This window comes from uncultured Chloroflexus sp., assembly GCF_938091255.1.
Classification (GTDB): Bacteria; Chloroflexota; Chloroflexia; order Chloroflexales; family Chloroflexaceae; genus Chloroflexus.
The window spans coordinates 57,672-115,342 of record NZ_CALLJH010000021.1 but is presented as its reverse complement, the minus strand read 5'-3'; the positions used below and the strand labels follow the sequence as shown (position 1 = coordinate 115,342).

Genomic DNA, 57,671 nt, shown 5'->3' with positions numbered 1-57,671 from the left:
TTATTATACTACAATTGCGACTAGCCGGTCGCCTGTTGAGTTGTACTAGCAGGGGAGCGTTGTTCGGCAATCGAAGCAATAGCAATCCCGCCGAGCAAGAGGACAATTCCGCCAAATTGCAATGGGGCTAGCGTTTCGCCGAAGAGGATGAAGGCAAGTAGGGTTGAACCGATCGGTTCACCTAGAATTGCTACGGCAACATACGTGGCTGATAAGCTGCTGAGCGCGTAGTTAAAGGCGGTATGACCGAGCAGTTGCGGGCCGATGGCCAAGCCGAGGATTAAGAGGTAGACATACGGCGGGAAGCCGAAGAATTGCTGGCCAGTGACGATGGCCCAGATGACCAACACCACCGCCGCGCTAGTGTAAACCAGCCAGATGTACGCCAGTACCGACAGCCGTCGGCGCAGATCGCGCCCGATCAGCAAGTAGGCGCTGGCTGTAGCTGCGCCAGTCAACGCTAGCGTATTGCCGAGCAGCGGGTTGCTCTGGGTCGGGTTGGCGCTGTCGCTCACGCTGATCGCAATCGTTCCGATCAGAGTCAGGGCAATGCCGAGCAGCGTTGTCCAATGCAACCGTTCACGGAAGAGGAACAGTGAAGCAATCCCCACCCAGAGCGGATTGGTTGACACCAGCGCGGCGCTGCTCGCTACCGAGGTGTATTCGAGCGAGCTAATCCAACTGGCAAAGTGAACTGCCAAAAACACGCCCGCTCCCATGCCGAACAGCACATCGCGCTGGCGCAGACGGCGAATCTCGCCGCTGGCCCGGCTGAGGGCCAGCGGGGTTACGATCAGCGCCGCCAGTCCTAGCCGTCCGGCGGCAATGCTAAGCGAGGGCATGCCAGCGCCCTGCGCGTAGCGGATCATAATTGACGCTGTGGAAGCGATCAAGACACCGGCGAAGAGTACGGTGTACAGCCACAAACGATTCTGGTTCATGCAGTTACTTTCGTCCAGCGTACCAGCGGCGCGGCCACCCACGTAGGCGGGGGCGTCTGGTACAGTTGGGTGGCATCGCTGGCCACCAGATCGAGTATCTCTCCGTGGAGGGGGCCGCGTAAAAAGCGGAAGACCTGCCCAGCGTCGCGGGCATCGCTCTTGGCACTCACGCAGTGTTGGTTGTAACCCCAGTAGTCACCGGCGGCAAGCAAGCGGATGCCCTCCTCGATCGTGCGGCGGGCTAATGCCAACCCGCCGGTCTCTGGGGCCAGTGCTTGTTCGGGTGGATCACCATAGCCGATGCCGTGGTGGAAGGGATCGGCGGTCGAGACGATCACTGCATCGCGGGCCAGTTCGACTAGCTCGTCAATGCCGGGCAGCAGCTCGGGGTGACCGCCGGCCAAATACGGATACCGCTCGATGACCTGTGGCCCGCGAATCCCGCGCCGGCGGGTTTCTAGCTCCCAGAAGAAGCGGAAGCTGTAGAGGGCGTGGTCAAGCTGCCATTCGGTGCCGCGGTCGAGACCCGGCCCCTGAATGCCCCAATACCGTTCGGCGGCAGGCGATCCGCCGGCGGCAACCCGTTGGCGGGCCTGCTCCATCTCGTCGTTCCAAGCATGCAAGACGCTGATCACCAGCACCCGATTGGCCCCGCTATCGAGGCAGGCATGCACTGCGGCGGCGATCTGGTGGCCGCAATCAGCTACCCCAGCGTGCGGAAAGACAATCACGCCGCCAGCAGCCAAGGTGGGCGCGAGATCCCACTGACGGGCCCGATCGAGCAACTCGTAGCCGCCTCGCTCGCCGAGCGCCTCGTGTTCAGCGCGGTAGAGATCGTGAATGGCTTTGTTAAGTTCGTCGCGGCGCATCGCTCACCCAAACTGCTCAACGAAGCGTTGGTCGCCGCTATAGAACCAGCGAATATCATCAATGCCGTACTTGAGCATCGCTACCCGTTCAGGGCCGAAGCCGCCGGCAAAGCCGCTGAATTTCGCCGGATCGTAACCACCGTTGCGCAGTACATTCGGATGCACCATCCCGCAACCGCCGATCTCAAGCCAACCGGCGTACTTGCAAATCCGGCAGCCCTTGCCGCCGCACAAGAAGCAGGTTACATCCATCTCGGCGCTCGGTTCGGTAAAGGGAAAGAAGCTGGGGCGCAGCCGCACTTGCGTGCCCGGCCCGAACATCCGCTCGGCAAAGAAGCTCAGCGTGCCTTTGAGATCGGCCATCGTCACGTTGCGCCCGACGGCCAAAAACTCAAACTGGTGGAACATCATCTCGCTACGCACCGTCACCTGCTCGTTGCGGTAGACTTTGCCCGGAATCAGCACCCGCAGCGGATTGGGCGCATTGCGCCGCATGGCGTGGATTTGGCCGGGCGAGGTGTGGGTGCGCAAGAGCACCGATGGCGCGCCTGCCGGCATTTCGACATAAAACGTGTCTTGCATGTCGCGGGCCGGATGGTCATCGGGGAAGTTGAGCAGGCTGAAGTTGAACGCATCGTATTCAACTTCAGGACTTTCCCAAACCTGAAAACCCATCTCGGCGAAGATCTGCTGCACCTGCCGCAAGATCTGGTTGGTGAGATGGATATAACCGACCGCAGGCTGGCGTCCGGGCATAGTGACATCGATCCGGTCAGCGGTCAGCTCGGCGGCGATTGCCTGCGCTTCGAGCCGTTCTTTCGCGGTAGCGAACGCGGTTTCAAGCTGTTCGCGCAACGCATTCACCCGCTGGCCAGCCAATGGCCGTTCTTCGACAGGCAACGCGCCGAGGCCGCGGCTGAGGCGCGAGAGGCGGCCTTGTTTGCCGATAAAGCGGCTCTTCCATTCGGCGAGGGCAGCTAAGTCGGTGACTGACTCGAGGGCGCTGAGGGCTTCTTGTTCGAGCGCAGCCAATTCATCGAGCAGTGTAGTCATGCGGCACCATCTTGTTCCAGAGACGCGATCATTGTTGCTATTATACATTGTTGCGCGCCGAGGAAAGGCAGGCATTGGCGTTGCGTTGGCGCAAGGCTTCAAACAGGATAATACTGCCAGCGACGCCGGCATTGAGCGATTCGATCGGGCCGGCCATGGGAATGGTGATGGTCTGGCGGGCGAGTGCGCGGGCAGCGGCGCTGAGGCCGCGCGCTTCGTTGCCAATGATCAGTGCCGCCGGTTGGCGCCAATCAACCGCATAGTACGGTTGGCTGCCGGCGCTATCGGCGGCGTACACTGGATCATTGCCAAGTTCCGCTGCAATCTCTTCCCATCCCGACAGGCGGAGCGGTACGATAAAATGCGCTCCCATAGCGGCACGGGCTACCTTAGGGCTAAACGGATCAGCGGTGCCGGGAGCGCAGATGACAAGGCCCGCGCCGGCTGCCGCTGCCGATCGCAGCAAGGTGCCGACGTTGCCGGGGTCTTGGATCTCGTCGAGCACGAGCCGGATACCGGGACGGGGCGGCAATTCTGGCCATGCGACGGCGGCAATCACGCCTTGCGGGTGTTCGGTATCGGCGGCGGCAGCCACAACGGCGGGAGTGGCAGGGAAACAACGAGGCATTGTTTGCAGGCGGGCGAGTAACGCTGCGCCAGCGGCAGTGGCTGCCAGTTGCTCAGGCGCATAGAGGGCAAGGCGCAGTTCGGCTCCGGCGGCGAAAGCGTCTGCCACAAGTCGCACACCTTCGATGACGAAACTGCGCTCGCGCCGCCGATCGCGGGCCGAGGCGGCTAGTGCGCGCAGCCATTTGACGTGTTGGTTAGCGGTGCTGGTAATTACCATGGGTTAGCACATAAATGCGAACATACCAAAAGGCTATAGTTTATTATACGCTGAAGCGGATAGTGAACGAGAAGGCGCGAAGCAAGCTAAGGCGCAAAGGAGGCAAACGCCAAGGTACGAATCACGCGAAGCACGCAAAGGATGTAAGTGTAAAGGCGCCGAGCCCGCGAAGAGGCGCAGGGGATGGGAGGATCCTTTGTGTTCTCAGCACCCTCTACGGTAAAAAATATACCCCCGCTCCCCCTGACGGCGGGAGCGGGGGCGGCGGGGCGAGGGGCATCAGCCTGCGTAGAGGGCTTCGTAGCCGTAGCCTGACCCTTCAGGGCCGGGTTCCCTGCGCAGCGGTAAGCGGTTATTCTCGATTAGATTAGATGTTCTGCTTATCCCTAGAGCCTGTTATGCACTTCGGAGATAAACGTGGGATGCGTTCAGCCTGACACACCAAGCCTATCCACGCGATGTGAGCCTTCATCGCTCTCTACCTGACCTTCATGACTGAAGACGCCCCGCAGCGCGACCACTCGCTACGTGAGGTTGTGAATGGATGGCGTTGGAGCGTCCACACGGGCGTAGCGACGTTGCATTGCAACGTCGCTCCAACGCGCATGCTGCCCACCGATCTGCCGCCGTGGCTCACCGTCTCCCAGTAGAGACGGTGCATTGCACCGTCTCTACTCAGCGTACCGCACTCGTCCATGAATGGCGCGCGTTCGCCGGAGTGCATGTGCTGGCCAGTGCGATCCTCATACGGAAGCGGTTTATTCCCGTTACGGTCGAACGTACATAACAGGCTCTAAAAAGGAAGCGGCAAGAGGGGCGTCATCTCCCAAGGTGGCACGCACTAACGGGTAGGGAATGGGGAGAATGGCCCCTGCCTCAGCCCTCCTCCGAAGGGGGAGGGAGAAACTCCGCCTCTGGCGAGGGAAGGTTGAGAGGGGCTAAAGGGGTATTGACCGATGAGCGAAACGACAGACAAGCAGGTAGCAAGCATAGAGCCTACTACCTGCCAAATTATCAAACCCTAAGCGCCTTGGCGCAATTACGCCGTTGCAGCCGCCTGCGCCTGCGCCACAATGCGGGCAAAGGCCTGCGGATCGCGGACAGCCAGATCAGCCAGCATCTTGCGGTCAATCACAATATTCGCCTGCTTGAGGCCATTGATAAGGCGGCTGTATGTCGTGCCGTTGAGGCGAGCAGCCGCGTTAATACGCATAATCCACAGCCGGCGGAAATCACGCTTGCGACGGCGGCGATCACGGTACGCATCGGCGAGCGCATGCATCACCGCTTCATGAGCAACCTTATAGTGGCGGCTACGCGCGCCGCGATAGCCCTTCGCCTGCTTTAACAGCTTCTTGTGGCGCTTGCGCACCATTGTGCCACGCTTAACACGAGCCATAGTTATTCTCCTTTTGGCGGATCGGTCAGGGGGTGGCAAACCGAACCCTGAACTTCATCCGCACTATACCTTAAATTACCGGTAACGTCACAGGCCAGCAAAAGCCCTGCGTGCAGCGCAGGGCCACCGTTCGCGACAGGTATGAGTGACCCGCCGCTTGCTTGCTTACTCTAGACCGTAAGGCAGCGCGACTTGCAACAGGCGGCGATTAGCCGGCGAGGTAGGCTGATCTTTGCCCCACGCGCGCTGTGATCGACTCGGACGGTTGCGCTTGTTGCCGCGAATCCCTCTCTGCTGCAAAAACTTGCCAGACGCAGTCACCTTAAAGCGCTTTTTCGCGCCCTTATGCGTCTTCATTTTTATCTTTGGCATTGAACTACTCCTTGTGCCCGATCGAGTCGGCAAACACCGACTAGTTCCGTATCACTTAGCGCCGTCGCCGGCGTTCCTGCTCGTCATCGTAATCTTCGTCTTCGTCGTCATCGTAGTCTTCGTCCTCGTCGATGAGATCATCGTCTTCGTCAATCTCATCCTCATCGACGAGGTCTTCTTCTTCGTTCGCCGGCGTAGCCACAGGAGCGGCCGGCGCTTGGGCTGACTGGTCGTTCGCAGCAGCTTGGCGCTGAGCGGCAGCCTTTTGCGCCTGCTGGGCCGCTTTCAGCACCTTCGCTGTTGGCGCCAACAACATCGAAAGGACGCGCCCTTCCATCAGCGGCTTTTGCTCAATGACGGCAATATCGCTCAGTTGCTCAGCAATCTCATCGAGCATCTTGCGCCCGATTTCCGGGTGGGCCATTTCGCGACCGCGGAAGCGCAAGTTAAACTTCACCTTATCGCCAGCCAGCAAAAAGCGCCTTGCCTGATTCGCCTTGACGGCGACATCGTGATCGTCGGTTTTCGGCATCAGCCGGATCTGCTTCAATTCTGACTGCTTCTGATTGCGGCGTGCTTCCCGCTCTTTCTTGCTCTGCTCGTAGCGGAATTTGCCATAATCGAGCAGGCGGCATACCGGCGGAACCGCATTGGGCGCGACTTCGACTAGATCGTACCCCCGCTCTTCGGCCATAGCTAGCGCCTCGCGTAAGGGGACGATGCCGACTTGGGTGCCGTTTTCATCGATCAGGCGCACTTCACGGGCGCGAATGCGATTATTGATGCGAAACCGGTCTCTGATAGCGCAACTCCTTCGTCTTTCGAGCGGTGACGACTGCCTGCCGGAAGCGGGTTGCTGGGATGAGCGTCACCGTTAAGGCGAACCTTTTTATGCAGACGACAATAAGATATCGACGTGAACCTCTGCTCACATCAAGCCTGCATTATACCAGTCTGTGTAGGGATCGTCAAACGAATAGCCCCTTAAAAGCGTCTTTCTTTCATTTCCATAATAGCAAATGAGCTGGCCTGATTGCGCCGCCTTCCGTTCTATGCTATCATGGATCTAACAATTTGCATGCCGGGGGAGCTTGGGAGAACCGAGCTGAGAGGGCACCTTTGGCTATTGCCACCGGTGCCGACCCTCTGAACCTGATCTGGGTTATGCCAGCGGAGGGAAGGGCAGTGCGCAGTCCGACGCACGGTCTGCGTATATTGTAAACTCACCGTCCTGCCGCGGCAGGGCGGTTTTTTTGTCCCTGCGCGACGCTCATCCGTTTGCTGGCGCAAGGAGGCAACGATGACTTTGAACGAACAGATCGCAGAGTTGCGGGAACGGGTGCGCCAGCAGCGCCCCCTGATTCACCACATCACCAATTTCGTAGTGATGAACGACACGGCTAATGTGACACTCCATATCGGCGGGTTGCCGGTGATGGCGCACGACCGTGAAGAGGTGGCCGAGATGGTGGCAATGGCCGGTGCGTTGGTGCTAAATGTGGGGACGTTGTCGCCTGATTGGATCGAAGCCATGCTGATCGCCGGCAAGCGGGCGAACGAGCTGGGTATCCCGATCGTGCTCGATCCGGTTGGCGCCGGGGCAACCTCGCTGCGCACGGCGAGCAATCGCCGCTTGCTTGAGGAATTGCGGGTCGCGGTGGTGCGCGGCAATTCAGGTGAAATCGGCGCGCTGGCCGGCATGGGTGGCGTGGTGAAAGGGGTTGAGGCGGTAGTTGAGGCCGATGATCCGGTGGCGGCGGCGCAGGCGCTGGCGCAACAGTATCAGACGGTGGTAGCGGTCACTGGGAAGCGCGATATTGTTACCGATGGCAGCCGGGTGTTGGCGATCGATAACGGTCACGAGTGGCTGAAGACGCTGACCGGCACTGGTTGTTCAGCGACGACCGTAATCGCGGCCTTTACGGCGGTCGAACGCGATTATGTGCTGGCTGCCGCAGCTGGCTTGGCCTGTTTTGGGCTGGCGGCTGAGCTGGCCGCCCCGCAAGCGCATGGCCCAGCCAGTTTCAAGGTGGCCTTCTACGATGCGATATACCACCTGTCGGCAGAACAGATTCGCGCTGGTGTGCGAGTGACCAGCTTGAGCGATGACCAGAGCATCGCAGTGGCGCGGTAGGGGGTGGCTGGGCGCATCGCACGATGGCGCATGCGGCAGGTTGATTGCCGCCTGTCATCCGGTGTGTTATGGAGTGCGGCAGGGTGACTGCCGTACTCCAAACAGCTCGCACTCATTGCATGATGGTGTGCGGCAGGTTGATTGCCGCCTGTTATACCGAATGTCTCATCTATGCAAACAAAAACTCACATTGACTGGAGCCTCTACGTCGTCACCGATGCTGGCTTGTCGCGGGGCCGGTCGCATCTGGCGGTGATCGAAGCGGCCATTGCTGGCGGTGCGACGGTGGTGCAGTATCGCGAAAAGGCGGCTGCTACCCGCCAGATGATTGCCGAAGCGCAGGCCTTGCGCGAACTGACCCGACGCGCCGGCGTGCCGTTGATCGTCAATGACCGGCTCGATGTGGCTTTGGCGATTGATGCCGATGGTGTGCATGTCGGCCAAAACGATATGCCGGCGGCGTTGGCCCGCCGCTTGATCGGCCCAGACAAGATCTTGGGAGTCTCGACAGCTAATCTGGCCGAAGCAATGCAGGCAGTGCAAGACGGCGCTGATTATCTGGGGGTGGGGCCGGTGTTGGCCACCCCAACCAAACCCGACGCTGCACCGCCGATCGGGATGGATGGCCTACGTGAGATTTGTCGGCACGTGCCGATACCGGTCGTCGCGATTGGCGGGATCAATGCGACGAATGCTGCCGATGCTATCGCCGCCGGCGCGCAAGGCATCGCCGTCGTGTCGGCGGTGGTCGCTGCCGAGGATGTAGCTACGGCGGCGCGACAGTTGCGCGCGCTTGTCGCTGCCGCTCGCGCCAATGCGCATAGAAAGGAGTAACTATGGCGCTGCCACGCTGTTTGACGATTGCCGGCTCTGATTCGGGTGGCGGAGCTGGTATTCAGGCCGATCTCAAGACCTTTGCTGCGCTAGGGGTGTATGGCATGAGTGCCCTCACCGCAGTGACGGCGCAGAATACGATCGGTGTGCAAGGTGTGATTGAATTGCCGGCAGCGTTTGTTGGCCAGCAGATCGATTCGGTGGTCAGCGATATTGGCGTAGATGCGGTTAAGACCGGGATGCTGGCTAATGCCGAAATCATCGCCGTGGTTGCTGAGAAAGCGCGCGCCTATCGGTGGCCCGCGCTGGTTATCGATCCGGTGATGGTCGCTAAGAGCGGCGATCCGCTTCTGCACCCAGAGGCACAGACGGCCTTGATCGAGCTGCTCTTGCCGCTGGCGACGATTGTCACTCCCAACTTGCCTGAAGCGCGTGCCTTGACCGGCATGGCGATCGAGGCAGTTGCTGAGATGGAGCAGGCGGCGCAAGTGATCTATCGTATGGGGCCGCGCTGGGTGTTGGTCAAGGGTGGCCATTTACAAGGCGATAGCATTGATGTGCTCTATGATGGGGTGCAGTACCGCTATTTCACCTCACCCCGGATCGAAACCCGCCACACGCATGGCACTGGTTGTACGTTTGCATCGGCAATTGCGGCTGGCTTGGCGAAAGGGCTTGCCGTACCCGATGCCGTTCAAGCGGCTAAGGAATATATTACCTTGGCCTTGCGCCATGCGCCGGGTTTGGGCCATGGTCACGGGCCGGTGCATCATTTTGCTGCGTGGTATGAGCAAACGTCGTTATAGCTGGTGATAAGGGTAATTCTGCCGAGGCGGCCACACTGGCTGTCTCGGCTCTTTTAGTTGACCAGTATGGTACCCTTACCACGGATGAAAGCCAACAAGTATTTGAAGAGTAAGAACAATACCTATGCGTGTGTAGAATAAAGTCATGGTCGTGAGCGGCGGCGGTAGCGGGATTGGGCGAGCTTTGATGTTGCATTTACTGGCGAAAGGGGTGCGTTTAGCGGCAGTTGATCTGAATCCGGCGTCGTTGCGCGCGACGATGCAATTGGTGCGCAGGCCAGCCGGCTTTCAACCCACGAGCTGAACCTTACCGATCGCGCCGCCATATCTGCTTTGCCGGCGCAAGTCGTGGCTGCCCACGGCGCAGTCGATGGTCTGATCAACAACGCCGGCATCGTTCAGCCATTTGTGCGCGTGCCTGATCTTGATGAGGCGACGATTGAACGGATCATGAATGTCAATTTCTACGGCACCGTATGGATGACTAAAGCCTTTTTGCTCCACCTGCTAGCCCGGCCCGCAGCGCATATTGTGCATGTTTCGAGTATGGGCGTCTTTTGCCGGTGAGGGGACAAACCATCTACGGCGCAGCCAAAGCAGCGGTGAAGCTCTTTACTGAAGGACTGTATTCTGAACTACTGGCAACCAAAGTGCGGGTGACCGTCGTCTTTCCCGGCGCCGTCAGTACCAACATTACGGCGAATTCAGGCGTGAGCAGTTTGCCGCGCACCGATAAACAACCCGCCATCACGCCATTGCCTGTCGAGCGGGCAGCGCAGATCATCGTCGAGGGTATGGAGCGCAATCGGTTTCGAGGGCTGGTCGGCAATGATGCGACAATGATGGATCGACTCGACCGGCTCAATCCGCAGTTTGCTGGGCGCCTGCTCTTTCGCCAAATGAAGAGCTTGCTGGCGCAATAGCAGTGGTGCTAACGACGCCGCTGCTCACACCTCGCTGTCAACCGGATGCTCAGTTTGCTTGTTAAGCAGTGGGTGCCCCATCACAAACAGTCGCCGCAATGTGCGGCCTGCTGTCGGTGAATGCTGCTCGAACTGGTGGAGGAGTTGGTAGATCGTTTCACAAAGGTGGTGAAATTCTTCATCGGTAGCCCAAAAGGTATGATCACGCGCCGCAATGGATTCGAGATTGGGTTGGCCGTATTCGATCAGATAGCGGGCGAGATCTTGCGCAACAATTGCGCCATAGATGCTGATATGATCGGCTAGTTTCTGAATGCCTTCTGGCTGTTTGACAATGTCTGGATCAATGCGTCCATCAATGGCAGCGAAGAAACGCTCTTCAATCCCGTTGACATGCCGGGTGGCGGCAACTTTGATAACTCCGGCGTCGAGCATCTTGTGAATGTGGCGGTAGAGCGATGGGCGTGGCACATCGGGCAGTAAACGGCTCAGTTGGTTAATCGAATAGGGGCCACTGTACAAGGTTTGGAAGATGCGCATCCGTACTGGATGGTTAATAACATCGAATTTGTGCAGAATCATCGTCGACTCCTAACGCCATCAAATCTGAGATCGTTTGTTGATTATACCACTTCTTTCGGCGCAGGTAGCAATCGGTGATGACGAGGGTTGTTCTAGACGAGGCGAGCATCGTCTCGACCGCGTGGATCAATTACTTGCTCACCCAAGCGCTATCTTTTCGTGTGTTATCAACATGACATGCGGAAATCATTTACCAGAAAGAATACGACCCTTCCCGGCTATACCTTCGCATAGCCGGGAGGCAATAGTGAGATTGTTGCGGAACCGTGGAGGCGCCGGTGGCAAGCGTGTCTAACTGCGGATAATCATCGGCAGAAATGCTCGTGGGGTGAGCGGCGCGCTGCTACTAGCGAAGGGGGTGTCGGTCGACCAATGTTGCGCCGCGCCGCCGGTGCGCGGTTGCAATACGCCGGGACTTTGGTTGCCCGGCGTGCTATCGCCGATTGCTGTGCCGCTGCCTTCATCAAAGCGGTAAAGGGCCACCGTGTTAGCGTCGACGGGGTGCGGTGCCGTGGGTCGGGCAAAATCGCCAGTATAACGCACGATATTCGATATCCGCACGTCATCGAGCAGGCCGTTGTAATAGCGACTGCCCGGATAGTCATGCTTTTCGGCGCCAAATACGAGGTAGGGGTCACTGTTGGGGTACGAGGTTGGGCGATTGAGCCGATAATCAATCCGTCCGCTCGGCCCGTTTATCTGTGCGTCGAGCTGGCCGTCGACAAACAGCCGCACCTGCCCGCTATTGGCCCGGGTGACGGCAATGTGATGCCATACACCGTCGGTGACAGTGCGATTGCCCTTCAGTAATCGATCGTCGTTGCCGACACTAAAACCAACAACTAATTTACCGTCGCAAATGGCAATGCCATAATCACCGTAATCACCGTTGCCAAAGATGTCGCGGTCGATAATGATATTGCCGTAATACCATCCCTCGCAAGCCGGTGCCATATTATCGGCGGCATTGGCTTTCATCCAAAACTCTAGCGTCAGATCGCGGTCAACATTCACCGGGCGCGAACTGATACCGCTGCTGTTGATCGTTACGAGCGGGATCTTGATCCGGTCGAGATCATTGGTGCTGCTGCCGAAAAACCGAATGGAGGAGCCGCCGGCTGTGCTTGGCGTTGCGGTGGCGGACGTTGTGGCGAGAGAGCTAGGTACGGTTTGCACAAGGCTGCTAGTGGTAGTTAGGTCTGGGGTGATCGTGTCTGCCGGCCCTTGGGCAAGCGTAGGTGATGGGATCGCGTTGCTTGCACTACAACCAATGAGGACGCCAATCAGAATTACGATGCCTATTAGCCGATACGAGTGCATGTTCCCCCCTTAATGGTATGGTGTGGAATGGTCTGGACAAGGCAGTGCCGAGCCTAGCCTCCCCGCAGCATCTCCGCTCAGCGCGAATGAGGTTGGGCAAAGCAGTATCGCGCTGGATAGAGATAGCGTTGCGTTCATCGGGTGGTATAGAAGTGACATACCACATCGCGAGTGCATGATCAATAGCCGGAAGGTACCGGTTGCGCTGTTGCGTGCGGGTGGGCGAGCATGATCTGTGCTGCGCGCCGGCCCAATTCGACGGCGTAGTTGGTGCCGCGATCCCACGGGTAGACTTGGCTCATGCTGGCCCAGTAAAGGCCGGGCAGGGGGGTGGCAATTGGCGGGATGTTGCGACTGTGATTGACCGGCACAATCGGTTGGGCGTAGGTTTCACGGTGCAGCCAGTAAGCACGCACCCATTCGCGGCGGAAGGCGGGGTTGATCTGGCATAGCGCCGGCAAGAAGCGTTCGAGCAACGCTGCTGGCGTAAGCTGGAAATACTCGTGGTCAGGATCGAGATAGTCACCGCAGTAGATCAGGCGGTCGCCGCCGTAATATTCCGGTTCAATGAAGTTGGTGTGCTCAACCAGCGCCAAAAACGGGAATTCGTCTTTAGGCAGGTTGAGCCAATAGATGCCGTTGGTGAGCGGTTGGCGTAGAGCGATGGTCATTACCACTGCCCCCATCGAGCGCAACTGGCGCAGCTGGCCGAGGTAGCTGGCCGGCAGATGGGGCGCCAGTCGCGCCAGCAACCCCGGCGCGCCGGTAACGAGCAGCGCATCGTAATCGGTGGGAGGGTGATCGCCGGCAATCACTTGCCAACCCTTGTCAGTCTGTGTCACAGCCCTCACCGGCGTTTGCAGCCATACGCGCACTCCGCGCTGCGTGCAGGCAGCGCACAACCCATTCGCGAATGCCTGAAAGCCGCCTTGGAAATATCCCAGCTTGAAGCTGCGCGCGCGCAGCCGTGCCCACAGCCACGCCATATTGACCTCATCGGCGTGGGGGCCGAATTTGCCTTCGAGCAGTGGGTGCCAAATCACCCGCGCCACATTGTGCCCCGAATAGCGCTCAGTCCATGCGGTGGCCGTCACCTGTTCGAGCCGTTGCCAATTGCTGGTGATGAACTTGAGGTAGAAAGCGCTCATACCAAAGCGTAACCGGTCGAGGAAGGGCAAGCCGGGGAAGCGCAACACGGGCAGCACGCCATCGAGCGCATACCCGCGCCCGCGCCACCACTGCGCTGTCACCGGCGCGCGGAAAAAGAGCCGGTCACGCATTCCAATCTGGTTGGCTAGGTCGATAATCGCGTGATCGGTGGTGAAGATGTGATGGTAAAACCGTTCGAGCGGCCATTGCCACGCCGGATCGCGAAACCCGCTGGCCAAGCCGCCTACCTGCTCACCGGCTTCATAGACTGTCACCGTATGGCTGTGCCCGGCGAGGTCATACGCGGCGCTCAGACCGGCAATGCCGGCGCCAACGATCGCAATCTTCATGGCAACACCTTCTGGGGGACGGAAGCATCTTCGGTGGTGAGCGTCGTAGCCTGTTCGCGCAAAGCCGCCGCCCGATCCATATCGCGCCACGTGAGGCTTTGGCGCAGCATATACCACGCGCCGAGCAACGTCACCGGCAACCACAGCGCCACGTGCAGCACTAGCGTATAGCCAGCGGCCAGTGCATGGGCCACGCCAAACTGGGTCAAGATCGCGATGCCGGGTGCGTCGAAGGTGCCAATATACCCCGGTGTGGAAGGGATCGTTGTGAACAGATTCACTACTGCCGTCATCAGCATCAAGACCAGAAACGACACTTCAAACGGAAAAGCATGCATCACGAACCAATATTTGAGCGTTTCACCGAGCCAGATCAAGGTTGAGGTCAGCAGAATAACCAGCATTTCGCGCGGGCTGCGCAGCGATTGCAACCCCATAATAAACCGGTCAAAGAGACCGTGGATGCGCGAGCGGAGGAATGGCGGCGCAAACCGGTCAACGGCGAGGGTATACAGTTGGCTCATGCGTTGCGGTCGGGCAGCTAAAGCGACAAATGCGACCAGCGCCACAATGAATAAGGCGCTGAACCCTATCACGAGGGTGCGAAAGGCAGTGGGCAGCGGCGCAAAGGGCAGCGTGATCGCCACAAAGAGCAGCATCACCAAACCGTCAAACAACCGCTCAAGCACCACTGTCGCCAACGAGGCGCTCATCGCGATGCCGCAGTTGTGGCGTAGCACGTAGCTGCGCAATACTTCACCGGCCCGCGCCGGATAAACATTGTTACCCATGTAGCCAATCACGACAATAGGGAAGAGCGTGCGCAACGGTACCGGCGTGATATGGTTGAGCATCGACTGCCAGCGCCACGCGCGCACCCAGACGGTAGCAAAATAGACGGCGACTCCCGGAAGCAGCCACCAATAATTCGCCTCGCGCAGCGCCTCCCAGAAATGGGCTAGATCGAGGCCATAGAGGGCAATCCCAAGGAAGATCGCACTAATAATCAGCCCAAGCCATAATTTCCAATACCGCACAAAGATACCCTTATCAATATCAATGCTGTACGGGTATAGCGCTGCTGTGCCCTCAGGCTAAGCACAGCACCGCGCTGCCCTTCTCTGCATCTTACCCTTGCACTCTCAGCCTGTCAAAGCGGGAGCACGAGCAAGGCAAAAGGAAGGGGAACAAACGAGTCAACCCGCACGCCGCCGTCATCACTCTGTGCAATCAGGCCGGTAGAAGAGCCGCCGTCAAGGTTAACGGCAATCTCGATGTCAAGGTCAGCTCCGGCTAGAAAGTGCGACCATTCAGCGAGGCTAAACGTTGCGCCGGGGGCGACGATCAAGAGCACATTCCCGACCCGATCGAGGGCAATCGCACTGCGACGGGCGCGTTGGCCGTTATCGTGAGTATAAGCGGCTTTGTTGCCCGGACGCACCAGCAGTGGCCAACCCTGAATGGCCTGCGCAAAAGACGTGCCGTCGTAGGGTTGGTCAGCAAGAGACCAGAGATGGGGTACGCCGGCGTCATCAATCGCAAACATGCCGCCCTGATCGATGTAACTCTGACCAATGGCCCGTTGATCGCTGATCAACAGCGCCACCGGTTCGCCGTTCGCATCAAAAAAGCCGCCATTAATTGCGGCGATAGCGCCGTATTGCGCTGCCCAAGCGCTGAGTGTACGCGGCGCCGCAGGATCATAGCCCACCACGAAGCGCACCTTAGCCGGATCGACGCGAATTACTTGCACCGGCACGCCGGGTGTGTCTAAGCGACGCAATTCGATTCCGGCGGCCAGCGGGCGCCAGTCACCGGCAGACGCCGAGGGTGTTGCTGGCCGGGTTGGCATTAGGGTTGGCACGCCAGCCGGCACATTGTTGGGCAAGGAAGCGCCGGCGCAGGCGGTGAAGGCAAAGAGACCGGCGAATAACGCGCACAATAACCGTAGCATTACGCTCTTCCATAACGCGCCACGCCAAGCAATCGTGGCCGTGATCGCTCACCCCAACTGGTGATAGCCCGACCGGTAATACAACAGGGGTCGGCCTCCGAAGACACGCGCATCAACCACCTCACCTACGAAGATGGTGTGGTCGCCGCCGGGCAGGGCGCTGTGCAACCGGCACTCGATTTGGGCCAGCACGCCGTGCAAGAGTGGCAACCCGCGCGGCGAGAGGGTGTAGCTGTGCGGGGCAAATTTCTCGCTGTCGTGCATCGCAAAGCGGCGCGAGAGGTATTCTTGATCTTCGGCCAATATGTTCACCGCGAATTGGCCGGCAGCCGCGATCACATCGTGGCTGGTCGCCGCATGATCGACACAGATCAATACCAGTGGCGGGCGCAGCGATAACGAGGCGAATGAACTCACGGTCAAGCCGGCCAAGCGGCCTTCGTGGGCGGTTGTTACAACGGTCACCCCCGAAGCGAAATGACTCAGGGTTTGGCGAAAGAGTGATTCGTCGATCATGGTCGTCCTGCATTGCGGCGGGCCGCGATCGCGGCGTGAATCTCGGCGCCAACGGCATGTTCGGCGCGGGCTTCATCGTCGAGCAAGAGCAGTTGCGGTACCGTCGGCGATGGCCCGCCTTCACGGTTAATCGCAACCATACTGAAATAGCCGGTTGTGCAGAGGCGGCGATCGCCAATCAGGGGATGCTCAGCAAAGAGATGCACTCGCACAACCATCGAGCTGCGCCCGACATAGATCACCCGCGAAAAGGCTTCAACAATCTCGCCTTGCCCGATCGGGGTACGAAAATCGATCCGCTCGGTTGAGGCAGTAACAACCGGCAATCGGCAGAAACGTAAGGCAGCGATGGCAGCGGCTTTATCCATTAACGCCATGACATCGCCGCCGAACATAGTACCGTAACCGTTAGTTTGGTGTGGCAGGATGATTTCGGCCATTCGTTCTTCGGCAGCCGGTTTGGCCGGACGGTTTTGAATCATGATGTCGTCCATAGTCACCTGAACAGTAGGCAGATAACGGCGCTCATCTGAGCGCCGTCGTTGGCGATAGAAGCAACGCGAAACTGGTGTGATGATGCAAATCCGTTAGCCCGATATGCTTATGCGTCTTGGCGTTACTGTACTGCTATCCGCCCCACCCCTTCGAGAGCTGAGTCTCTTCGCCGGGTTTGCGTTTGGGCAGGCGATAAATGAAGCGGACAATCTGGTCGGCGGCGACGAACATAATGATCAGGGCTTGGACAATCTTGATCACATCGATCGACAGGCTAGCCCGCACCTGCATCAAGCGCGCGCCGGTGAGTAAGCCGCCCCACAGCAATCCCGAAAAGATGATCCCGACCGGATTCGCGCGGGCAAGCAGGGCGACGGCAATCGCGTCGAAGCCAAGACCGGAAAAGAAATCGGCGCTGAGCGAGCCACGCACTCCGCTCACTTCAATCGCACCGGCCACTCCAGCCAACCCGCCGGCAAACGCCATTGCCAGCACGATCGTGCGCGGCACGCTGATCCCGGCGTAGCGAGCGGCGTTGGGGTTGGTGCCGGCAGTGCGCATCTCGAAGCCGAGGGTCGTGCGGTAGAGCAGCCATGCGATCACGAAGACCAGCACGATTGCCAGTGGAATGCCGAGGTGCAGGATGGTTGAGCTACCCACCTGAAAGCCGGGCAAGCGGGCTGTTTCGGCGATCAGCCGCGATCGGGCGCCGGTCGTATCGGCAGGATCGCCGAGGATGTACGGCGTCTTACTGCGGATTAGCCAGTCGGTCATGCGCAATGCGATATAGTTGAGCATGATCGTATTAATCACCTCGTGGGCGCCGGTGCGTGCCTTGAGAAAGCCGGCAATCGCTGCCCATGCCGCGCCTCCGAGCGCGCCGGCGATTAGCGTAGCCGGGATGTGAAAGATAGCGGGCATTTGTAACGTAGTGCCAATCACGACCGCTGCGACAGCACCGGCGTACAGTTGCCCTTCCGCGCCGATGTTGAACAACCCGGCCTTAAAGGCGAGCGCTACCGCTAAGCCGCAGATGATAAACGGCGTTGAGCGCACCACAGTGTCGGCGATCGCACGTGGCGAACCAAAAGCGCCTTCCCATAAGCCGATATACGCTGCTTGCCAATCGGCGCCGGTAATGCCAATGATGAATGCGCCAACGACCAGTGCGCTAAAAACGGCTAGTATTGGCACGAGGATGCCCGACCAGCGTTCCCATACTTGGCGGAGCGCCGAGGGGTGAACCCCCGCTTCAGTGGCTGCTTGCGCCATGCTCTTCTCCCTTATCGCTTGAATGTGATCGATATCTGATATATTAAATAGGCTATGAGTAGATCCCCTCTTTTGCCAAAGGTATCTTTAGTTTTTCTGATAGAACTTCCTGCGTTTATCAAGACTATGTTCAGCGCATCGCTCCCGCCCTTGCAGGGGATGGCGTCGTCTCGCTGCACTCGCCTCGCAATGACATAGAACAGGGGTGTGCTTTGATGCCAGTATGTCATTGCGAGGGCGCGGAGCACCCGCAGTAATCTCCTACTCTAGCGGAAGCCGAGCCGCTCAAGGCATCGCTCGCGCCCTTGCAGGGGATGGCGTCGTCTCGCTGCGCTCGGTTCGCGATGACAGGACGGGGAGCAGGGTATTCAGCTATCTTCTGCGCAAATGTAGGCTGTACCCTCCTGTGCTTACCCCTCGATGCGGCTCGCCAGCGCATGCATTAAGCTTCCACCGGCACTGCGCGATCGATCTTCGCGCCGGCCATCAAGAGACCCAACTCTTCCCGCGAGAGTTCGCCGTTCTTGACCGTGGCCACAATCTGGCCGTGGTACATGACAGCAATCCGGTCAGCGAGCGATAAAATTTCATCAAGCTCGGCTGAGACCAGCAACACGGCCACACCCTCGTCACGCTTTTTCACAATCTGGTTGTGAATGAACTCGATCGAACCGACATCGATGCCACGGGTTGGTTGCGAGGCAATCAATAGTTTGAGCGGGCGGGTAAATTCGCGGGCGACGATCAGCTTCTGTTGGTTACCGCCGCTCAGCGAACTGGCCGGCACGTGAATGCTCGGCGTGCGCACATCAAACTCGGTCACCAAGCGGGTGCAATGCTCGTTGATCGCCTGCTCGTCGCGCACGATCCCGCGGGCGAACGGCGGCAAGTAGTACAATTCCAGCACCGAATTATCGGTGAGCGGATACGATGTCACCAACCCGTCACGCTGGCGGTCTTCGGGAATGTGGGCCACCCCTAATTCGCTAATCTGGCGCGGGGTCGCATTGCTGACATCAACGCCGGCGATCCGCACTATGCCGGCCTCGCTAGGGCGCAGGCCGGTCAGCGCCGCAACCAGCTCGGTCTGGCCGTTACCTTGCACACCGGCGATGCCGAGAATCTCGCCGGCGCGCACCTCAAGATCAACGCCTTTGACGGCCAGCAGCCGGCGATCGTCACGCACTTGCAAGCCCCGCACTTCAAGCACCGGTGCGCCGGGGCGGGCCGGTTGCTTCTCAACTTTCAAAATAACCTCGCGCCCGACCATCATTGCTGCTAGACTGGCTTCAGTTGCCTGATCGGGTGTTGTTTCACCCACCACCTTGCCGCTCCGCAGCACAATGATCCGGTCGGCTACCTCTAAGACTTCGCGCAGCTTATGGGTAATAAAGATGATCGAGGTGCCTTGCATGGTCAGCGTGCGCATCACCCGCACCAGATCGTCAGCCTCTTGCGGGGTCAGCACTGCGGTCGGCTCATCGAGGATCAGAATATCGGCGTTGCGGTAGAGGGCCTTGATAATTTCAACCCGCTGCTGCGCGCCGACGTCAAGATCGGCCACGAGCGCGTTGGGGTCAACCGGCAGGCCGTACTGCTCGGAAATGGCGCGGATGCGTTCGGCAGCCTGTTTGCGGTTGAGGAAGGGGCCGTTGGTCACTTCGTTACCGAGAATGATATTCTCGGTCACGGTCATCACCGGCACGAGCTGGAAATGCTGGTGAACCATGCCGATGCCGCGCGCAATCGACTCGTGCGGATTGCTGATGCGAATGGGTTCGCCCTTGACGAAGATCTCACCTTCGTCTTGATGATACAACCCGTAAAGGATATTCATCAGGGTGGATTTGCCAGCACCGTTCTCGCCGAGCAGCGCCAACACTTCACCCTTATGCAGTTTCAGCGATACATTGTCATTAGCGACAACACCGGGAAAGCGTTTAGTGATACCGCGGGCTTCCAGCACAACCGGGCGGTCTGAGCCATTCTGCGTCACAGGCAACCTCATTGGATACGTATTGCGCAAAATAGACGGGCATTGCAATCGACTGGCGCTGCCGGAGATATAAGGTATTGTAGCATATTCTGACCGTTTCGCCGGCAACTGCCTATACTCCCAGCTCGGTGCGCAACTGGTGCAGGGATGATTCGATAGTGGCGCGCAAGGCTGCTCGTTCGGCAGGCGGCAAGAAGGTCGCTTGGGCAGCGGTGCGGGTGATGGCGCAGAAATCGGTAGCGGTAAACCCAAGGTGATGCGCGGTGCGGCGAAACTCCTCGGTGATAGTGGTCTCGAAGAAGGTGGGGTCATCGGAATTGATCGTCACCGGCACACCGGCATCGTAGAGTTGGCGCAGGGGGTGGTCTGGCCATGCGGCGATGGCTTTGGTGCGAATATTGCTGCTCGGGCAGATATCGAGCACAATCCCGCGCATAGCGAGAGCGGCCAACAGTGCCGGATCATCAATGCTGCGAATCCCGTGACCGATCCGGCTCACTTCCAACACATCAATCGCGCCCCAGACGCTGGCTGGGCCGACCACCTCGCCGGCGTGAGCCATCACACCAAGACCGGCGGCACGGGCAGCGGCGAATAGTTCAATAAACTCTTCGGGGGGGTGGCCAATCTCGTTACCGCCGATCGACCAGCCAACCACACCAAGCGAACGGCAGGCGATAGCGGTTTCGAGGATGGGCCATGCAGCAGCGGCGCCGTATTGGCGACCATAATCGAGCACAAGCCCCACTCGTGGCCCGCCATGCTGGGCAGCGCGAGCAAAGCCGGCGGCAGCTCCGGCCAGCGCCTCGTGCAAATCAACCCCGCGCCGCACGTGCTGCATCGGCGAAAGCATGACTTCGGCGTAGACAACGTGCTGTGCCGCCAGCTCCATCCCCAGCTCGAACGCGAGCAGCTCAAAATCCTCGCCATGCACGATAGTCGCAGCCAGCGCCATAAATGTGCCCAAAAAAGCGTGAAAATCATCGTAATGAAAGAGGGCGGCCAATTCTTGCTCAGTGCGCACGGGCAGCGGAATACCGTTGCGTTGGCTCAGTTCTAGAAACGTGCGTGGCGCGACCGCACCTTCGAGGTGCAGGTGCAGCTCGATTTTAGGCATACGTTCGATAAAATCCGCGAGCGTCGGCGTGAGCATTGCCTTTCTCCCGCTCGTAGGAACGATGTTGAGTCGTATTGTAGCGGATGTTGCAGGGAATGGGTGCGAGGATACGAGGTCGCTGCGGGTCTCGCGACCACGTTAGCGTGCAGGTGGGGGTGAATCGCGGTGGGATGAACTGGCGACCTGTGTATCCTGCTCTTATATGCCTCTGCGCACCCCACGCCACAGCGAGGGTGCGTAGAGGATTTGGAGCAAACCTTCAGTCGGATAACGCGGGCCGTATCCTCAATTCGTGATCCCGCTGGCGCGCAGCCGCTCGGCGTTGTCGTAGACGATCAGCGCCTCGATGATCTTGTCGAGTTCGCCGTTCAGCACCGCTGGTAGATTCGAGAAGTTTTGGCCGATACGGTGATCGGTAATCCGATCTTGAGGGAAGTTGTAGGTGCGGATCTTTTCGGCCCGTTCGCCGCTGCCGACCTGCGCAAGGCGCGAGGCGCCGATCTCGCGCTGCCGTTTCTCTTGTTCGCGGGCATAGAGGCGCGCGCGCAACACAGTCATCGCCCGTTCGCGGTTTTGGATCTGCGAGCGACCGTCTTGGCAGGTGACGATAATCTCTTCGGGGGTGCCAGACTTGTACACAATACGCACCGCCGAGTCGGTAGTATTGACGCCTTGCCCGCCATGGCCGGCACTGCGGAAGACATCGATGCGCAGGTCTTCCGGCTTGATCTCGATCTCGGCCTCTTCGACTTCGGGCAGCACAGCCACCGTTGCGGTCGAGGTATGAATCCGGCCACGGGCTTCGGTGGCGGGCACGCGCTGCACCCGATGGACGCCGCCCTCGTATTTTAATTTGCTGTACGCGCCTTCGCCGTGGATTTGGAAAATCACTTCCTTGATGCCGCCGATGCCGTTTTCGGTCAGGCTGTCAACTTCCACTTTCCAGCCCTTCGACTCGGCAAAGCGGGTGTACATGCGGAAGAGATCGGCGGCAAAGAGCGCCGCTTCATCACCGCCTTCGCCCTGCCGGATCTCCATAATCACATCTTTCGAGTCGTTGGGATCGCGCGGCAGCAGCAATAGCTTGAGTTGCTCTTCGAGTTCGGCCCGCCGTTTGCGCTGCGTCTCAAGTTCTTCTTGGGCCAACGCGCGCAATTCGGGATCGCTCTCGTCTAGCATTGCCTCGGCTTCATCAATCGCGCGTACCGTCGCCTGATATTCCCGGTACGCAGCGACCACATCTTCCAATTCGCGCTGTTCGCGGGCATACTGCTGCAAGAGCGTGACGTTGGTCGCCACCTCAGGCTGGGCCATCAATTCGGTGAGTTCATCGTAGCGCGCGGCGACGGCAGCCAGTTTATCGAACATAAGACATTATTCCATCTGGATGATATATGTAGTTGCTGATCCGGTGTGCGGTGGCACAATTAGCCCTCGCCACGAATCAGAGTAATCGTTGTTGCTGCGAACGATGGCGGGCTAGCGCACTGTGCTGTGCGCCACCATCTTACCCAAATGCCCTTTCCACAAAGATAGTCGATGGCACAATGCGCAATAGCACATCGCGCATCGTGCCATCAGATATGTTCATTCTACAGGCCAAGCGAAGCAGCTTTGGCTAGCTTCTTGCGGCGGTTGCGCTCGGCGCGGCGGCGCTTCTCTTTGCGCTGCTCGCTCTTCGAGACGAAGTGCATCTTCTCGCGATAGGTCTTGGTGATCCGCTCGGCGACGACACCTTTATTGAAGCGGCGAATCAGTTGCTCAACGGTTTCGCCTTCACGACGTTCAACTCGCATAGCGCTGCTGGATCAGCGGCACGGCAACCGGTATCCGGCATAGAACCGTGGTTTGGCGGGGGGCGACGCCCGGCTCTACGGTCGTATCCGCGATCCTCCCTCATCACCTCCTTCGCAACAGATTTGGTGCGCCCCTGAGCAGCGGCAATGCCGTGATTCCTACACCGAAACAATAGTATACCGGATGGCCGGCGAATACGCAAACACTGAGGATGGCGAGGATGCTCCCACATCTTGGTAAGGTGGTTCCGGTGAGGGGCAGGAAACGCAGAGGTTGGGAACATGGCGTCTTTCTGCGTTCCGCTGCATCGTGACGGCTTCATCTAACCGGATACGATCTCCATTCTATCCCCGGCGGCGCATGATAGCGCCGCCATACGCCGGTAGGATCACGTTTCCGGCGATAGTATCGGCAGTTTGTGTCGCCAATGCGACTTCCCAGTGGCCAGCCGGTAAGGGGATCGCGCCGGCTTGCGGCGCGTTGTTGAGCGCAACCAGCCACGTTACGTCGTTGGCGGTACATGTATAGGCTACCTGACGGTTCTGGTCATCGATGTGGGTAAAGACGCGCTCGCCACGCCAGATAGCGGTCGTTGCTCGTCGCAGTGCGCCCAATTGACGGTAAAACTGCAACAGGTCGCGATCCTGATCGGCTCCCCATAGCATCGGCAAGCGTGACTCTTCGGGATGGCCGCTGCCGTCGGCATGGCGCACGTCGAGTCGTTGGCTCAGCCCAACTTCGGTGCCGTAATAGAGCACCGGCGGGTGCGGCAGCGTGTATTGGCAGAGGGCAGCCAGCCGCAACCGGCGGGTATCGCCGCGCGCGACCCATAAAAAACGATTCATATCGTGATTATCGAGGAAGCTGGGCAACACAAAACCGGGCGGAAAGTAGGAAAGGTGCCGGTTGAGAAAGATGGCGAACGTACTGGCGCTAATCTCATCAAAGGCGAAAAAGCGCCGGATGGCTTGCAAGAGCAGAAAGTCGAGACAACCGTCGAGCCGGCCAACATACGACCGCAATACCTCGGCAGTGTCAACCGCTTCGCCCAACAGCACGCAGTCGGTTTTGATGGCTCGCATCGCTGCGCGAAAGGCTGTCCAGAAATCGTGGGAAGGGCCGATCGTGTAGTCGAGCCGGTAGCCGTCAACCCCCTGTGCGAGCCAGTAGCGCGCTGCGTCGATCATAAATTGGCGTGCCGGCGGATAATCAAGGTCAAGCTGCGGGAGTTCGGCGACGCCAAAGAATGAAATATACTGGTCTGGATACCGCGTAAAGATGAACCAATCCCGTTCCGGGCCGGTTGGATCGGTAATGGCGCGCTTGAAGATCGGGTGCTGGCTTGAGAAGTGATTAGCGGTGTAGTCAAAGATGACTCGCATCCCGCGTTCGTGGGCGGCGGCGATCAGGGTCTGCACATCGGCCAATGTCCCCAGTCGCGGTTCGACGCTGTAGTAATCGGTGGCATTGTACCCGTGGTGCGACGGCGAGGGGAAGAGCGGCGAGAGCCAAATGGCGGTCGTGCCTAAGCTAGCAATGTAATCAAGATTAGCGGTAACGCCGGCCAGTGTACCGCCGTAGATGCCCATCGGCGTAGGCGGATTGGCAAATTGGCGATTGGGGCCGGGATGGAACCGGTCAATAAAGACGTGATAGATGACGGCTTCATCAAGCCATGCCGGGGCGCCTTCATCGCCAACTCGGTAGGCGCAGGTGCGCGGGCGACGGAGGAAGGTCAAATTGAATTCGGCTCCCATTTCACGCAGGTAATGATCGCCGGGGCCGGGATGACCGAGCACACTGCCATCGCCTTCGGTCGCACCGATCACTTCGCTGTACCAGAGCGATCCCTCGCCTTTGCTCAGCCAAGCCTCGATCCGGTAGCGTACAACGGTGCCGGACGGGTGGGGTGGCAGATCGATTGCCCACTCTTCCATATAGCCCCACAGCAGTGTATCCCAGTGGCTGGCGAGGCGATGCCCATGCACCACGGTGCTCCCCGGCGCGGCTTGGCCGCGGCAGCCGGCTGGTTCGCTACCATCGGTCGTATAGTAGACGCTGACCCGATCGGCGGTGATTAACGGGCCGAGGGTGACGAAGAGCCGCACCGGTTCACCGGCTCGCGGCGCTGCCGGTTCCATACGGTAGCGGTGGGAAATACCGGCCATCTCGGCCCGCACATATCCTAGCCGCCGGCTATCGGTGGCCATCGTGCCAAAAATGAAGTCGGCAGAGACGTGAATCTGTTCCACGGTGAACGATCCTTTGGGGATTACAATGGTGGTTGGAGCCGCACGGCTGTGCGGCTCGACAATACAATTATCCCTTGACCCCGCCCAGTGTCAGGCCGCCGATAATATATCGCTGTAACAATAGGTAAACGATCGCTACCGGCAACGACAACAAAATCGAAAAGGCGGCGAACCGCGACCAAGGGATCTGCCCGGCGTACTGGCCGGTCATATTGTAGAGCGACATCGCCAGCGTAAAATCTTTGGGATCGGTCAGGAACTGCCACGATAAGAAGAACTCAGTCCAGCCGCCGGTAAAGCCAAGAAATCCGGTGACGGCCAGCGCCGGCGTTGCCAGCGGCAACACGATCTGGAAGAAGACCTGATTCGGCGAGGCGCCATCAATAATCGCCGCCTCTTCCAGCTCTTTGGGAATCGTATCGAGGTAGCCCTTCAGGTTCCAGATCGCAAACGGCAGCGCCCCCGACACCATTGCAATCCCGACGCCAAGCAGCGAATTGCGCAACACAAAGATCTCGCTGCGGGCCGGGGCGAGGCCGCCGTAGATCAAACCTAGACTAATGACCAATCCCACTGCGCCGAAGAAATAGTTGCCCGGCCCAGCCGAGCCAAGCCGGATCGCCGGCACCACTGCGAACAGCGTGAGACCAAGCAGCATCAGGCCAGCGAGAATGAGCACAATACTCATAATCGCACTACTGATCCGAATGCTGTTGAGCAACGCAAAGAGCGGCGCAATCGTCGCCACGCTCGGCAAGACGGTGATTGCCAATACTGCAATCATCATAAACTGCCGGCCGGGGAACTTGAAGCGCGAAAAGGCATACGCCGCGCTGACGCCGATGAGAAGGGCAAAGGCCGATACCCCGCCGGCGAGGCGCAGGCTATTAAACGCCAGCTCGGCGAACGTCACCGGATTAGCGGTCGGGCGGTCAAGCACTTGCAAATAAGCTTGTAGCGACGCGCCGGGTGGAATCAGGTTCAGCTCGGTTGGGCGCGAAATATTGCGCGGATCGAGCGACATGCTCACAATCCAAAGCACCGGAAAGAGCACGGTTGCAGCGATAAACAGGCAAATCGCTTGCAGCACCAATTGCTGCCACCACTTTAAGCGGCGGCCGGCGGCGGTGCTGCCTGAACGGCGCTGAGTAGTCACACTAGACATCGTAGCTCTCCGTGGCGCGCGAAATCTTGTTGGTAATTAAGAAAATCGGGATCAGCACCAGCGCAATAATGACCGAAAATGCGGCGGCAACGCCATAGAGCTGGTTGACATTGATCAACTTAAATGCCTGCGTCACCATAATCTCGGTGCGTCCCAGCGGCCCACCGCCACTCATAAAATAGATCACGTGGAAGAGATTGAAGGTGGTGACAATGCCAACCATTGCCGCCGGCACCATCGCCGGGCGCAGCAGCGGTAGCGTAATCCGCCAGAACTGTTGCATGCTGGTCGCGCCATCAATGCTGGCCGCCTCGTACATCTCTTTCGGAATCGATTGCAGCGCGCCGGTGGCGACGATGGTCATAAACGGCCAACCCAGCCAGATATTGGCAATCAGCATCGCATAATAGCTGAGCGGCAGGCCAATGCCGGGAATGGGGTCTTGGATCTGGTTGAACCAACGAATCTGTACCGGATCGAGGCCAAAAGGCGTAATGAAGAGATTGATCAATTGATTGATCGAACCGTACTGATCATCAAACATATTACGCCAGACTGTGGCGACCACGATATTCGGCAATACCATCGGTAAAATATAAATTGCCCGATAGATTTTGCGCCCCCACAGCCCTTCCACGTTTAGCAAGACAGCAATAATAATGCCCAGCGCGACGTGAAACCCGACATTCGAGAAGGTCCACCACAAATTGAAGGCGAGCAAGCGCCAAAAATCAAAGTTACCGCCAAGGCGGGCAACAAATTGCGGGTTATTGGTGATAATATCAAGATAGTTCTTAAAACCGACAAACTGAGCTGGCCGGTAATTGGGCGGGGTGGTGCCGCCGGGGCCGAACGGGTTCAGCGTTTGCTTCCCCTCTTCCTTAATCACTCCATAATCGGTGAAAGACATCCAAACTTGGAAAGCCAGCGGGTAAAAGGTGACGACCATCATAATCACCAGTGCTGGCAGCAGATAGATGATCGGGGTGCGCAATTGTTTCCACCCCTCACGCAGAGCTGAACGTGGCGCTCGCGTCGTTGGTGAGGCCAGCTCTGGATTTGTGGTTGCCATACGGCTTCCTCCCCTGCGGTTGGAATGTGCAGATGTTGCGTATGATAACACTGCCAGACCCTCCCCTTGAGGGTCTGGCAGGCGCTTGCGCGACTTACTTGCCGTTGGCGGTATTCATCAATGCGCAGGCTTCGGTGATAGCAGCCTTGGGATCAGCGCCACCGTCGAGCACTTTGGTCATTGCGTCGCCGAACGGGCCCCAGTAGTTGTCGAGTTCGGGGATCTGTGGCCGCGGTACGCCGGTGGCCGACGCCTGCGCGAAGGCCTGCACCAGCGGATCGCTGATCTGCACCTTGGTGCTCACCGGCACGTGGCCGGCTTCATCGACGTAGACCTTCATCGATTCGGGGCTGGTCAGGAACATTGCCAACGCAACCGCACCTGCTACATTCTGGCTGTTGATGCTGACATAGAAGCCATCGACGCCGGTAAGCGGGCCGGCCGGCTTGGCGGCTCCCGGCATCGGAGCCACGCCGAGGTTGTCACCCAGCACGGCGCGGTAGTCACCCAGCACCCACGGGCCGTTGATAATCATGTCGGCCTTGCCGTCCTTGAACAGCGAGTCAGCTTGGCCGCCGTCGGTCGAGAAGGTGACAGTCGGTACTTCCTTCAGCGCCTTGAGGTAAGCGAACCACTCAGGGCCGCCAGCCTGATCGGCGATGCACTTGCCGTTGCTATCCATCAACTGGCCGCCAAACGCCTGCAACCAGCCAAAATTGTGGTAGGCATTCTGGTTGAGCACCAGCGTTTTGCCCTCCTTGACCAGCGCCAGCAGCTCGTCGGTGGTCGCCGGCGGGGTGGTGATCTTGCTCTTATTGTAGTAGAGCGCTACTGCCTTAAACGACTCAGGGATGCCGTACAGCTTACCGTTGAGTGACATCCCGGCGACGCCGGTCGGGGTGATATCGGTCAACATGCTCTGATATTCACTCAGATCGGCTAGCACCCCGGCCCGGATCTGGCTGCCAAGGCTGTCATTCGGCGCAATGAACATATCGGGGCCGCCGCCCGATGAGACCTCGTTGTTGAACTTATTGAAAATCTGATCAAACGGGATCTGGAGCACGTTAATTGTGGCCTGCGGGTAAGCGGCGCGGGCGCGATCAATCAACATGTTGATCGCCTTCTCTTCGGCGCTGCCGGTACCGTAGGCATGCCAGAGCGTGACGGTGCCGGTAACGGCCATACCGCCGGCGGCAGGTTGGGCGGGAGCAGTCGTGGCTTGAGCGGGAGCAGTCGTGGGTTGGGTGGCGGGAGCGGGTTGGCCGCAAGCGGCGAGGAGGGTGGCGAACAGGGCCAGCAATGCGAACAGTGCAAACGACAGGCGCTTCACACGTTTCTCCTTTGGCGGGGGCAGCAATGCCCGATAATCGGCAACTATACCATAACAACAATGATTATGATGGGTACCAATCAATCGCTATCGCTCGATATTGCACCTCCTTCTCTCCCGTGTTGCACGATGGTTAATTCGCGCCGGAGCTTGAGCAGCAAGCGGGTGAGCAACTCGCGCTCAGGTCCATCAAGCACAGCCCACCGTCGCACGAGCGATTCGCTATGCGCAGCGCGCACCTTGGCTAAGTGGGCTCGGCCATGCGCCGTTAGCCCGATCCGTTGCACGCGCCGATCACTCGGATCAGCGATGCGCTCGACTAAACCAAGAGAGCTGAGGCGGTCAATCAGACGGGTTGTGCTGCTTTTGTCAATCAACAAATGGACGCTCAGATCTGACAGCCGCACGCCATGGTGTTCAGCTAGCAGCAGCAGCGCCGCATACTGGGTAGGGTTGAGCTGGAATTGGCGCAGCACACGGCGGTCGCCATCATCCAGCAAGACGTAAACTTCTTGGATCATACGGTGCTGCTCGGTGCCGGATGGCGTCATAGACTTTCGGATAACTTCGTTGTCAACAAAATAGTTGTATAAACAATTATTGTAGGTGGGATTATAGCAGATGCGACAAGTATTTGTCAAGAGGGGTCGTGTGCGACGTTGATCTCAAGAACAATGTATAATACGGTCAACTTCGGTGATAACGATTTGTGATGTATTAGTATGGTAACCATCACCGTTCGCGATGTGGTGCGACTAGCGTTGCCGGAGGGCACTGCGGTCGTTGCCGGCGCTACCGGCTTGGGGCGTCAGGTCAGTTGGATTGCCACCCTCCGCGCTACGTTGCCGGCCTTTGCCGAACTTCGCGGTGGTGAACTCGCCTTGCTATCGGTTGAAGCGGCGCGTGCGCTCGATTCGCGGTTAACGTTAGCGGTGTTGGTGCGCCGCTTAGCACAGGCGCCGGTGCCAATTGCCGGCGTCGTTGCGCTGGGCGTGATCACACCCGAAGATCAGCAAGCGGCGGAAGAGGCCCGGCTGCCGTTGCTGCATCTGCCCGAGGGGGTCGATCTGCGTGAGGTCGAGCGTGAGATCACCCGCCTGATTACCGATTACGAAGCGCAGTTCGAGCGGCGGGCTGCCCAGCTCTACGATTTGCTTACCCAGCGTTCATTACAAGGTGGCGGGATTGGCGGCTTGCTCGATATTCTGCACGAGCGCACCGGTCAGAGTGTGGCATGTTATGCGCCGAATGGCGTGATCCGGGCACAACGCGGGCGCGGGCAGGCGCGACTGGCTTTGCAGGCGCTGCGTCCCTCTGGTCGTGGCGAAATGAATTTGCTCAACCAGCAAATCTGGGTCGAGCCGATTGGCAATAGTAGCGCACCAACCGGCTATGTCGCAATTGCCGGGGCGACGCTTGATCCGTGGGATCGCACGGCAGTGCAGCGTGGCGCGCTGGCATTAGCGCTCGAATTGGCCAAAGAACAAGCGGTGCAGGCTGCCGAAGAGCGGTTGCGCGGCGATTTTATTGCCAGTATTCTGGCTGGGCCGCCTGCCGATGTAGCCGCCGCGATCCAGCGTGGTCAAGAGTTGGGCTATACCCTTACGGCGCCTCATACGGCAGTGCTGGTGCATATTGATGATGCCAGCGCCGCGACGTTAGGCCGGGCCGCGGCCAATATTCAGAATGAGCTGAAACGGCTGAATATCAATGCACCTATCTCGCGGCGCGAGAGCAATGTGCTCTGCATGGTGCCCTCGCCGACGGTCAGCCGGGCGCGTGAGGTGGCCGAGCAGTTGCGCGAACGTTTGTTGTTCGATCATCCGAATGTGGTGCTTGCCATTGGCTCGCCGGCAGCGCATCTTTCTGAGTGGCGGCGCACCCTCGAAGAGGCTGAACAGGCGTTGAGCCTTGGCCGCCAGATTTTTGGTAACGATCGCGTGCTCGCGTTCGGCGATCTGGGTGTCTACCGTTTGCTCATTCGCTTACGTGAGACGCCGGAGCTGTGGTCGTTCTACCGCGAGACGCTTGCTAGCCTCGCTGAGTATGATAAGCGCCAGCACGCCGATCTGATTAAGACGCTTGAAGCCTATTTTAACAACCTCGGTAATCTGCGCGCTACTTCCGAGGCGTTGCACGTTCACCGCAATACGTTGCTCTACCGTATCGAGCGGATTAAGGAGATTAGCGGGATGGATCTCGATAACGCCGAGGAGCATTTTGCGCTCTGGTTGGCCGTGCGCGCACACCGGATTCTCTCGACCTTGGAAGAGGGGTGAGCAAGCGGGCGAAGGGGTTTGCGAGTTGATCGTGAGCAATGTCAGTAAGCGCACACTGTACCTATTCCCCACTCCCTACTTTCACGGTGTGCGATCACGTCCTAGGATGACCACGATCTCTGCCTCGCTATACACTCCCGCCGGTTGGCCAACGACCATCTCAGCGCCCAGCAGTTGGGCGAGCCGGCGGGCAGTAAAGGGGGCGTTACCGGCTTGATACACCACCGTGCGCGGATAGTCTCCCGGTGGCGCGTCGGCAGGGGCGAGGACCGTAAAGCCGTTGGCGCTCAGTTCTTCGCTGGTGCGGCGCGCTAGCCCTGCAACACTCGCCCCATTGAGCACCTGCACCCGCGCTCGTTCGCTCGCCTCTCCCGGCGGCGTCAGCCAGCGATTGACTAGCGCCGCCACGTTGTCGGCATCCCAGATCAGGTTGGTGCCGTTTTCACGCACAGCTACAGTGCCCGGCTCGATCCGGTAGCGGCCGATCAGCGCCGGGTCGAGGTTGGCGGCCAAGCGTCCCATTGCCAGTAAGGTGTCGAAGTTGGCCAGTGGCAGGGTGGTTAGAACTGCTGGCGTATCGCCGGTTTGGGTAACGGCATCGAGGATACGCGGCAGTAAGAGCATCCGCTCAAACCAGTTACGCTGCCGAATTTCACTAACAATCGCTTGCACGATTTGCTGTTGCCGTTCAGTGCGACCAAAATCGCTGTCAGCGTGGCGTGTGCGGGCGTAGATCAAGGCGCGCGCGCCATCCATCCGTTGCGGGCCGGCTTCAAAGACGACTTGCATGACGCCGTAGTCAGGGGTGGGGTAGGCCTCGTCGACGATCCGGCGCGGCACCTCGATCGTAATCCCGCCAAGGGCATCGATTAATGCAGCAAAGCCGTCAAAATCGATCTGCACGACGTAATCGACCCGCATGCTACGTTGCTCAAAGTTGAGAAACTGGCTGACCGTGTCGGCGGCGAACGCCATCCCGCCCTGTTCCGCGCTTACGCCATCGCCGTAGAGTTCGGTTGCGTGATAATAGCCGTAAGCGTAGGCGGCGTTGATCTTGCTGGGGCCACGGTTAGGCAGATCAACTTGTGTATCGCGCGGGATCGAAAGCAGGTTGGCCCAGCCTCCTATGCCATCGAGCCTCACGAGTATTAATGTGTCGCTGCGTATCCCCTCTTCGGGACGATCACGCCGGATGTCAACCCCAACAACCAAAATATTTGCGCCAAGCAATGGTGACGTAATGGCTGGCCCGCGTGGGTCGGCAACCACGATCCGTTGTGCCAGCCGGTGGATCTGCCAGTAGCCAAACCCGAGCGCCAGTGCAACGATTGCCAACATTCCTAGCGCGATCCAACCAAGTGACCATCGCCGCTTGGGTGTGACACGGCGCGGTGAGGTGCTTGGCGGTGGCAGCAAGCCTTGGCGAGAGTGTTTGTGCTCTATCCGGTGCATCACCAGCGTCGCGTCAGGGTAAGGCGAGCGGCTAGCCGGCGGGCGAGGCGGTTGGTTGGGTTGGTTATTCGACATAAGTAAACTCCGCAATAGATGGGTTATGGGATCGCCGCGACGTTGCTGGGCTAAACGACTCGGATCTTGGTATCCGCGAGCGCTCTAACTCTGCGTAATGTTCATCATCATACCGTATTGCTCCTGTGCTGTCATCAGACCGGAGTATAATGCTTAGGCAAGGATTATCAATTGCACTCGCAATAGTTAGCTTAAGGAGCGAATGATGGAAGTAGGACTGGTCGGTTTGGGCCGGATGGGCGCGAATATGGCGATTCGTTTGCGCCGCGGCGGCCACCGGGTGATTGTCTATAACCGCACTGTTGCCAAAGCGCGTGAATTGGCGGCTGAGCATGATCTGATCGCTGCGGAAGAGTTGGCCGATCTGGTGGCGATGCTTACCCCGCCGCGCGTCGTTTGGTTGATGTTGCCGGCTGGCGCTGCCACCGACGAGCATCTGGCCGCGCTGACACCACTGCTTGCGTCGGGTGACATTGTGATCGATGGTGCCAACAATAATTATAAGGCGAGCATTGCCCACGCCGAGCAATTGGCGGCGCATGGGTTGCGGTTTCTCGATATTGGCGTCAGCGGCGGGATTTGGGGCTTACAGGTCGGCTACTGCATGATGGTCGGCGGCGACGAAGAGACGTTCCGCTACGTTGAACCGCTCTTGCAGACGCTGGCCCCGCCGGATGGCTATCTGCTCTGCGGGCCGCATGGGGCCGGTCATTTCGTCAAAATGATTCACAACGGCATCGAGTATGGCATGATGCAGGCCTATGCCGAAGGCTTTGAGATTTTGCGCCAGTCGCGCTACGATTTTGATCTGGCCAAGATTAGCCATCTCTGGAATCAGGGCAGTGTCGTGCGCTCGTGGTTGTTGGAATTGGCTGAGCGCGCGTTCAGTGATGATGCCAATCTGAGTAGCATCCGCGGTTATGTCGAAGATAGTGGTGAAGGACGGTGGACGGTGCAAGAGAGCATTGATCTCGCTGTGCCGGCGCCGATCATTACGCTCTCGTTGCAGATGCGCTTCCGCTCGCGCCAAGAAGACAGCTTTAGCGCCAAGGTGCTGGCCGCGCTGCGCCAACAGTTCGGCGGTCACGCGGTTAAGAAGGCGGAGTAAAGCCATATATATTGCAGAGGTCGCGGTAGACGCGGCGGGAAAGACAAGAGGATGGTGTTCGGCGCTGGGAGGTTGCCCTCCAGTAGTTCATCAAACATCTCTCGCCCTCTGCGATCTCTGAGGTCAAACATCAAGCACGGAGCGAGCACATGGCGACGCCTGTTTTGGATAATCCGCTGCGGGCCGGGTTGCGCATTGGCCGCACGCCCGAACCTTGCACGATGGTCATTTTCGGCGCCAGCGGCGATTTGACCAGCCGCAAATTGGTGCCGGCACTCTACAATCTGGCCCGCGAGCGCCGCTTGCCCGGCGGTTTTTCAGTCGTCGGTTTCGCCCGCCGCGATTGGAGCGACGATTATTTTCGCGATCTGCTGCGCGAGGCGGTCAATGCTAATTCGCGTTCAGGGCCGGTTGATCCCGAATTATGGGCTAGCTTCGCCCAAGGGATTCAATACCATCGCGGCAGCTTTGACGACGCTGATGCCTACACCAGTTTGGCTGCGCGACTGGCGGTGATTGACGCTGAACGCGGCACGTCTGGCAATCGCGTCTTCTATCTAGCGACGCCGCCCAAAGCCTATCCCACGATTGTTGCCCAGCTTGGCGCCCACGGCCTAGCTCACTCGAACGGATGGACGCGCATTATCATCGAGAAGCCGTTTGGTCATGATCTCGCTAGCGCGCAGGCCCTTAACACCGAGGTGTTGTCGGTCTTTCGCGAAGATCAAGTCTACCGCATCGATCACTATCTCGGTAAAGAGACGGTGCAGAATATTTTGATCTTTCGCTTCGCTAACGGCATCTTCGAGCCGATTTGGAACCGGAGCCACATCGATCACGTGCAGATTACCGTTGCCGAAACCATCGGGGTTGAGGATCGCGGAGGGTATTACGATACCTCCGGCGCGCTGCGCGACATGATCCAAAACCACTTGATGCAGTTGCTGTGTCTGGTAGCGATGGAACCGCCGTCGCTCTACGACGCCGATGCGGTGCGTGATGAGAAGGTCAAGGTGTTGCGCGCGGTGCGCCCGTTGTCGGTCAACGATACGGTGCGCGGCCAGTACGGGCCGGGCAGTGCCAATGGCTTGCCGGTGCGCGGCTACCGCGAAGAGAAGGGAGTATCGCCCACTTCGCAAACCGAGACCTACGTGGCGTTGAAGCTGTTTATTGACAATTGGCGCTGGGCCGGAGTGCCATTCTACCTACGCAGCGGCAAACGGTTACCGCGGCGGGTGAGCGAGATTGCAATTCAGTTCAAGGCGGCGCCGACGATGATCTTTGCCGATACGCCGCTCAACGACCTCGATCCGAACGTCTTGGCGATCAAGATCCAGCCTGATGAAGGGATTTCACTCAAATTCAGCTCGAAAACTCCCGGCCAGTCCCAGATCCGTCCAGTGACGATGGATTTTCGCTACGGCGCATCGTTTGGCGTCACTTCACCAGAAGCCTACGAGCGGCTGTTGCTCGATTGTATGCTGGGCGATGGTACCCTCTTTACCCGCCGTGACGAAGTTGAAACTAGTTGGGCGCTATTGACGCCGGTCTTGCAGGCTTGGGCTAAAGGCCCGCCGCAGCCGTTCCCCAATTATGAAGCCGGCAGTTGGGGGCCGGCGGCAGCCGATGAATATATCGCCCGCGATGGCCGGTCGTGGCGGCGACTATAAGACGGAGATGGTATGAGCGAAGGGGCAATCGATATCAATGCGATCGAGCGCGAATTGCGCCAGATGTGGCAAGAGCAAGCGACGCATCCTGACGCTGGCGGGCAAGCGGTGATTCGGGCGTTGACGCTCAATCTGATTGTGCGCGCGCCTGATGATGATTGGGCCGAACAAGCCTTAGCGGTGGCGCCGGCACTCACTGCGCAACATCCCAACCGTACCGTGATTGTGATTGACCGGCCCGGCCCGGCGACCGAGTTGCAAGCAAACGCACAGGCGCTTTGCACGCTGACTAATGCTGGCCGCACGCAGGTCTGTGGTGAGCAAGTGACAATTAGTGCCCGCGGCGCGCCCGCTGGACAACTGGCCAGCCTCGTGTTGCCGCTGCTGGTGCCCGATTTGCCTGTGGTACTGTGGGCGCCCGGCCCGCAGCCCTTCGCCCAGCCGTTGGTACAACGGCTCTACCGGCTCTGCGACCGGCTCATCGTCGATTCGACCACCTTTGCCGATCCGTTGCGAGAATTGGCCGAGTTGGCCGCTTTTGAACAGACAGCCAACGGAGCGCCGGCGGTGAGTGATTTGGGGTGGACACGCCTGACTCCGTGGCGTGAATTGACGGCCCAATTCTTTGATACTCGCCCCTTTTTGCCGCACTTGCACCGGATCGACGAGATCATAATCGAATACGCCGCCGGCAACCGTCCGAATCCGGTGGCAGCGCTGCTCTTTGTCGGCTGGTTGGCTAGTTGTTTGAAATGGACGCCGTTGGAAGATGCGGTGGGGATTGAGGGCGAAACCATCCAAATCTACCTGCGACGACCAGCGGTGGGCGTGGGGCCGACGGCTATCCGGCTGGTGAGCGTGGCAATTCGGCCCGTCGATCTCGCCGGCGTTGAGGGGCTGGCCCGGTTGGTACTGCGGGCGGTGGATAATCAGCAGGCGGAGTTTGTTGTGAAATTGACGAGTGATGCCGGGCATGCTTGCACGCGAGCCACCATCGCTGGCGCGCATCCGATCGAGCGCACGGCAACGATTGATCGGCCAGCGCTGGCCGACCTGCTCAGCAGCGAACTACGACTGCTCAGCCGCGACCGCACCTTTGCCGCAGCGCTGCATGTGGCTGGAGGGCTGGCGCGACGTTTGGTGTTGCCATAGCGGGAGATCCGCTATAATGCTTCACCAACCGTATGGATCAGACAAGGATCGCGCTGATGTTTCCGTTTCAAGAACTCTTCCTTAGCCCGCTCGGTGTTGGCATCATTATCTTGATGTTGTTGATTGAATGGCAGGCGATGGTGCAGATCAAATGGCAACCGCTCTTTCGCGCTTTGGGTGATGTGGTGGTTGCCAGTATTGTGTCATCAGTGGTGATTGTGCTGCTGGGCCAATTGCTGTTGGCGTTAGAAAACCCATTGTTTGTGATTGTCGGGGCATTTGTAGTGGCGGTGCTGGTGGAGGGTTTCGTGTTGATGCTGATCCGCAAACGCAAGGCTGCCCCTAGTTATATGGCGGCGCTGATTGCGAATGTGGTGTCGTTTATCTTTTTGTTGATCTTTTATTTGTCGTTTTTGGCGATGTAGCGGGGCGGCAAGGCCCTGCGGTGATCGGGCAGGGCCTTGTTCTCTTGTCATTGCGACAGTGCGGCAGCGCCCGAAGCAATCTCTCGCTTGGACGGGAAGAGTGACTGAGTGCATCTCTCCCGGGGGTGGCCAAGATTGCTTCGCCGTGCGGGGAATGTGCGGTATTGCCCCGCTGCGGCTCGCAATGACAAGCGGGGAGTGGTGATGCCCCCATTTTAGCCTTCCCCCTGCGGGGAAAGGGAGTTGGACATTCCCCTTCTCTCGTGGGGTTACAGGGTTGACAGCGCATTTGGTTCAGCTTCGGCCCGGCCCTGAAGGGCCGGACTATGTTGACAAAGCCTGCTGCGCAGGCTACTGGCCCTCACCCCCCCGGCCCCCTCTTCCACCTGACGGCGGGAGAGGGGGAGCCGCCTTGGTTGCGAGAGAGGCATCGTCGAGCGGAAAACAGAAACGCCCCTCTCCCGTGTTGCGGGAGAGGGGCTGGGGATCGGTTGTAAGCGTGATCTTACCGCTTCTTCCCCCGCGGTACCGCTTGGGGACTGCGCCCGCGTTGTGTGGCGGGGCCGTTTGGCGGCAGCTTGCCGCTATCAATTACCGCCTTAATCTTGGCCGCCTCTTCGGCGATAGCTGGGTTAGCCGGACGCACTGGCTTAGCTGGCGCAGGTGGTGTCACTGGCGTTGCATTTCCCAGATTGGCCAGCTCGTGCTCGCGACCCAAGTGGCAATGCTTGAACTTCTTGCCACTACCGCACGGGCAGGGATCGTTGCGCCCGATCTGCGGCGTTGAACGGCGTTGGGGTTTGTGTGACTGCTCGACTTCGCTGCTGCCGCCAGCGACCTGCGCCGTTGCCAAGCGGCGGGCCTGCTCTTCAGCGATCTGGCGCAGATAGGCTTCGTATTGGAACGACGCCGGGATGACGTTGTAAACAATGTCGCGGGCGATGTTCTCTTTTAGTTCGTCGAACATGCGGAACGACTCGCGCTTAAATTCGACCAAGGGGTCTTTCTGCGCGTAGGCCTGCAAGAGAATATTCTGCCGCAACTCGTCCATCGCGGTCAGATAATCGACCCACTGGCGGTCAATTGCACCTAACATCACCCGCCGTTCGACTGTGCGCATCACTTCCGGGGTAATTGCCTTCTCACGCTCGGCATAAGTCGTCTCAAGATGGTCGAGCAGGAATTGCTCAATCTGCTCTTTCTTCTGCCCCTTTAGCGTCTCGGCGGTGACGGTTGGCGGCAGGGTCGGGTTGATCCGGCGATACGCGCGCAGTACTTCAGTCAACTCAAGTTCATCGGGTTCATCGCTCAGATGATCGTCGATCTGGCGCTGGATCTCTTCGGCCATCAGATCGAGCACCCGCTCGCGCATATCGGCTTCGTCGAGGATGGCCTTGCGGTCAGCGTAGATAATCTGGCGCTGCTTGTTCATCACGTCGTCAAACTCGACGGTGTGCTTACGGGCATCGAAGTTGTAGCCCTCGACGCGAGTCTGCGCGCCTTCGATCGTGCGATCGAGCAAGCCGGCTTGCAGTGGCACATCTGAACCGACATAGCGCTCCATCAATCCTCTGATGCGATCCACAGGCCCAAACCGGCGCAGTAATTCATCTTCGAGCGAGAGGAAGAAGCGGGATGAGCCGGGATCGCCTTGGCGACCGGCGCGCCCGCGCAACTGATTATCGATCCGGCGCGCTTCGTGCCGCTCGGTGCCGATCACGTGTAGACCGCCGAGCTTGCGCACCTCCTCACCTTCGGCCTCGGTCAACGCCTTGGCCTTCTCCCACGCTGCTCGCTTCTGTTCAGGAGTGGCCGTTTCAAGCGTTAATCCCTCTTTGCGCAAAAACTCTTCGACTAAACCATCAGGATTCCCACCGAGCAGAATGTCGGTACCGCGACCAGCCATATTGGTGGCGACTGTCACTGCTCCCTTGCGCCCGGCCTGCGCTACAATTGCCGCCTCACGTTCGTGGTGTTTGGCGTTGAGCACATTGTGCGGGATGCCGGCCTGCTTGAGCATGGCGCTGATCCGCTCGGAGGTTTCGACCGACGTGGTACCGATCAGCACTGGTCGGCCAATCTCGTGCATTTCTTGCACTTCGCGCAGCACAGCGTTGAATTTCGCCTCTTCGGTGGCGTATATCTGGTCGGGCAGATCCTCGCGGATCATCGGTTTGTGCGTCGGAATGACCACCACATCGAGATTGTAAATCTTGGCAAACTCTTCCCGCTCGGTATAGGCCGTACCGGTCATCCCGGCCAGCTTCTTATACATGCGGAAGTAGTTTTGGAAGGTGATGGTAGCCAGCGTCACGTTCTCGTTCTTGATCGCCACCCCTTCCTTCGCCTCGATCGCCTGATGCAGGCCATCGCTCCAGCGCCGGCCCGGCATTGCGCGCCCGGTGAATTCATCGATAATCACCACTTCACCGTTTGGGGTCACCATATAATCACGGTCGCGCTGATAGATGAATTGCGCTTTGAGTGCATTCTCAACGTAGTGAGTCTTTTCATAATGTTCAGGATCGAACAGACTCTCACCGGCAGGGATGCGCAGCAAACGTTCGAGCTTCTCAATACCCTTTTCGCTCAAGTAGATGCTCTTGGTGCGCTCATCGACAAAAAAGTCGCCGTCCGGTTCTAGCCCTTCCTCTTTCACCTGCTTGGCCGTCACCGTCGAGCGGCGCAACTGGCGCACGAGTTGGGCCATCTGGCGGTAGAGATCCGACGATTTCTGCGCCGGGCCAGAGATGATCAACGGCGTGCGCGCTTCGTCGATCAAGATGTTGTCAACCTCGTCAATGATGGCGTAGTGTAGCTCGCGCTGCACAAGCTGCGACTTCTCATACGCCATGTTGTCGCGCAGATAGTCGAAGCCGAACTCGTTGTTGGTGCCGTAGGTGATGTCGGCCAAATAGGCTTCGCGACGGGTGCATGGTCGCCAATGGACAAGCCGCTGATCTTCGGGGTTGGCGTTCGGATCGATATAATCGGGATCGTACAACGCGCTCTGTTCGTGGGCGATAAAGCCGACCGAGAGACCGAGGAAGTGGTAAATCGGCCCCATCCAGCCTGCGCCGACCTTGGCCAGATAGTCGTTAACCGTCACCAGATGCGCGCCTTTGCCTTCGAGCGCGTTGAGGTAGAGCGGCAAAGTAGCCACCAACGTCTTACCTTCGCCGGTTTTCATCTCGGCGATCTTGCCTTGGTGCAGCACAATACCGCCGATCAACTGCACATCATAGTGGCGCAGCCCGATCGTGCGTGACGCTGCTTCGCGCACAGTAGCAAACGCTTCGGGCAAAATATCATCAAGCGTCTCGCCATCGGCGAGACGCTGGCGGAATTCATCAGTCTTCGCACGCAGCTCGGCGTCGCTCAACTTGGCGAATTCGGGGCCAAGTTGGTTAATCTCTTCCACTATTGGCTGCAGCCGGCGTATCTCTTTCTCGTTGCTGTCACCCAGCAACCGCCGGAGAAAATTCAACATATCAACTCCTTCATCATCCTGCCGGAATGCGGACGCTTTGCGCTCAGCAGGGGACAAAATGGATTGTACGGACGACGCACTGCGTCGCCCCACTTCTCCAACTCATTATATCATTGCCGCCTCTTGCGGTGATGAGTTTGAGAGGGGTAGAGGGTATGCGTACACTAAGTAACGCACCTTGTTGCTCCACTCCTTCTATTCATTTCATTATATCATTGCTACCCATCTCGGCGATGACCTGCTCAAATACTGCGACCACCCGTGGATCGAAGTGGCTCCCAGCCTGTTCACGGATGTACGCTAGCGCCCGTTCACGCGACCACGCAGTCCGGTAGGGCCGGTCGCTGGTCAGAGCGTCATAGACATCGGCTACCGCGAAGATACGCGCAGCAAGTGGAATCTCCTCACCGCGCAGACCGCGCGGGTAACCGGTGCCGTCCCATTTTTCGTGGTGGCACCACGGAATATCAAGCGCAGGCGTGAGAAAGGCAATCGGACGTAAGAGTTCAACGGCGAGGGTGGGATGGGTGCGCATAATTGCCCACTCTTCATCGTTGAGTGGGCCGGGCTTGAGCAAGATCGCGTCGGGAATGCCCATCTTGCCGATGTCGTGTAACAGCGCGCCGCGGCGCACGTGCAGCAGCTCTTCCTCGCTGAAGCCCATGCGCGCAGCAATCCGCACCGTCAATTCGGTCACGCGGCGCGAATGACCTTCCGTCTCGCGGTCACGCAGATCGAGAGCGTGTGACCAGCCTTCAATCGTGGCATCGTAGGCTGCGCGCAGTTCGGTATTCGCCGCACGTAACTGATCGAACAGATCGGTGCGGTGCAGAGCATTAGCAGCTAATTCAGCAATGTCATTCAACAAATCGAGTTCGGCTTCACTCAACGGGGCGGCCCGCTTGAGCACCAATATGCCAACCAAGCGGTTTGCGGCCTGCAGTGGTACTCCGATGACCGTCTGTTCGGTTTCGTGAAGCAACCGCGTGACGTTGAGCGGCCCGTTGACGTTTCTGAACTGAGCAGCCAGCATTGCCAGAACGTCCGGCTGTTGTGCGAGTATCGCCAAACTGCTCAGCGCAAGATCAACGTGTAACCGCTCGCCATCTGGCCGTAACAGCGCGATGCTTTCGGCTTGAAACACTTCGCACACTTGCCCAAGTAAAATCGGCGTCAATTCGGCCCAAGATTGCGCCCGGCGTAGGGCTGTCCCAATTGCCGCTAAAGTAGTGCGGCGCTGTTCGCGGGCTACTTGTTCGGAAATATCTTGCTTGATCGCGATAAAGTGGCTGATCACGCCGTCCTCATTCGCCACCGGCGTAATCGTCATCTCTTCGTGGTAGAGGCTGCCGTCTTTACGACGATTCATGAGACGGCCATGCCATGGCTTCCCCGCCAAAATCTGATCCCAGAGCGCCGCGTAAAAAGCCTGATCTTGCTTCCCTGAGCGCAAAAGGCGGGTTGACTGACCGATGGCTTCGGCTGCTTCATAGCCGGTAAGTGTGGTGAAGGCCGGATTGACCCATTCGATAATCCCGTTGCGGTCAGCGATCATAATCGCGTTGGCGGCGTCGTTAAGGGCTTGAGCTTGCAGCCGGAGGCGCTCGTTTTGTTGGTGGAGTTGGGCGCGGTAGTGGGCGTTTTCCAACACAACTGGCAATTGGCTGAGAAAGCCTTCCCGTTTGATGATGTAATCGGCCACACCGAGCCGTAATGCTTGTAAGGGAAACTCCTCGTTGCCCGGCTGGGCCATCACAATGATCGGTTGAGTGAGCCGGCGAAATTGGAGCAGTTCTTTCACCAGATCGAGCATTGCTAAGCGTGGTTGCGCGCAGTCGATCAGCACCAGATCACCGGCAGAGTGGCCTCGGGCCAAATTGTGTAAAAACGCGCGCTGACCGCGCATCGGCACACAGTGCAGGTGGGGGGCGATGCGTTGCAGATAGTGGATCGTTGCTTCGCTGTCGGTCGCGCCGAATTCAATATAGGTGACGGTAATCGTCTGACTGCGCCGTGCTTGCTGGGAATGAAAACGCTGGCACGCCTGTTCGATGATCGCGCCGATCCGGTCGAGATAGTCATCGCGCTTGATGACATAATCATCGGCGCCGGCTTTCAGTGCGCTAATCACCATGTGATCGCCGCCCCCGCCTGTCAGGATAATCACTGCCAGCGGCAGATGGTGCGACCTCATGTAGGCGAGCAGATCGAGGCCATCGCCATCACGGAGGTGTAAGTCGAGAATCACCCCGTCATAGGTTATCGCAGTTGTTGAGAGGTTGTTGAGATGGGCGTATGCAGCTTGATACGAATCGATGTGCGTGATCTTGATCTTAGCATCGTGCAGCAGCATCGCGCGCCGGAAGAGATCGGCGTCAAAGGGATTATCTTCTATTAGCAACAAATGCAGGTGATGCGGTGGCATTTGGGATCTCCAAATAGAAAATTGCGCCGGCACCGGGGCTGCTCTCGGCCCAGACCCGGCCACCCATGCGTTCAATCGCTTTTTGCACGATAGCTAAACCAACTCCGGAACCGGGATACGCATCTTGGGGGTGCAAGCGTTGAAAAATGGCAAAAATTCGCTCGTGATGGCGCATGTCAAACCCGATCCCGTTATCTTTGACCCATAATCGTACTGCATCGCCTACAGCTTCTGTGCCAATTGTCAGCCGTGGTTGAGGGATGGGGGCCGTAAATTTTAGCGCGTTGTCGATCAGGTTACGTAGCGCTAAAGTGATGCCGATCTCGTCGCCGCGCATCACCGGACAGCGAATATCCCGCTCGACAGTGACGCCGCGGGTCTCGATTTGATCAGTGTGAACGGCCAAAATCTCTTCGATGATGGATTCAAGGTTAATCTCAGCATATTCAAGCACTTTGCGCTCAATGTGGGTATAGGCAAGTAAATCGTCAATAAGCTGGTTTATTTGGGTTGTTGCAGTGCGAATACTGTTCAGGCATTGTTTGCCGTCATCGTCGAGCCGGTGAGCATGAAAGCGCAAGAGGAGTTGGCTATAGCCTTCAATGACGCGTAGCGGCGCTTTGAGGTCGTGCGAGATCATCGCGGTAAAGGTTTCAAGCTCTTGATTAATCTGGCTCAATTCGGCATTCGCAGCCTGCAACGGCGCAGTATGTTCGGCAATGCGTTGCTCGAGCGAGGTATTGAGGGCGCGTAATTCATCGTTGACACGTTGGGATTGCTTGAGCGTGTTCCACCGTTCCCATCCCAGCCAACCGGCCATTACTAACACAAATAACCAGCCTTTGGCCGTCTGCCAGCTGGTCAAGCTCTCTATGTCGCTGATAATAAACGCGAGGATCCGGTCAGAGAAGGCAATCCATGCTCCGCCGATAATCGTGTACCAAAACGCTAATCGCAGAGCACTTAGCGCCGGATCGGCGCTCTGCCAAATATGGCGCAGATGTGCGAGCGACATAATCCCATCCTGCAATGCGTGTGCAGCAAGCACGTATAAGTTGAGTCATCGAACGGGGATGTGCTCTAACGAGAAGAGCTTAAATTATCATAGCACATTGGATTACGTGATGCTATGCTACAATCGCGAGTGGTTGCGCAGCCTGCGCTAGTGTGACAGTATGGCGAAGGAGGCGGCATGGCAAAGGCTGGAGTGCTTTATATTGGTGCCGATAATGGTCTGTACGTCTTCAGCGATCCGGGTGGCACGGGCCGTTGGCGCTTGTTACCTGATGTATCATTAGCCGGTGAACAAGTGATTGCATTGGTTGCCGCCGATTCGCTGAGTTTGGTGGTGGCAACGAAGCAGGCCTTTTTGCGCAGTGATGATGGTGGCCGGCAGTGGTATGAGGCCGATGCCGAGGATCGGGCGTTGTTTCATTTTCTCGCCAGTGATCGCTTGCCGGTAGCAACCGTGCAGGGGATGGGGGTCTGGCGTAATGCCGATGTGGGGTTGCCAGACGTTCGTTTGCTGGCGGTGTTGTCAGGGAAACAAGAGGTGTTGCTGGCAGCGGTCGCTGATGGCACGCGCGTTATGCGTAGCGAGGATGGCGGCAAGACGTGGCAGGAAGTGACCGGTGCATGGCAAGGTGCGCTCAGCGCATTTGCACCGAGCACCTACCATATTGATGTGGTATGGGCCGGTACCGATACCGGCCAGATTTGGCGCAGCGACGATCGCGGGCGCACATGGCAGCAGGTGGGCAGCATCCCGTCACCGGTGCGCTGTCTCGCCGCGGTGCGGGTGGCGTGAGGCCGGATCATCCATAAAAATCCGTATACCCTTCACGATCAAGCCGGGCTAACATCTGTTCGAGCCGGGCTGCGCTGCGCAGGAGCCTTCCCTCACAAAGCGCATGCAGCCCGCGCAGCGCCTGTCGGAAGCGTGGGGTGTCATCGCCGCGCAAGCGTGGCAAGAGGCGCTGGAGCATCTGCATGTCTAATGCCTCGAAGGCGCTCATGCTGCTGGCTTGTTCGATGAATCGAAGCGTTTCACCCAAAGCCCGATACCCCGCTGGTTTGCCTGCCGCTGCCATGTGGGTCTGGATCGCTGCCAGCATCTGCCAAATCTGGTCGTCGATGGAGCCTTGATATACGGCGCGGAAGCGGTTGAGATCAACGCTCCCTAGTTCGAGCAGGTTGGCCCGATCGAGCACTTTGTCGCTGAGCAGGAAGGTGCTTTCATCGACGTTGACGGTACCGATCAGGCGCAGGTTGGCCGGCAAGCGCAATGGGTTGCGCACCACCCCGCCGCTGGCCAGCGGCGTTTCGGCCAGCGGTGTGCCGAGATCGATCAGCCCCTCGGCAGTCTCCATCGCCGAGAGGATCGGCGCCAAATAGTATTCGGGCCGGGCCAGATTCATTTCGTCGAGGCAGACGATGTAGGTCTGATCAGGGTCGGCGGCGGCCTTGAGCACGTGGCGCAGAAATGCGGTCGGCTGGTAGAGACCGGTGAGCGTGTTGTAGTAGCCGAGCAGATCGCGGGCGCTGTGCCAGTCGGGTTGCACCGCTACCAGCAGGTAGATGGGGTTTGTTTGGCCTTCATCTGCTCCAATCAACGCATCGGCGTACAACCGGGTGAGCCACGTCTTGCCGCTGCCGCTCGGCCCGGCCAGAATCACGAGGGGCCGCGCTTGCACCGCCAGATGGAACGCTTCCAAAATACGTTCATCAATCACCATCCCCCGTCGGCGAATCGCAGCGGCGATCTGCGCGAATGGCGGCAATCCGGTGTGATAGCGTTCTGGCGCCTCGCGCAAGGTAGGGGTTGTCGCCAGCTCGATCTCGGCCAGTTCCATCAACGCTTCATTGAGCGGCAGCAATGTGCAGAGATCATCGATCAGCCGCTCGTCGGGCGGCAGATTGTCCCAAGGATAGACGAAGCCTGCCCACAGGTATTGGGCTTGCCGTTGCGCCAGATAGTGATCGACCCAGCGCATTTCCGGCGCGGGCGGGCGGCGACTGGCAAACCGCGCCTGCCCTTCCGTGCCGATCCGGTCGATCAGCTCTTCCCACAACGGGCGCGCTTCGCGCCACAGCCGGGCTAGTTGCGGTCGCCGCACTCCCCATAGTTGCAGACCCACCGTGACCGTGCGTTCAACCCCGCTCACCGTCAGCATAACGCCGGCCCCACGCGGTGGTCGGTCGAAAGCGAACCAGTAGTCTTCGATCGGATCGCGCCGGCCCTTGCCGCGATCAATCGCGCGCCGCGCCTTAAAACTCAACTCGTACAACGGCCATTGCCGGGGCAAGAGCGTTGCCGCCCGTTCAGACGCACGGTTGGCCAACGCCAGCATTTCGGGGTGCAACCAACGTTGCACCGCTTGCCAGCGCTCGCTCACGCCGGGTTGCAGCAAAGCTTGCAGCGCGGAAGGCGAAAATGGCATCAGGCAGTCGGTGGTCGCAAATAAAACTGTGGATCAAGCCCCGGCTCAGGATCGCTTGGCGTTGGCGGAAGGACTGTTGCTAACTGCGGAAGTATCTCGCGCAGCTCGCCGCTCATAGCCGCAATCACCTCTTCCACCGCCTCAGCCTGCAATCGTTCCACCGGGAAGAGCCGGGTTACCGTTAATTGCGCCAGTGTCGGCGCCTGTTCACTGCTTAAGCGGAGGACGCCGTTGATCTCGAAGTTGTCCTCGATGTCAGCACGGCGCGCAAAGAGATCGAGGATCTTGGCGGTTGCATGCTCAAAATCCGCCGCCTGCTGTTCGGCATCGCTCAGTGGCAGGAAGTAGGTCACATCAAATGCCATTGGACTAGCGCGCTGCATCGTGCGCAGCCGCTCGGCAACAATCTGGTTGAGCGCATCAATGATTGGTTGGCCGTGCAGTGAGGCAATGGTCAGCTCCGCCGGCCAGTGGATGCTCACCACAGCGCGCAATGGCGGTTGCGCCCATGCGCCGGTTTTATCAGCATGCGGTGGCAAACAGGTCACGTGCAGGCTGCGCCCCAACGTGTGAACGTCAAGCAGTTCTTGGGTGTGAACAATGTTGATCTGGTGTTGCTCGAGGCTTTCGATCAACAGGGCAATCAATTGCTCGTAGGTGAGCATAGGCCATCCTCTGGCGTAGGCAGATGGTACTGGTATGTGGGATTATACCACCGGTTATGTCGCCAGTTTGCGTTGGTTTGATTTCCATTGTGTGGAGCAGGAGATTGGTTCAGGCGCTGCGCGCCCTTGCACTGACAAAGAGAATGTCTCCTTCCCTTCTCTCCCCTCCGGGGAGAGGGCTGGAGCGAGGGGTGCGCTCTCCAGCGGGCGAGAGGGCATATATCGCGTACTGCGCATGGCGGGGGCGGAATTCATTCTACCCTCCTGATACAGCGCGCGCATTCCAAAGGAGGGAATTGATTTCGCCCCATACCCCCTAACAGGGTAGGACAAGTTCCAAACTCGCTCTTAGCCATTCACCACTCCCCTTCATCCTTACCTCTTATCTCCTCTGGTATAATACATCTTGCTGTGTAACCAACACCTGAAACCACAATGGCAGTTCAATCACTCTACCGCAAATGGCGTTCCCAAACCTTTGCCGAACTGGTGGGGCAAGAGCATGTGGTGCAGACGCTGCGCAATGCGATTGCCGAAGACCGGGTCGGCCATGCCTATCTGTTTACCGGGCCGCGCGGTGTTGGGAAGACGACCATGGCCCGTTTGTTGGCCAAGGCGGTGAACTGTCTCCATCCCGATCCCGCCGCTCGTCCATGCGGGACGTGCGAGATGTGTACGACGATTGCCGAAGGCCGTGCCGTTGACGTGATCGAAATGGATGCTGCTTCCCATACGAGCGTCGAGGATGCACGCGAGATTATCGAGCGAGTGCAGTTTCGTCCCAGTGTCGCTCGCATGAAGGTCTATATTATTGACGAGACCCACATGCTTTCGACGGCGGCGTTTAATGCGTTACTCAAGACCCTTGAGGAACCGCCTGATCATGCGCTGTTTATTCTCGCCACCACTGAAGTGCATAAGGTGCCGGCGACGATTTTGTCGCGCTGCCAGCGCTTTACCTTCGTCCGCCATAGCGTGACCTCAATGGCGGCCCACGTGCGCCGGATTGCCGCCGCTGAGGGGATTGCGCTGGCCGATGGCGCTCCCGAAGCGATTGCTCGTGCTGCGACCGGCAGTATGCGCGATGCACTCGGTATTCTCGAACAGTTGGCTTCGTTCGTCGAGGGGCCGATCACGCTGCACCACGTGCAACGTCTGCTCGGTATGACTGCCGCTGCCGAGGTTGATGCCTTGATCGCAGCCTTGCTTGCCGCTGACCTGACCGCCGCGCTGCGCGCGGTCAATGCGGTGGCGAATCAGGGCGCCGATCTGCGCCAGTTTGCTCGCGATCTGGTGGAACGGCTGCGCGCGGTGATGTTGCTTAAGGCTACCGGCGATCGCACGTTGCTCGATCTCGGCGACGATGAGGCGGCGCAGTTGGCGCAATGGGCGCAGCAGGCCGAGATGACAGCGCTCGTGCAGTGGGTTAAGCTGTTTAGCAATCTCGATTACCAGTTGCGCACGACGCCCTACGGCCATCTGCCACTCGAAGTAGCCGTGGTTGAAGCGTTGCTCGCTCCCGCCCCTGCGGCCCAACCGGCGGCTCCGCGCCCGCAACCGGCCCGGCCTCAGCCGGCAGCGCCAGTTGTCGCGCCCCGCTCGCAACCAGTTGTGCCCGCTGAACCGCCCCGCCCGTCGGTTGCCAGCCAACGAGCCCCTGCCGATTCGCCGCCGGTTGCACCATCGCCGCCATCTGAACCGGCTATGCCCGCGCCCGCACCTGTCGCCGACCCGCCGCCTCCGCCGCCGGCAGCGTGGGTAGCGGCCCAACAGGCTCGCCCGCCGGCTGATCCGGCAGTCGCTCGCGCCGCTGATGCCGAGCTGTCCTTGCTCGAACAACTCGAAGCAACGTGGGAAGAATTTAAGCGCGATGTCCGCCCGCGCAGTCCGACCGTGCAGGCGTTGCTCAATAGCGCCCGCCCCTATGATGTCGAAGGGAATACTATTGTCTTGCTGGTGTCGTCTTCATTTCATAAAGAGCGGCTGGAAGAGCCGAAAAATCGGGCGATCATCGAAGAGGTGCTGCGCCGCCGGTTAGGCAAGGTCTATGCTGTCCGCTGCACGATTGAAGGAAAATCGGTCGAACCTACCGATCTCCGTGGCAAGATCCGCGAGGCGCGCAAAGACGAATTGGTGCGCGCTGCCCTGAACATCTTTGATGCCCAGATCGTGGATATTGAGCCGCTCGAACCAGAATGATTGCTGTACAAGCGGCACGCAGTATGGTACCCTGTGTAGAAGGAGTGTGTCGTTCTGCGCAGTGTCGTTTTGTGATTGGATTGTCTGAGTGCGACACAGGTATAGAGTGCAGCAGTGAAACTGCCGCATTCCAACCTTGCCAACGGGTCGTGATGCGGTCGTTGTAGCATAAAAGTCATGGCGTGTAGCAGTTTAACTGCTGCACGCCACATCCGAGCTTGAACTTTTTCACCCGCTTATGAAAGGAGCAAATGCTATGAATCAACGCCAACTGATGCAGATGGCTCAGCAAATGCAGCGCCAGATGCAGAAGGTGCAGGAAGAATTGGCCGCTACGATTGTTGAGGGCACTGCCGGCGGTGGTATGATTACGGTTAAGATGAATGGCCACCGCGAGGTGCAGTCAATCACGATTTCGCCAGAAGTTGTTGATCCGAATGATGTTGACATGTTGCAAGACCTGTTGCTCGTTGCTATTAACGATGCTTCGCGCAAAGCGCAGCAGTTGGCCGAAGAGCGAATGCAACCGCTTACCGGCGGTCTCAAGGGGTTGTTCTAAGCCGTTGCGGGGAAGGTATGGCCGTCCATCCAGAACAAACAGTGATCGCCGCGCCGGTTGCACGCTTGATCGAAGAGTTTGCCAAACTGCCCGGTATCGGCCCCAAGACTGCCTCGCGCTTGACCTTCTTCCTGCTGCGCGCTGAGCCGAAGCAAGCGCAGGCGCTGGCACAGGCCATCCTCGATGTCAAAGAGCAGGTAGGGTATTGCCGGCGCTGCTTCAACATAACGGTTGGCGAGCTATGCCCGATCTGTCGCGATCCCAGCCGCGATCAGACCAAGATTTGCGTGGTCGAGGAGCCGCTCGATGTGCTGGCGATCGAGCGCACCGGCGCGTATCGTGGTCTGTACCACGTCCTGCACGGCCATATCGCTCCGCTTGAGGGCATCTATCGCGAGGATCTCAAGATTGATGAGTTGGTGGCCCGCGTGCGCAGCGAGCCGGTCAACGAAGTGATTCTCGCTACCAATCCCAATACCGAGGGTGAAGCAACCGCTTTCTTGCTGTTGCGCGATCTGGCCCCGCTCGGTGTGCGGGTGACGCGCCCGGCCCGTGGTTTGCCTACCGGTGGCGATCTCGAATGGGCCGATCCCGAAACGCTTGGTTCGGCGCTTGAGGGCCGGCGGGAGTTGTAGGACTATTGGGGTGTGGCGAAGCAGTAACCGATGTCATTGTGAGCCGCTGGCGGCGAAGCAATCCCCCGCAAGCACGGGACGAATTCCGCTGATGAGGACGGTTTGCGCCTAAACCGGTGATGGCTTGAGAGCTGCGCCCCCACGTAAGGTCAACCGGTGACCGATGTCATTGCGAGTCGCTGGCGGCGGATCAATTTCCCGCGCTAGCAGATGAAATCACTCGTAGCGATAGTCCAACCGATGAAACGACCGCTCTATGCAACCGCTTCGCAATAACCTAATAACAATGTCATGAACCTCACCACGATTCTCAACGAAACGATCGCCGGCGTTAAAGGCGCCCAATTTGCTGGCATCGTTGGCACTGATGGCCTCAGCGTGGCGATAGCCTACCATCCCGCTGCCGTTGAACTCGATCTTGATGTCGAGCTGGCCGAACTCGAATTGGCCGAACTGACCTCGCGGGCGACGGCGGCTGCCGACCGGATTGGTGCTGGTTATGTGCGCGATCTAGTGATCGAAACCGATGCCCTGCTGATGGTAGCGACCCAGATTATACCCGGCTATTACGGTGTGCTCGGCGTGCTCAGCGAGATTGCCAATCTGGGCAAGGCCCGGTTTGCGCTCCAAGCCATGATCGAGCGGGTGCGCACCGAGTTGTGAACCGATTGCGCACCCTTTGCTTCCCACCCTAGTTGCCAATCTCTTTTTGCGTCTCTTGGTGGCGATGCTGCGCCATAACGTCGCTTGGCACCAGCACCATCTCGGTGTAGATGTGGTCAAGCGTCGCCGGCGCTTGCTCGCACAACCCGCAATGCACCGCTGAGGGCTGGATAATGGTACTGCGCGTCGCTGTGAGCCAGCGGAATCGCTCGTAAATCGGTAGTTCCCCAATCGGCCCCGCCGCCCTGCCGCCGGCGCAGACTAGCTCAAAGGCGGCTAATTGCTCGCGCACCGGCTCAAGATCGAGACTCGGCCAGAGCGCGGCAATCCGCCCCTCGTCAAGTTGCGCGCGCATGCCGAGAAAGCGTTGTTGCCGGCAGAGCAACACCACTCCGATGTTGATCTGTTCGCCCCGCTCGACGCGCGGCACCAACCGCAACAGAGCATACTCAAAGGCGCTCGCGGGCATCGATGGCCTCCTGTACGAATGCGCGCGGCGCTGCCAGACGCAAACTGAGGTATTCGATATACGCCGCCCGATGCGCTTCAACCGAGGGGAAGCGCGGATCGGCGAGCCATTCATCCGGCACCTTCGCCACAATCTCCCACAGCAGTTCGCGGGTAATCTGCCGCGCCAGCGCTTCGTCAACCGCCGCTAATTTGGTTGCCGCTGGCAGCAGTACGTGTTCGCGGATCTGGCTGAACGGCGCGCGCGCCCGGCTTCGATAATCTTGCCACGTGTAATGCATATACAACGCCGCGCCGTGGTCGATCAGAAACAGCCGCCGGTGCCACCAGAGCAAGTTGGTATTGCGCGGTGTCCGATCGACGTTGGTGATAAAAGCATCAAACCAGACGATCAACGAGGCTAATTCGTGGTCAAGGGTGCGAGTAGCAACGGGATCGAAGGCTAGCGCGCCGGGCAAGAAGTCAACCGCCAGATTCAGCCCCGCGCTGGCGGTCACCAAATCCTGTATTTCGCCGTCGGGTTCGTTGCGCCCCAGTGCCGGATCAACCTCGATCAGCACCAATTCCGGCGCCGGCAAGCCGAGCGCACGGGCCAGTTCGCCGCAAATCAGTTCGGCGACCAACACCTTTGGCCCCTGCCCCGCGCCGCGAAACTTGACCACGTATAAGCCGTCGTCGTCAGCTTCAACTATCGCCGGCAGCGAGCCGCCTTCGCGCAGCGGCGCAACATAACGGGTGGCAGTCACTCTCCGTAACATTAACGCTCCACCTTCAAGATATAGCCCGTCTGGGCCGGGATTTCGGTGAACGGTTGGTATTCAACGATCGCGCCATTGCTAATGGTCAACGGCGCCGGCGGGGCCGGCGGCATGCCGTACAGTGACACGAGCTGATAGGTGCCATCCGGCAAGTCGCTCTCGCTCAACGAAAGCGTGAACGGCTCGGTTGGAATGGCATCGAAATTGATGATCACCATGACTATATCATCACCGCTGCGCCGGATGTAGGCGGCAATGTCGTCGCCTTTGGCCTGTAACGGGATAAAGTCGCCGGTTGCTAACGCAGGGGTGTTGATATGCAAGTGGATCAGTTGCCGGTACGTATTGAGCAGCGAATCCGGGTCTTCGTCTTGCAGCATCACATTTTTCGATGGGTAATCGAGCTGCGGCATTTGCCACGGGAAGCCGCTAGTGAAGCCGCCAAACTCCTCTTTCGTCCATTGCATTGGCGTGCGGATGCGCTCATCGGGTTTGACACCGAGCATACCGATCTCTTCCCCATAATAGATAAACGGTAATCCCGGCATGGTCAACAATGCCAGCGCCGCTAGCTTTGCCTTGGCAACGTCGTTACCGAGTACCGACATGACCCGGTTTTGGTCGTGATTCGTCAAGAATGGCGCCCACCGTTGGTATGGCAGTTTGGTGTAGGCGTCTTGGGCGGCTTGCATAAAGAGCCGCGCCAGCCCGGTATTGGCTGCACCAACGATCTGCTTGGCGACTTCAAACTCGAAATAGTAGTCAAGCTGGTCAGGGTAATACGGCGCGAGGGTGCGCGGGTTGCCGTTGTATACCTCACCGACCGTGAATGTGCCCGGCAGCTCGCGATCGAGGAAGCGGCGAAACTCGCGCAGCCATGCAAACGTCTCGTCAGTGTCTTCTTGCAGGGTGGAGTACTCGATCAGATGCTTGATTGCGTCGAGCCGGAAGCCGGCTACACCCATCTCTTCGACCCAGAAGCGAGCAATCTTATAGGCTTCCGCAGTCACCGCCGGGTTGCGAAAATTGAGATCAGGCATCCCGCCCCAGAAGACGCCGTAGTAGTATTCGTCACGAATCGGCGATTTGTGCCAGACGACATTGTTGCCGAACGGGCCGCGAAAACCGGGATCAATCGCCGACCAGAGGTACCAGTCGCGGTAGGGCGAATTGGGGTCGCGCAATGCCTCTTGGAACCACGGGTGGTGGGTGCTGGTATGGTTTAGCACGAGATCGATAATGATCTTGATTCCACGTTTATTGGCCTCTGCGACCAAGCGCTTAAAATCTTCGTTGGTGCCGTAGTCTTTTTCGACGGTGTAATAATCAATTGTATCGTAACCGTGATAGCTGGCTGCCTCGGCTACCGGCATCAGCCAGATGCAGTTGACACCCAAATCGCGCGTTGTTGTCGGATCACCGTCGTTCAGATAATCTAGCTTGGCGATGATCCCATTCATATCACCAATTCCATCACCATCACTATCGTAAAACGAACGTACAAATACCTCGTAACAGACTGCGCCGTCCCACCAGCCAGCTTGGAGTGGGAACGGCGTTGCAGTGGGGCCGGGGGTAATGCGGGGCGGCAGGGTGGGCAACCGCGGGTCACGGGTTGGCGTGGGTGGACGCACATTAGTTGGCGTGGTCGCGACGGTGGGTGTGTCAGAAGGCGGAGTGGCTGCCGGTAGACTACACGCTGGGAAGAGAGTTATGACCAACAAGAAGAACAATAATCGGTGCATAGAGAACCATTTTCTCATCAATTAGTTTCATCTAGCGGCATTATAGCAAATCTTTCACTGTGAAGGCGTGACGGAGGCAAAGGCGCAAGGGGATGGTAACGCAAAGGCGCAAAGGGGATGAGATGGAATGCTCCCAAGTACGCTTGTACCTTCTCCAAAAACCCTTCGCGGCCTTACGTCTTTGCGTTACCTAGCAGCACAAATGTGTCGCAACCCCTCGGCAAACTGACGCGCGCCGCCTTGGGCCGGATGGCGCACGGCACAATGCGCAATCCCAAGCTGCGCCAACGCTTGGCTCGCGATCCGCCCCATAGCTACCACCGGGCAGCCGGCGAAGAGCGCGCAGGCGCGGGCCAACAATGGCAAACCAAGCGCAAGCTCGCTCTGGCGCGGGGTGCGGTTGCTCTGCGGCTTACCGGCTTGGTGCGGGTGTAGCGGGAAGGCGTTCCATCCCACCGCAAACCGGTTAAGCGCCGCGAGTTCACGGTAAACGATCGTCGCGGTCTGTTCCCGTGAAATTCGCCCATCGTTCGTTGCCAACCGGAAGCCGCGTGCTGCGCCAAACTGGCCGGGAGGATCAACGCCATCGAGTAATATCTGTTCGCTAGTAAAGGGCACCCCCGTGCGGCGCGCGCCGTTATAGCCGGGGGCTTCGCCAATCAATATCAGATCAGGGCCGCGTTCATACGCTAAGCGTAATGCTAATTCGAGATTCGCCCGCCTGATCGCATGACCGCACCGTTGCTCATCGTTGTCCGCCTCCCACGCATACATATTGACGGTATTGGCCGGTGCTTTCAGTGTCGCGAGATCTGCAACCAATTCTGCAATGATGTCACGCTCCACTTTCCCTCCTTGTACAGATATTTGACATATTTGTCAAACTTGGTTGCATCATTTGACAACATTCTGTAACTGCTTGGGATTATAGTGGATACAGCGAAGGAGGTTTGCCATGTCAACGTCGCCGACACTCTGGGAAATTGAAAGTCCGCTTGGGCCGGTCGCGTTTCGGGTTTCTGGTCAGGGACGCCCCCTGATCTTTTTGCATGGATGGGGCGGTTCGAGCCGCTATTGGCAAGCTGCGCCAGCTTTTTTGCCCAACCGGCGGTTGATTGCGATCGATCTACCCGGATGTGGGGCTTCGCCAGCGCCGATCGAGCCGGTGACGTTAGCATCGTACGCACGCACAGTGCTAGCGGTTGCCGATGCGCTCGATATTGACCGGTTTGCGCTGGTAGGCCATTCACTTGGCGCAGCGATAGCGTTGGCGGTTGCCGATTTTGCCTGCGAACGGGTCGAGCGATTAGGACTGATCAGCTTTGGCTTCAGCGCCAGTCTCTACGAGGATAGTCTGGTCACGATTGCTGGGGCGCAGTGGCAAGTAGCGGCGGCATACTGGCGACCGTGGCTGATTTGGTGGCGGCCATGGTGGGGTGTGACCCAGCAATGGCGGCAGGCGTGGTGGACAATGCCGCCCACGCCTGATCTGCTGGCCCGCCCGATGGTGCGTCGCCCGCTCGATAGTTCATTGTTAGCGCAAGGCATTGCCGATCTCGTCGCGATGGATCCGCTGGTCGCCATGGAAGCGGCGGCGATTATGGGCCATCCCCAACTCAAGCGCGCCGTGCAACGGCCATTGCCGCCGGTGTTGTTAATCAGCGGGCGCCATGATCCGGTCTTTCCACCAATCAATGTCAAATCGCTAAGCCGTTACTTACCGGATGCGCAGGTCTATTTCATTCCTGATTGCGGTCATGTACCAATGGTTGAAGAACCTGCGGCGTGCTATCACGCAATTGCGCGCTTTCTCGATAGAGAAAACGATTATTCGTCGTAGTGTTTACAGTGTCAATGATAGAGTGTAAAGAATACTTCGCCGCATAAAAGGCGCAAACTTTCTGTTCTCTCTTGCCAGCGTATGCTATAATGGGCAAGGCAATGCGCGAAGCTAACCGGCTTCGCTCTGAACAGGAAGGTTGCCTTCTATGCAGCGTGGCGCATTACTGTTTCTACTCATCGGCCTCATCGTCATTATTGGTGGGTTGGCGGCTTTCTTGCTCTTGCGCGGAGGAGCGGGACGTACCACTACCTCAACAACGCCGGAAATTCCGCCGACGCCAACAACAGTGCCGTTAGTACCCGTGGTGCAGGCGCTGGTGGATCTTGATGCTAATACCTTGATCAACGATCCGGCGCTGCTCGATGTGGTACAGGTGCCTATCACCGAATTTGACGAAAAGAACGAATTTAGCAACATTAATGATGTCCTCGGGAAGTTGCTTGTCAATCCGGTCGTGGCTGGCCAATCGATCCGGCGCGATAATGTACGCGATCCCGGCCTTTCGCAACGGATCCCGACTGCCGAACCCGGCCAACCACGGGTGAAAGCGTACCCCATCTTAGTTGACAGCTTATCAGGCGTGGCCGATCAGGTGACAATCAACGATTTTGTTGATATTATTGCCACTTTTCCGGTTGATCGCCAAATTATTCGTCCCGGACCTGTGCAAGTGATAACCGTTAATGAGGTTGACCAACTTGTCCGTGAATATCAATACGGCGAAACCCAAACCTTCTTCACCACAAAGACTATCATCCAGCGCGCACAGGTGCTCCAGATTGTGCGTCCGGCAACCCCACCGCCTGTTGAAGGTGAAAGAACCGGTGAAACTGGTACTCCGACAACTGGTGGCCCGCCAGCAGTTGATGCTTCCGGTCAACCGATTGGTTCCGCCGGTAGTAGTACGGGTTCAAGCACGTTAACCGAGGGAACATGGGTCATTGTGCTGGCATTGACCGATCAAGAAATTGAGTTGATCGAGTTCGCGAACCAGAGCAGTGCCCGGATTGTGCTGGCGTTGCGGGGCGCCAATGATGATACCGTTGAAACAACGAGTGGTGTGACTATTGATCTCTTGGTGCGCGAGTTTGGTCTGCCATTACCGCAACCGTTGCCACCGCGTGTTTACGGCGAGGCCGAAGTGTTTACGCCCCAACCAACGCCAACTCCGCGTCCATGAGTTATTCCATTAGTGCCGGCTCTAGGGTAAAATGACAATATGCAGTACGCCCGATCATAGCCAATGCGTTATCGCAAGTGTGTGCGTCCGTTGCCACTACCAATAGTACGAGGTCTGAGGAGCTAAGGCATGAGTGAAGCCGAAAAGATTCGAGTCATGATCGTTGATGATGTGATCGACACGCGCGATCAGCTCGAGAAGTTGCTCTTCTTTGAAAAAGATATCGAAGTTGTTGCGAAAGCGAGCAATGGGCGCGAAGCGATTGCGTTTGCTCGCCAATATCGCCCGCAAGTCATTTTGATGGATATTAATATGCCCGATATGGATGGGATTGCCGCTACCGAGGCGATCCTTACCCAAGATCCGGGCATCCAAGTCATCATCATGAGCGTGCAGGGCGAGACCGATTACATCCGGCGGGCGATGTTGGCCGGTGCGCGCGAGTTTCTAATCAAGCCGATTAGCGCCGATGATCTCTATCGTTCCATCCGGCATGTTGCCAAACTGGCGGCGATGCGTCCGGTGGTAGCAGTTGCCGGCGGCGCAGCGGCTGGCGTGGCAGCGGATGGAAAACCTTCGGTTGAGGGCCAGATCTTCGCCGTGTTTAGCCCGAAAGGCGGGGTAGGTGTTTCGTCGATTGCCGCTAATTTGGCGATCGCGATCAGGCAGCAAACGAATAAGAAGGTTGCCCTCGTTGACGGGAATGTGATCTTCGGTGATCTGAGCGTTATTCTCAATCTGCGCGCTGATAAGACGATCGTTGATATCGCGTCGCGGATCGAAGGTCTCGATCGCGATCTGCTCAACGATGTGATGGCGACCCATCCCACTCAAGTAAAGGTACTGCTGGCCCCGCCCGATCCGCAACGTGGCGAGATAGTGACGGCTGACC

General features: G+C 58.5%; 51 protein-coding genes, 1 pseudogene and 1 riboswitch (1 of these 53 only partly in view). Of the genes and pseudogenes, 18 read left to right on the top strand and 34 right to left on the bottom strand.

The window, feature by feature from the left end; genetic code table 11:
- Window positions 1-20 precede the first annotated feature (20 nt).
- The 4 genes from Q1A00_RS08605 to Q1A00_RS08590 are packed head-to-tail and all read right to left on the bottom strand — an operon-like array spanning window position 21 to window position 3,710.
- A complete protein-coding gene (locus tag Q1A00_RS08605; RefSeq protein WP_298408189.1) occupies window positions 21-941 on the bottom strand; it encodes a DMT family transporter in 921 nt (306 codons plus the stop codon).
- Complete coding sequence (locus Q1A00_RS08600) at window positions 938-1,810, bottom strand: hypothetical protein (RefSeq protein WP_299645323.1); 873 nt, start codon at window positions 1,808-1,810, stop codon at window positions 938-940. The genes Q1A00_RS08605 and Q1A00_RS08600 overlap by 4 nt, the downstream gene beginning before the upstream one ends.
- A gap of 3 nt (window positions 1,811-1,813) precedes the next feature.
- A complete protein-coding gene (pheS, locus tag Q1A00_RS08595) occupies window positions 1,814-2,863 on the bottom strand; it encodes a phenylalanine--tRNA ligase subunit alpha (protein WP_299756254.1) in 1,050 nt (349 codons plus the stop codon).
- A gap of 40 nt (window positions 2,864-2,903) precedes the next feature.
- Window positions 2,904-3,710: an RNA methyltransferase gene (locus Q1A00_RS08590; RefSeq protein ID WP_298408181.1), complete on the bottom strand. Its 807-nt coding sequence runs from the start codon at window positions 3,708-3,710 to the stop codon at window positions 2,904-2,906.
- A 628-nt stretch (window positions 3,711-4,338) separates the two neighbouring features.
- Here Q1A00_RS08590 and Q1A00_RS08585 point away from each other — a divergent pair.
- Window positions 4,339-4,497 (top strand): hypothetical protein, encoded by a 159-nt coding sequence (locus Q1A00_RS08585; protein ID WP_298404693.1) that lies wholly within the window; start codon window positions 4,339-4,341, stop codon window positions 4,495-4,497.
- A 252-nt stretch (window positions 4,498-4,749) separates the two neighbouring features.
- On the opposite strand, the gene rplT is transcribed toward Q1A00_RS08585, so the two are convergent.
- The 3 genes from rplT to infC all read right to left on the bottom strand — a co-directional run bounded on the left by rplT (window position 4,750) and on the right by infC (window position 6,265).
- A complete protein-coding gene (gene rplT, locus Q1A00_RS08580; RefSeq protein WP_298404696.1) occupies window positions 4,750-5,109 on the bottom strand; it encodes a 50S ribosomal protein L20 in 360 nt (119 codons plus the stop codon).
- Window positions 5,110-5,274: 165 nt separating this feature from the next.
- Window positions 5,275-5,481, bottom strand: a complete 207-nt coding sequence (locus Q1A00_RS08575) for a 50S ribosomal protein L35 (RefSeq protein WP_298404699.1) — start codon at window positions 5,479-5,481, stop codon at window positions 5,275-5,277.
- 55 nt (window positions 5,482-5,536) lie between these two features.
- Window positions 5,537-6,265 carry a translation initiation factor IF-3 gene (gene infC / locus Q1A00_RS08570; RefSeq protein WP_298482409.1) on the bottom strand — a complete coding sequence of 243 codons (729 nt, stop codon included), beginning with the start codon at window positions 6,263-6,265 and terminating at the stop codon, window positions 5,537-5,539.
- Window positions 6,266-6,556: 291 nt separating this feature from the next.
- Window positions 6,557-6,677, top strand: a riboswitch (TPP riboswitch).
- Window positions 6,678-6,781: 104 nt separating this feature from the next.
- On the opposite strand from infC, the gene thiM reads away from it, so the two are divergent.
- From thiM to Q1A00_RS18460, 4 genes and pseudogenes are all read left to right on the top strand, one after another.
- Window positions 6,782-7,615, top strand: coding sequence for a hydroxyethylthiazole kinase (gene thiM, locus Q1A00_RS08565; protein ID WP_298404704.1), 834 nt, complete (start codon window positions 6,782-6,784; stop codon window positions 7,613-7,615).
- 171 nt (window positions 7,616-7,786) lie between these two features.
- Entirely contained in the window at window positions 7,787-8,449 is a 663-nt protein-coding gene (gene thiE / locus Q1A00_RS08560) for a thiamine phosphate synthase (protein WP_298489995.1), read from the top strand.
- A gap of 2 nt (window positions 8,450-8,451) precedes the next feature.
- Window positions 8,452-9,255: a bifunctional hydroxymethylpyrimidine kinase/phosphomethylpyrimidine kinase gene (gene thiD, locus Q1A00_RS08555; protein WP_298404710.1), complete on the top strand. Its 804-nt coding sequence runs from the start codon at window positions 8,452-8,454 to the stop codon at window positions 9,253-9,255.
- A 145-nt stretch (window positions 9,256-9,400) separates the two neighbouring features.
- A pseudogene (locus Q1A00_RS18460) lies at window positions 9,401-10,178 on the top strand (SDR family oxidoreductase).
- A gap of 24 nt (window positions 10,179-10,202) precedes the next feature.
- Here the strand turns inward: Q1A00_RS18460 and Q1A00_RS08535 are convergent.
- From Q1A00_RS08535 to Q1A00_RS08455, 17 genes are all read right to left on the bottom strand, one after another.
- Window positions 10,203-10,760 (bottom strand): helix-turn-helix domain-containing protein, encoded by a 558-nt coding sequence (locus Q1A00_RS08535; protein WP_298404712.1) that lies wholly within the window; start codon window positions 10,758-10,760, stop codon window positions 10,203-10,205.
- 291 nt (window positions 10,761-11,051) lie between these two features.
- A complete protein-coding gene (locus Q1A00_RS08530) occupies window positions 11,052-12,080 on the bottom strand; it encodes a LamG domain-containing protein (protein ID WP_298489991.1) in 1,029 nt (342 codons plus the stop codon).
- Between the two features lie 179 nt (window positions 12,081-12,259).
- Complete coding sequence (locus Q1A00_RS08525) at window positions 12,260-13,579, bottom strand: NAD(P)/FAD-dependent oxidoreductase (RefSeq protein ID WP_298404717.1); 1,320 nt, start codon at window positions 13,577-13,579, stop codon at window positions 12,260-12,262.
- Window positions 13,576-14,616 (bottom strand): lysylphosphatidylglycerol synthase transmembrane domain-containing protein, encoded by a 1,041-nt coding sequence (locus Q1A00_RS08520; protein ID WP_298404720.1) that lies wholly within the window; start codon window positions 14,614-14,616, stop codon window positions 13,576-13,578. Before Q1A00_RS08520 ends, Q1A00_RS08525 begins: the two co-directional genes overlap by 4 nt.
- A gap of 113 nt (window positions 14,617-14,729) precedes the next feature.
- Window positions 14,730-15,533, bottom strand: coding sequence for a phosphodiester glycosidase family protein (locus tag Q1A00_RS08515; protein ID WP_298404723.1), 804 nt, complete (start codon window positions 15,531-15,533; stop codon window positions 14,730-14,732).
- A 48-nt stretch (window positions 15,534-15,581) separates the two neighbouring features.
- Window positions 15,582-16,049, bottom strand: coding sequence for a flavin reductase family protein (locus Q1A00_RS08510; protein WP_298404726.1), 468 nt, complete (start codon window positions 16,047-16,049; stop codon window positions 15,582-15,584).
- The gene (locus Q1A00_RS08505; protein ID WP_298404729.1) at window positions 16,046-16,543 is read right to left on the bottom strand and encodes an acyl-CoA thioesterase; all 498 of its coding nucleotides are present in this window, start codon (window positions 16,541-16,543) and stop codon (window positions 16,046-16,048) included. Before Q1A00_RS08505 ends, Q1A00_RS08510 begins: the two co-directional genes overlap by 4 nt.
- Before the next feature lie 133 nt (window positions 16,544-16,676).
- The gene (locus Q1A00_RS08500; RefSeq protein ID WP_298404732.1) at window positions 16,677-17,816 is read right to left on the bottom strand and encodes an ABC transporter permease; all 1,140 of its coding nucleotides are present in this window, start codon (window positions 17,814-17,816) and stop codon (window positions 16,677-16,679) included.
- Between the two features lie 442 nt (window positions 17,817-18,258).
- Window positions 18,259-19,812 carry an ABC transporter ATP-binding protein gene (locus tag Q1A00_RS08495; protein ID WP_298404735.1) on the bottom strand — a complete coding sequence of 518 codons (1,554 nt, stop codon included), beginning with the start codon at window positions 19,810-19,812 and terminating at the stop codon, window positions 18,259-18,261.
- Window positions 19,813-19,924: 112 nt separating this feature from the next.
- Window positions 19,925-20,965: an adenosine deaminase gene (gene add / locus Q1A00_RS08490; RefSeq protein ID WP_298482391.1), complete on the bottom strand. Its 1,041-nt coding sequence runs from the start codon at window positions 20,963-20,965 to the stop codon at window positions 19,925-19,927.
- A gap of 249 nt (window positions 20,966-21,214) precedes the next feature.
- The gene (gene prfA, locus Q1A00_RS08485) at window positions 21,215-22,297 is read right to left on the bottom strand and encodes a peptide chain release factor 1 (RefSeq protein WP_298404741.1); all 1,083 of its coding nucleotides are present in this window, start codon (window positions 22,295-22,297) and stop codon (window positions 21,215-21,217) included.
- 224 nt (window positions 22,298-22,521) lie between these two features.
- A complete protein-coding gene (gene rpsU / locus Q1A00_RS08480) occupies window positions 22,522-22,725 on the bottom strand; it encodes a 30S ribosomal protein S21 (protein ID WP_298404743.1) in 204 nt (67 codons plus the stop codon).
- Window positions 22,726-23,070: 345 nt separating this feature from the next.
- A complete protein-coding gene (locus Q1A00_RS08475) occupies window positions 23,071-24,978 on the bottom strand; it encodes an alpha-amylase family glycosyl hydrolase (RefSeq protein ID WP_298402116.1) in 1,908 nt (635 codons plus the stop codon).
- Between the two features lie 67 nt (window positions 24,979-25,045).
- Window positions 25,046-26,143 (bottom strand): sugar ABC transporter permease, encoded by a 1,098-nt coding sequence (locus tag Q1A00_RS08470; RefSeq protein WP_298402117.1) that lies wholly within the window; start codon window positions 26,141-26,143, stop codon window positions 25,046-25,048.
- Window positions 26,136-27,215, bottom strand: a complete 1,080-nt coding sequence (locus tag Q1A00_RS08465; protein ID WP_298402118.1) for a carbohydrate ABC transporter permease — start codon at window positions 27,213-27,215, stop codon at window positions 26,136-26,138. Before Q1A00_RS08465 ends, Q1A00_RS08470 begins: the two co-directional genes overlap by 8 nt.
- 94 nt (window positions 27,216-27,309) lie before the next feature.
- Window positions 27,310-28,548, bottom strand: coding sequence for an extracellular solute-binding protein (locus Q1A00_RS08460; protein WP_298402119.1), 1,239 nt, complete (start codon window positions 28,546-28,548; stop codon window positions 27,310-27,312).
- Window positions 28,549-28,628: 80 nt separating this feature from the next.
- Entirely contained in the window at window positions 28,629-29,069 is a 441-nt protein-coding gene (locus Q1A00_RS08455) for a MarR family winged helix-turn-helix transcriptional regulator (protein ID WP_298490283.1), read from the bottom strand.
- A 201-nt stretch (window positions 29,070-29,270) separates the two neighbouring features.
- On the opposite strand from Q1A00_RS08455, the gene Q1A00_RS08450 reads away from it, so the two are divergent.
- The gene (locus tag Q1A00_RS08450) at window positions 29,271-30,827 is read left to right on the top strand and encodes a PucR family transcriptional regulator (protein ID WP_299756236.1); all 1,557 of its coding nucleotides are present in this window, start codon (window positions 29,271-29,273) and stop codon (window positions 30,825-30,827) included.
- Window positions 30,828-30,908: 81 nt separating this feature from the next.
- On the opposite strand, the gene Q1A00_RS08445 is transcribed toward Q1A00_RS08450, so the two are convergent.
- The gene (locus Q1A00_RS08445; protein WP_298402122.1) at window positions 30,909-32,354 is read right to left on the bottom strand and encodes an LCP family protein; all 1,446 of its coding nucleotides are present in this window, start codon (window positions 32,352-32,354) and stop codon (window positions 30,909-30,911) included.
- 205 nt (window positions 32,355-32,559) lie between these two features.
- On the opposite strand from Q1A00_RS08445, the gene gnd reads away from it, so the two are divergent.
- The 4 genes from gnd (at window position 32,560) to Q1A00_RS08425 (ending at window position 36,709) form a co-directional block, all read left to right on the top strand.
- On the top strand, window positions 32,560-33,462 hold the full coding sequence (gene gnd / locus Q1A00_RS08440; RefSeq protein WP_298402123.1) for a phosphogluconate dehydrogenase (NAD(+)-dependent, decarboxylating): 903 nt from the start codon (window positions 32,560-32,562) through the stop codon (window positions 33,460-33,462).
- A gap of 149 nt (window positions 33,463-33,611) precedes the next feature.
- On the top strand, window positions 33,612-35,132 hold the full coding sequence (gene zwf / locus Q1A00_RS08435; RefSeq protein ID WP_299756232.1) for a glucose-6-phosphate dehydrogenase: 1,521 nt from the start codon (window positions 33,612-33,614) through the stop codon (window positions 35,130-35,132).
- 12 nt (window positions 35,133-35,144) lie between these two features.
- Window positions 35,145-36,284 (top strand): glucose-6-phosphate dehydrogenase assembly protein OpcA, encoded by a 1,140-nt coding sequence (locus tag Q1A00_RS08430; protein WP_299756230.1) that lies wholly within the window; start codon window positions 35,145-35,147, stop codon window positions 36,282-36,284.
- 56 nt (window positions 36,285-36,340) lie between these two features.
- Window positions 36,341-36,709, top strand: coding sequence for a hypothetical protein (locus Q1A00_RS08425; protein ID WP_298402126.1), 369 nt, complete (start codon window positions 36,341-36,343; stop codon window positions 36,707-36,709).
- 505 nt (window positions 36,710-37,214) lie between these two features.
- On the opposite strand, the gene secA is transcribed toward Q1A00_RS08425, so the two are convergent.
- The 3 genes from secA to Q1A00_RS08410 form a co-directional block, all read right to left on the bottom strand.
- Window positions 37,215-40,199, bottom strand: coding sequence for a preprotein translocase subunit SecA (gene secA / locus Q1A00_RS08420; RefSeq protein ID WP_298402127.1), 2,985 nt, complete (start codon window positions 40,197-40,199; stop codon window positions 37,215-37,217).
- Between the two features lie 199 nt (window positions 40,200-40,398).
- Window positions 40,399-42,624, bottom strand: a complete 2,226-nt coding sequence (locus Q1A00_RS08415) for an HD domain-containing phosphohydrolase (RefSeq protein WP_298482906.1) — start codon at window positions 42,622-42,624, stop codon at window positions 40,399-40,401.
- Complete coding sequence (locus tag Q1A00_RS08410) at window positions 42,584-43,639, bottom strand: ATP-binding protein (RefSeq protein WP_298402129.1); 1,056 nt, start codon at window positions 43,637-43,639, stop codon at window positions 42,584-42,586. The genes Q1A00_RS08415 and Q1A00_RS08410 overlap by 41 nt, the downstream gene beginning before the upstream one ends.
- Window positions 43,640-43,816: 177 nt before the next feature.
- Here Q1A00_RS08410 and Q1A00_RS08405 point away from each other — a divergent pair, with 177 nt between their 5' ends.
- Entirely contained in the window at window positions 43,817-44,431 is a 615-nt protein-coding gene (locus Q1A00_RS08405; protein ID WP_298402130.1) for a hypothetical protein, read from the top strand.
- Between the two features lie 7 nt (window positions 44,432-44,438).
- Here the strand turns inward: Q1A00_RS08405 and Q1A00_RS08400 are convergent, their stop codons facing one another.
- Together Q1A00_RS08400 and Q1A00_RS08395 are read right to left on the bottom strand one after the other, a co-directional pair.
- A complete protein-coding gene (locus Q1A00_RS08400) occupies window positions 44,439-46,064 on the bottom strand; it encodes an AAA family ATPase (protein WP_299643925.1) in 1,626 nt (541 codons plus the stop codon).
- Window positions 46,064-46,729, bottom strand: coding sequence for a hypothetical protein (locus Q1A00_RS08395; RefSeq protein ID WP_299756223.1), 666 nt, complete (start codon window positions 46,727-46,729; stop codon window positions 46,064-46,066). The genes Q1A00_RS08400 and Q1A00_RS08395 overlap by 1 nt, the downstream gene beginning before the upstream one ends.
- 435 nt (window positions 46,730-47,164) lie before the next feature.
- Between Q1A00_RS08395 and dnaX the strand changes: the two genes are divergently transcribed.
- From dnaX to Q1A00_RS08375, 4 genes are all read left to right on the top strand, one after another.
- A complete protein-coding gene (gene dnaX / locus Q1A00_RS08390; protein WP_299756220.1) occupies window positions 47,165-48,928 on the top strand; it encodes a DNA polymerase III subunit gamma/tau in 1,764 nt (587 codons plus the stop codon).
- Between the two features lie 256 nt (window positions 48,929-49,184).
- The gene (locus tag Q1A00_RS08385; RefSeq protein ID WP_298402135.1) at window positions 49,185-49,487 is read left to right on the top strand and encodes a YbaB/EbfC family nucleoid-associated protein; all 303 of its coding nucleotides are present in this window, start codon (window positions 49,185-49,187) and stop codon (window positions 49,485-49,487) included.
- 17 nt (window positions 49,488-49,504) lie between these two features.
- The gene (gene recR / locus Q1A00_RS08380; protein ID WP_298402136.1) at window positions 49,505-50,122 is read left to right on the top strand and encodes a recombination mediator RecR; all 618 of its coding nucleotides are present in this window, start codon (window positions 49,505-49,507) and stop codon (window positions 50,120-50,122) included.
- 291 nt (window positions 50,123-50,413) lie between these two features.
- Entirely contained in the window at window positions 50,414-50,785 is a 372-nt protein-coding gene (locus Q1A00_RS08375; protein WP_298402137.1) for a hypothetical protein, read from the top strand.
- 28 nt (window positions 50,786-50,813) lie between these two features.
- On the opposite strand, the gene Q1A00_RS08370 is transcribed toward Q1A00_RS08375, so the two are convergent.
- The 4 genes from Q1A00_RS08370 to Q1A00_RS08355 form a co-directional block, all read right to left on the bottom strand.
- Window positions 50,814-51,254, bottom strand: coding sequence for a DUF3037 domain-containing protein (locus tag Q1A00_RS08370; protein ID WP_298402138.1), 441 nt, complete (start codon window positions 51,252-51,254; stop codon window positions 50,814-50,816).
- On the bottom strand, window positions 51,235-52,011 hold the full coding sequence (locus tag Q1A00_RS08365; protein ID WP_298402139.1) for a HipA family kinase: 777 nt from the start codon (window positions 52,009-52,011) through the stop codon (window positions 51,235-51,237). Before Q1A00_RS08365 ends, Q1A00_RS08370 begins: the two co-directional genes overlap by 20 nt.
- Window positions 52,011-53,756: an alpha-amylase family glycosyl hydrolase gene (locus Q1A00_RS08360; RefSeq protein WP_298402140.1), complete on the bottom strand. Its 1,746-nt coding sequence runs from the start codon at window positions 53,754-53,756 to the stop codon at window positions 52,011-52,013. Before Q1A00_RS08360 ends, Q1A00_RS08365 begins: the two co-directional genes overlap by 1 nt.
- 186 nt (window positions 53,757-53,942) lie before the next feature.
- Window positions 53,943-54,602, bottom strand: a complete 660-nt coding sequence (locus Q1A00_RS08355) for a uracil-DNA glycosylase (RefSeq protein ID WP_298402141.1) — start codon at window positions 54,600-54,602, stop codon at window positions 53,943-53,945.
- Between the two features lie 109 nt (window positions 54,603-54,711).
- Between Q1A00_RS08355 and Q1A00_RS08350 the strand changes: the two genes are divergently transcribed.
- From Q1A00_RS08350 to Q1A00_RS08340, 3 genes are all read left to right on the top strand, one after another.
- A complete protein-coding gene (locus tag Q1A00_RS08350; protein ID WP_298402142.1) occupies window positions 54,712-55,596 on the top strand; it encodes an alpha/beta hydrolase in 885 nt (294 codons plus the stop codon).
- A 148-nt stretch (window positions 55,597-55,744) separates the two neighbouring features.
- Window positions 55,745-56,779 (top strand): SAF domain-containing protein, encoded by a 1,035-nt coding sequence (locus tag Q1A00_RS08345; protein ID WP_299756213.1) that lies wholly within the window; start codon window positions 55,745-55,747, stop codon window positions 56,777-56,779.
- 129 nt (window positions 56,780-56,908) lie between these two features.
- Window positions 56,909-57,671 carry the 5' portion of a response regulator gene (locus tag Q1A00_RS08340; protein ID WP_299756211.1) on the top strand. 491 nt of this gene lie beyond the right edge of the window, so only the first 763 of its 1,254 coding nucleotides appear in the window; it begins with the start codon at window positions 56,909-56,911; its stop codon lies off the right edge, out of view.

Bases quoted from the DNA above. Each gene is read 5' to 3' on its own strand.
- Q1A00_RS08605 (WP_298408189.1), bottom strand. From the start codon at position 941: ATGAACCAGAATCGTTTGTGGCTGTACACCGTACTCTTCGCCGGTGTC.
- Q1A00_RS08600 (WP_299645323.1), bottom strand. From the start codon at position 1,810: ATGCGCCGCGACGAACTTAACAAAGCCATTCACGATCTCTACCGCGCT.
- pheS (WP_299756254.1), bottom strand. From the start codon at position 2,863: ATGACTACACTGCTCGATGAATTGGCTGCGCTCGAACAAGAAGCCCTC.
- Q1A00_RS08590 (WP_298408181.1), bottom strand. From the start codon at position 3,710: ATGGTAATTACCAGCACCGCTAACCAACACGTCAAATGGCTGCGCGCA.
- rplT (WP_298404696.1), bottom strand. From the start codon at position 5,109: ATGGCTCGTGTTAAGCGTGGCACAATGGTGCGCAAGCGCCACAAGAAG.
- Q1A00_RS08575 (WP_298404699.1), bottom strand. From the start codon at position 5,481: ATGCCAAAGATAAAAATGAAGACGCATAAGGGCGCGAAAAAGCGCTTT.
- thiM (WP_298404704.1), top strand. From the start codon at position 6,782: ATGACTTTGAACGAACAGATCGCAGAGTTGCGGGAACGGGTGCGCCAG.
- thiE (WP_298489995.1), top strand. From the start codon at position 7,787: ATGCAAACAAAAACTCACATTGACTGGAGCCTCTACGTCGTCACCGAT.
- thiD (WP_298404710.1), top strand. From the start codon at position 8,452: ATGGCGCTGCCACGCTGTTTGACGATTGCCGGCTCTGATTCGGGTGGC.
- Q1A00_RS08535 (WP_298404712.1), bottom strand. From the start codon at position 10,760: ATGATTCTGCACAAATTCGATGTTATTAACCATCCAGTACGGATGCGC.
- Q1A00_RS08530 (WP_298489991.1), bottom strand. From the start codon at position 12,080: ATGCACTCGTATCGGCTAATAGGCATCGTAATTCTGATTGGCGTCCTC.
- Q1A00_RS08525 (WP_298404717.1), bottom strand. From the start codon at position 13,579: ATGAAGATTGCGATCGTTGGCGCCGGCATTGCCGGTCTGAGCGCCGCG.
- Q1A00_RS08515 (WP_298404723.1), bottom strand. From the start codon at position 15,533: ATGCTACGGTTATTGTGCGCGTTATTCGCCGGTCTCTTTGCCTTCACC.
- Q1A00_RS08510 (WP_298404726.1), bottom strand. From the start codon at position 16,049: ATGATCGACGAATCACTCTTTCGCCAAACCCTGAGTCATTTCGCTTCG.
- Q1A00_RS08505 (WP_298404729.1), bottom strand. From the start codon at position 16,543: ATGGACGACATCATGATTCAAAACCGTCCGGCCAAACCGGCTGCCGAA.
- Q1A00_RS08500 (WP_298404732.1), bottom strand. From the start codon at position 17,816: ATGGCGCAAGCAGCCACTGAAGCGGGGGTTCACCCCTCGGCGCTCCGC.
- add (WP_298482391.1), bottom strand. From the start codon at position 20,965: ATGCTCACGCCGACGCTCGCGGATTTTATCGAACGTATGCCTAAAATC.
- prfA (WP_298404741.1), bottom strand. From the start codon at position 22,297: ATGTTCGATAAACTGGCTGCCGTCGCCGCGCGCTACGATGAACTCACC.
- rpsU (WP_298404743.1), bottom strand. From the start codon at position 22,725: ATGCGAGTTGAACGTCGTGAAGGCGAAACCGTTGAGCAACTGATTCGC.
- Q1A00_RS08470 (WP_298402117.1), bottom strand. From the start codon at position 26,143: ATGTCTAGTGTGACTACTCAGCGCCGTTCAGGCAGCACCGCCGCCGGC.
- Q1A00_RS08465 (WP_298402118.1), bottom strand. From the start codon at position 27,215: ATGGCAACCACAAATCCAGAGCTGGCCTCACCAACGACGCGAGCGCCA.
- Q1A00_RS08455 (WP_298490283.1), bottom strand. From the start codon at position 29,069: ATGATCCAAGAAGTTTACGTCTTGCTGGATGATGGCGACCGCCGTGTG.
- Q1A00_RS08450 (WP_299756236.1), top strand. From the start codon at position 29,271: ATGGTAACCATCACCGTTCGCGATGTGGTGCGACTAGCGTTGCCGGAG.
- Q1A00_RS08445 (WP_298402122.1), bottom strand. From the start codon at position 32,354: ATGTCGAATAACCAACCCAACCAACCGCCTCGCCCGCCGGCTAGCCGC.
- gnd (WP_298402123.1), top strand. From the start codon at position 32,560: ATGGAAGTAGGACTGGTCGGTTTGGGCCGGATGGGCGCGAATATGGCG.
- zwf (WP_299756232.1), top strand. From the start codon at position 33,612: ATGGCGACGCCTGTTTTGGATAATCCGCTGCGGGCCGGGTTGCGCATT.
- Q1A00_RS08430 (WP_299756230.1), top strand. From the start codon at position 35,145: ATGAGCGAAGGGGCAATCGATATCAATGCGATCGAGCGCGAATTGCGC.
- Q1A00_RS08425 (WP_298402126.1), top strand. From the start codon at position 36,341: ATGTTTCCGTTTCAAGAACTCTTCCTTAGCCCGCTCGGTGTTGGCATC.
- secA (WP_298402127.1), bottom strand. From the start codon at position 40,199: ATGTTGAATTTTCTCCGGCGGTTGCTGGGTGACAGCAACGAGAAAGAG.
- Q1A00_RS08415 (WP_298482906.1), bottom strand. From the start codon at position 42,624: ATGCCACCGCATCACCTGCATTTGTTGCTAATAGAAGATAATCCCTTT.
- Q1A00_RS08410 (WP_298402129.1), bottom strand. From the start codon at position 43,639: ATGTCGCTCGCACATCTGCGCCATATTTGGCAGAGCGCCGATCCGGCG.
- Q1A00_RS08405 (WP_298402130.1), top strand. From the start codon at position 43,817: ATGGCAAAGGCTGGAGTGCTTTATATTGGTGCCGATAATGGTCTGTAC.
- Q1A00_RS08400 (WP_299643925.1), bottom strand. From the start codon at position 46,064: ATGCCATTTTCGCCTTCCGCGCTGCAAGCTTTGCTGCAACCCGGCGTG.
- Q1A00_RS08395 (WP_299756223.1), bottom strand. From the start codon at position 46,729: ATGCTCACCTACGAGCAATTGATTGCCCTGTTGATCGAAAGCCTCGAG.
- dnaX (WP_299756220.1), top strand. From the start codon at position 47,165: ATGGCAGTTCAATCACTCTACCGCAAATGGCGTTCCCAAACCTTTGCC.
- Q1A00_RS08385 (WP_298402135.1), top strand. From the start codon at position 49,185: ATGAATCAACGCCAACTGATGCAGATGGCTCAGCAAATGCAGCGCCAG.
- recR (WP_298402136.1), top strand. From the start codon at position 49,505: ATGGCCGTCCATCCAGAACAAACAGTGATCGCCGCGCCGGTTGCACGC.
- Q1A00_RS08375 (WP_298402137.1), top strand. From the start codon at position 50,414: ATGAACCTCACCACGATTCTCAACGAAACGATCGCCGGCGTTAAAGGC.
- Q1A00_RS08370 (WP_298402138.1), bottom strand. From the start codon at position 51,254: ATGCCCGCGAGCGCCTTTGAGTATGCTCTGTTGCGGTTGGTGCCGCGC.
- Q1A00_RS08365 (WP_298402139.1), bottom strand. From the start codon at position 52,011: ATGTTACGGAGAGTGACTGCCACCCGTTATGTTGCGCCGCTGCGCGAA.
- Q1A00_RS08360 (WP_298402140.1), bottom strand. From the start codon at position 53,756: ATGCACCGATTATTGTTCTTCTTGTTGGTCATAACTCTCTTCCCAGCG.
- Q1A00_RS08350 (WP_298402142.1), top strand. From the start codon at position 54,712: ATGTCAACGTCGCCGACACTCTGGGAAATTGAAAGTCCGCTTGGGCCG.
- Q1A00_RS08345 (WP_299756213.1), top strand. From the start codon at position 55,745: ATGCAGCGTGGCGCATTACTGTTTCTACTCATCGGCCTCATCGTCATT.